This is a genomic window from Burkholderia oklahomensis C6786, assembly GCF_000959365.1.
GTDB classification, from domain to species: Bacteria; Pseudomonadota; Gammaproteobacteria; order Burkholderiales; family Burkholderiaceae; genus Burkholderia; species Burkholderia oklahomensis.
The window spans coordinates 2728897-2784938 of the sequence record NZ_CP009555.1 but is presented as its reverse complement, the minus strand read 5'-3'; the positions used below and the strand labels follow the sequence as shown (position 1 = coordinate 2784938).

The window sequence follows — 56042 nt, the reverse complement described above, 5'->3', positions numbered from 1 at the left end:
CAGACACGGCCCGAGCGCGGTGAACGCGTCGAACCGCGCGTCGCCGTCCAGCGCGACGACCTCGGTGCCGATCCGCTCGAACAGCGCCTTCGCCTGCGCACCCGCGTCGCCGTAGAACGCACCGATCGAGCGGCCGGCGACGATAGTGTCGGGAGAACTGATCATCGCCCGCGCGAGCCGGCCCGCGCCGCGCGCATGACGCGCGACGTTCGCGAGCGGCGTGCCCGCCAGCACCGAAATCACGCTCTGGCCGCGCTCGAGCGGATACGCGCCAAGCAACGCGCAATCGGCCGGCCGAACCGCGTACACGATCACGTCCGAATCGTCGACGGCCGCTTTCACGTCGGTCAGCAGATCGGCAACGCCGGCCGCGGCGGCGCGCTCGCGCGAGGATGCGGATTCGCGATTGCCGAGCCGCAGCGAATCGCCGCCGACGCCGCTCGCGACGAGGCGCGCGGCCACCGCGACGCCGACATGGCCCGCGCCCACGATGCCGATGCGGCCGAGCGCATCACGCTTGCCGGCGTCAGTCACGAGCGGCTCCTGCGCCGCCGCGACACGGCATCGCGAGCGGCATCGGATCGCCTCGATCCGCGCGCGCCGACGCCCGCTCGAGCCGTGCGTCGCGCGCGCGTCGGCCCTGGTTGAGCGCCTCGATGACGCCGATCCCGACGATGCCGAAGATGACCATCGCCGCGCCGCACACGAACCAGACGCTCAGCGCGTCGTCGAGTGCGAAATAGCCGAGCGTCACGCCGACGATCGGCGTGATCAGTTGAATGATCGACAGCCGCGACGCGAGATACTTCGTCAGCAACCAGTACCACGCGAGGAAGGTGCCGAGCACGAGCACGAAGGTCTGGAACGCGAGGTTAGCGACGGTCACGGCGTCCGCGGCGATCCGCGCGCGTCCCATCAGAATCGTCAGCGGCAGGATGACGACGGTCGACACCGCGACCTGATAGAACAGCGTCTTCTCGGCGGGCGCATTCGACAATCGCGTTCGCTTCACGACGACAGTGGTCGCGCCCCATGCGATGCCGGACAGCAGGCCGAAGCCGTCGCCGACGAGCGAGCCGCCGCCCGCCGCGCCGTCGCGGCCGAGAAAGCTGACGACGATCCCCGAGAACGCGACGAACATCAGCAGCCACTGCAGCGCCGACAGTCGCTCGTCCTCGTGCGTGAAGTGCATGCCGAAACTCGCGAACAGCGGCCCCGTATAGAGCAGCACGGTCACGTGGCTCGACGATGTGTACCGAAGCCCCTGCGCAATCGCGATCGATTCGACCGCCACGAGCAAGCCGACCGCGACGCCCGCGCCGAACGTGCCGTCCCGCAGCACGCGGCGTCCGTAGCGCCGGAACAGAAAACAACCGAGCACGATCGCGGAGATGCCGTAGCGGATCGACAACTGCATCAATGGATCGACGCGCGGTGCGGCCACCTTGATGAGCACCTGCTGCGATCCCCAGCAGAAACACAGCACGAGCATGATCGCGATCGACATGGCATCCAGCGGACGGCGGGTTTCGAGCACTGCAGCCTCACAACGAAGAAAAAGGGAGCCGACCTCGATATCGGTTTCCGGTCATGTGCCGCGTCGCCGGGCGGACACGCGTGGCGACGACAAAGCGCATTCCCCGGACGATTGAATTGGCCTGAAACACGATTTATTTGACCGGCCGAATTACGTATCTCGAATCCGGCCGCCGCCTCCCGAAACGAATCGCAGCCGGGAGAAAGACCGTTCGCCTTTTATCAACATCCAGCCAATAATCAGCGAGCCATTACAGGATAAATAAAAGTCTCCATGGGCAACATCGATTTTTCCTGACGGGTGGTTGAGCCGAAATCAATGCAATTGGGCTGCCTTTATAGATTTAAACAACGTGCTTGAGCGACATGACATATAAAATTCATTTGCCGATCCACTTTCCGTCCACTAGCCTTTGCTCACCGAAATTATTGCTTTTAGTCGACCAAATAATTAATTAGATCAATCCCATGAAATACGAAACGTGAAGAACAGATCAGGATTTCAAACTCATGAATCAGAACAAGCTTATTCTATTTAATGAAATGCACGGCGCCGTTCCTCGAATTTCGCGTCCCGTGTTGAAGCGGCAGTCGTCGCGGCCGCCTTTGCCGCCTCCGATCGTTCCGCGGCGGACGACTCGCCCCGGTCCGCCGGCCGAAAGCTGCGTGTCCCACCTCCACGGCTTCCCGCCATCGGCCCATCCGGCCGGTCTGCCGCCCTCCCTTTAATCGGCAAAATCCGCGACGCTCCGTCACCGCGATCGCACGAGCGAATCGCCGCGGGATTTTCGTCGACAAATACATAGCAGTCCTCATCTAACAGATGACGAATGCATGTCGATATCGCGCCGGCCTTCACCGCGCCGGCGTCCAACGCTTTTTCAAACGACGCAATATGTGGCTTCTCCAACTCGCCATCGTCATCACCGTCTGTCATGCTTGCGGCCATCTCGCCGAGCGGATCGGGCAAGCGCGCGTGATCGGCGAAATCGCGGCCGGCATCCTGCTCGGCCCGACGATATTCGGCGCGTTCGCGCCCGACGTCCATCGCGCGTTGTTTCCCGCCGCCACGCAGTCCGGCATCGCGTTGCTTTGCGAAGTCGGGCTCGTGCTGCTGATGTTCGAAGTCGGGCTGCATCTGCGCATCCCGAACACGTTCTCGTGGGCCGACGTCCGCCTGCCGGGCCTCGTCGCGCTGCTCGGCCTCGCGTTGCCGTTCGCGCTCGGCGTCGGCGTCGCGCTCGGCTCGAAAGACGCGCTCGCCGCAGGCTACGCGCCCGTCCCCTACGCACTCTTCTGCGGCGTCGCGCTCGGCGTGTCGGCCGTTCCCGTGATGGCCCGCATCGTCGCCGACCTCGGCTTGTCCGCGCATCCGAGCGCGACGACCGCGCTCGCGTCGGCGATGCTGACCGACGTCGCGGGCTGGCTGCTGCTCGCGCTCGTCGCGTCCGTCGCGCAGCCCGGCCACGGCGATGGGTTCACGCTGCTGCTGTCGATGGTATCGATCGCGCTGTACGCGGTCGCGTGCGTCGCGTCGCTCCGCTACGTCGTCGGGCCGTTGCTGCAGCGTGCGAGCGCGCGCGGCAACGTGCGCATCGTCGCCGTCGTCGTGACGGGTTGCGTGCTCGCGTCCGCGTGGGGCACGCACGCGCTCGGCTTTCACGGCGCATTCGGCGCGCTTCTCGCCGGCCTCGCGCTGCGCGATGCGCCGGCCGTCGCCGACCAGTGGCGGCGCACGTTCAGCGGCTTCGTGCACGTCGTGCTGACACCGGTGTTCTTCGCGTACGCCGGTCTGCACACGTCGATCTCGGCGCTCGACGACGTCGGCGCGTGGACGTGGTTCGGCGCATTTTTCATCGCCGGGTTCGCGGGCAAGTTCGGCGGCGCCTACGCGGCGGCGCGCTGGTGCGCTCGCACGCCGCATGACGCGATGCTGATCGGCGCGCTGATGAACGCGCGCGGGCTGATGGAGCTGATCGTGCTGTCGATCGGCCTGCAGCTCGGCGTGCTGCCGCAAAAGGTCTACACGATTCTCGTCGCGTTCGCGCTGCTGACGACCGCGATGACGACGCCGTTCGTCCGCTACGCGACGCGCCCCGGCGCCGCGCCGCTCGCGGACCCGCAAACCTGAGCAACCCTTCCCCACTCGACCGAAGCGACTTCACATCATGCAAATCACCGACACCCAGCAACAGATCGTCGAACGCCTGCGCGACATCGTCGCCACCCGGCTCGACCTCGACATCAAGCCAGAGCAGATCGGCCTGACCGACGGCTTCCAGTCGACGATCGGCATCGATTCGATCGGTTTCATCGAACTGCGCTACCAGTGCGAAGAGGCGTTCGGCATCAAGATCGACGATGACGACTTCACGCCCGACAACTTCTCGAATTGCGACGCGCTGTCGCGCTTCCTTCTCACCAAGCTCGACGCATGACGCGCGCGCCGCGCCGAACGAGGGATCATCCATGCATATCGCCAATTTCGATCACCTGATTGTCGAAGCGTCCGCGCCCGCCGGACCCGATGCGTCCGTCGACGACGTCGCGCGGCTCGTCGCCGCGCTGCCTGGAGCCACGCTTTCGTCGAGCGGCGTCGTGCTGATCGGGATGCCGAACGGCAAGACGCTGCTCAGGCTCTTCTTCTCGCTGCTTGCCGCCGGGTACACGCCGGCGATGCTGTCGCCCACCACGCCCGTCGTGCGGATCAAGCAGATGGCCGAGGACTTCGGCGCGATCGCGATCGTGAAGCCGCGTCTCGGCGAGGAACTGCGCGCGCAACTCCGGATCGGCAAGGTCGAGCGCCGCGCGGGCTGCGAGATCGGCTTCTTTCCGCAAACGCGCGAAAGCGTCGCCGGACCGGGCGAAGTCATCCTGACGACGTCCGGCACGTCGTCGGAATTCAGCAGCGGCTGCGTGCACGCGTTCGAATCGCTGCGGGAAAACGCGCGGCGGCACGCTGCCGACATCGGCCTGCACGCCGGCGACATCGTGCTCGTCAACCTGCCGCTCTTCTATTCGTTCGCGCTCGTCGCGCAGGCGATCGCCGGCATCGAATGTGGCGCGAAGCTCGTGATCAGCGGGCCGCCGTTCATCGCGCCGCGCTATTTCTCCGAACTCGCGCGCCATCGAATCAGCGTCAGCTCCGTCACGCCGGTGCTGATGCGCGACATCCTCTCTCACGCGGCCGACACGCTGCCGTCCTCGCTGCGCGCGCTGACGATCGGCGGCGATTTCCTCCCGGCCGCGCTCGCGGCGGAGTTCGTCGCGCGCTTTCCGGGCAACGAGCTATACCTGACGTATGGCGCGACGGAAGCCGGCCCGCGGATCGCGACCTGCCGCGCGCACGAGGTCGACGAACGGCGGCTCGCGTCGGTCGGCAAGCCGATGCAGGGCACCGAGGTGCGCGTGCTCGGCGATACGCCGTCGTCGCGCGAAGGCGAACTGCTCGTGCGATCGAGCACGCTGCTCAAGCGCAAGGTCGGCCGCAACGCGCGCGATCCGCTCGTCGAGCTCGACGGCCGCGTCTGGCTCAGGACGGGCGACATTTTCGAGATCGACGACGAAGGCTATCTGTTCTTCAAGCACCGCAAGACCGATTTCGTCGTCCTGAACGACGAGAAGGTCAATCTCGCGGCGATCCGTCAGCACTGCCGCTCGCTGCCGGGCGTGCTGACCTGCAAGACGCGTCCGCTGAAGCGAGGTGACGCGGTCGAAGGATATCAGCTCGAAATCGTCGTCGACGACCGGCTCGTCGATCAGGCCGGCGCCGACGATGTGAAGGCTCAGATCCTGAAAGGTCTCAAGCACTACGAACGTCCCGCCGCGCTGACGGTCACGCATGTCGATCGCGCGGTGCACGAGTTCTACAAGTGAGGGAAATCCGATGAATCACGACACCCGCCGCCTCGTCGACGCCGTTCTCGCGCGCCACGAGCCGCGCAGCATCGAGGACGTGCTGCGCTTCGTTCCGTCCCGGATGTGCCACATCACGCAGGAGCCGGACGTATTCAGGACCTACCCGCCCGTCATCATGCGCCTCAGCTTTCCGAGAGAGCAATGGGCCGAGCACGAGGCCACGTACGCGCGCTACCGCGACGAGATCATCCCGTCGCACTCGCTCGACGATTACCTGCGCGCGTTCCTCGAGCCCGACGCGCCGCGCCTGCCGTGTTTCTGCGCGGAGATGACCGACGTCGCGGGCGCGCTCGTGAGCACGCTGCTTGGCCGGCGCGTATATGGGATCCGCAACATCTACGTGAACTATCTGTATCTGCCGCAGCGCTGGCACTGCATCAACGCGATCGTCGCCGACGGCCGGATCCGCTATTTCGATTCGTCCGCCTACCGCCAGGTGTTCGACAAGTCGCGCCGCAAGTTTCTCGCGCCCGACGAGCTCGCCGGATTCGATCGGGCGGACGTCGAGCCGCGCTTCATCGTCGGCGACAAGTGGCTGCAAAGCGAGCCGTTCGCGCGCTCGATTTCGCTCGACGGCCACGCGATCCGCGACACGTTCCATCCGAATCCGCTCGATGCATCGAAGACCGACGAATTCCTGCGCATTTACGAATGAGCGGGCCGACGCATCGCCTCTTCTCTTCCGACCGAACAAGGAGCCTTCGTGACTGACGACATCATCGTGACCGGCATGGCCTGGCATACGGCGCTCGGCCGCTCGCTCGCCGGCGTCTGGCAACACCTGCTCGCGGGCGACACGGGCATCGCGCCCATGCCGTCGCCGCATGCGCTGAAGAACGATCTCGCCGCCGCAGTCGCGCTCGACGCACGCGGCGACGCACGCGACACGCTCGCGCGCCTCACGCGCGAAGTCGTCGCCGATGCGCTCGAACACGCGGAACTCGATGCGAGCCGCACCGGCACGCGCACGTTCCTCGTCGTCGGCACGAGCTTCGGCGCGCGGCTCGACGACGCGCGCGCCGCGGCCGAGCCGCTCGACCAATGGGTGCGCGACATCGCGAACGAGCTCGGCATCGCCCACGCGGCGCTGTCGACCGCCTGCTCGTCGGGCTCCGACGCGCTCCTGCTCGGCGCGATGCTGATCCGCGCGGGCATCGCCGACCGCTGCATCTGCGGCGGCGCCGACGTGCTGACCGAATCGAAGCGGCTCGCGCACAGCGGGCTCGGCACGATGTCGGCGACGACGCTGCGCAGCTTCGATCATCGGCACGACGGCACGATTCTCGGCGAAGGCGTCGGCTTTCTCGTGATCGAGCGGCGCGGCGCGCGTCCGGCGAAGCGGCTCGCGACGCTGCGCGGCGCGGGCTCGTCGAACGACGCTGCCGGGCTGACCGCACCCGACAAGGACGGCAACGGCATCCGCCTCGCCGTCGACCGTTCGCTGCGCGACGCCGGCCTGCAGCGCGCGGACATCGGCATCGTCAACGCACATGGCTCGGGCACTCGGACCAACGACCGCATCGAGAGCGCCGCGTACGCGTCGCTGTTCGCGCCGTCGCGGCCGATCGTGTTCGCGACGAAGGGCGCGTTCGGCCATACGCTCGGCGCGACGGGCGCGCTCGAGGCGATCGCGCTCGTGACTTCGCTGAACGAAGGAATCGCGCCGCCGATTCATGGACTCGACGCGCCGCTGGCCGGCTTCGACCTGCCGCTGCCGATCCGCGCGCCGAGCGAGTTCGATGCGGCGTACGGCCTGAGCGTGACGATCGGCTTCGGCGGCTTCAACACGAGCCTCGTGTTCGAACGGGGAGACGCGCGATGACACGAACGTTCTCTCTCGATTACGCGACGAATCATGCGCTCGACTGCATCGACGCGCGCGAGTCCTCTATCGCCGATCACGCCCAGTTGCCGGCCGACGTCCGCAGCGGCGCGAAGCAGGCGGATCCGGCCGTGTGGCCCGTGCTCGACACGGTCTGGCGGCTCTACAGCGAGCATCGCGCGAGGCTCGATCCGCATCTCGAGCAGGTCGGGATGATCCATTACGGCAGTGCGTTTCCGAAGCGCGCCGCGCGGCAGGTGATCGACGACGTCGCGCGCGGCGGACGCGTGTCGCCGCTCACGTTCATTCATGCGAACGCGGGCGCCGCGCTGTCGATCTGCTGCACGCGCTTCGGCTTTCGCGGGCCGACGCTGAATCTGACGATGGCGGCCGCCGACGCGGGCCGCTTCGCCGACATCGCCGCCGCGCGCTGGCTGGAGCGCGGCGACGCGCGCTATTTGTTCGTCGTCGCGGCCGAATTCGACGCGAACGAAGGCGTCACCGCGAAAACCGCGCTGTATGCGCGCGCCGCCCGCGTCGCCGATTGAATCCGCCGACGCGCGTCGGCCGACGCCCTTCCGCGTCATCCACGTCATCCACTTCCGGAGCTGCAATCATGAAACGAGACTACGACGTCGCCATCATCGGCTCGGGCATCGCGGGCGCGATGCTCGCCGCGATCCTCGCGAAGCACGGCGCTTCCGTCATCCTGCTCGACGCCGGCACGCATCCGCGCTTCGCAGTCGGCGAATCGATGGTGCCGGAAAGCGCGATCCTGCTCGAAATCCTCGCCGAGCGCTACGGGATTCCCGAACTCGCGTATCCCGGCAACATCGCCGCGATCAATCGACACATCGGCTCGTCCGCGGCGGGCATCAAGCTCGCGTTCAGCTTCGCGTGGAACGGCCATCGCCGCGAGCACGACATCGCCGACGTCGTGTCGACCCCCGTGCTCACACCCGAGGCGCATCTGTTCCGGCAGGACATCGATGCGTACTACGTCGGCGTCGCGGCGCGTCTCGGCGCGGTCGTCAAGCAGCAGACGAGGATTCGCGCGATCGACGTCGCCGAAAGCGGCGTGACGCTCGATATCGTCGACGAGCCGCCGTTGCGCGCGCGCTTCGTCGTCGACGCGGCCGGCTATCGCGCGCCGCTCGCCGACCAGCTCGAGCTGCGCAAAGGCGCACGCGAGATGCAGGCGACGACGCGCTCGCTCTTCACGCACATGATCGGCGTCGATCTCTACGAGAAGGCGATCGCGCCCGTCGAGACGCACGGCGCGCCGATCGCGCTCGCGCAGACGACGCTGCATCACCTGTTCGACTGCGGCTGGCTGTGGATCATTCCGTTCGACAACCAGCCGTTCAGCACGAATCCGCTCTGCAGCGTCGGCCTGCAGTTCGACATCGGCAAGCACGGTCCCGCGACGCGCGATCCGGAAGGCGAGTTCCGGCAGTTCCTCGCCGATTATCCGTCGGTCGCCAAGCATTTCGTCAATGCGGCGCGCGTGCGCGAATGGACGGTCGCGCCGCGGCTCAACTACACGAGCCGCGAGACGGTCGGCGACCGCTATTGCCTGCTCGGCCATGCGGTCGGCTTCGTCGATCCGCTCTTCTCGCGCGGCCTCGTCAACACGTTCGAATCGATCGTGCGGCTCGCGCCGCGCCTCATCGCCGCCGTCCGCGACGACGTCTGGAAGCGCGCGAACCTCGCGTCGCTCGAGCGCTACAGTCTCGAAGTCGTCCGCGTCAACGACCGGCTGGTCGCGAATTCGTATACCGCGTTCAAGTCGTTCCCGCTGTGGAACGCATGGTTCCGGATCTGGCTGAGCGGCAGCTACATCGGCGTGCTGCGGCTGCGCAAGATCCTCGCCGACTACCAGCGCGGCCGCGACGACGATGCGCTCGAAGCCGCGTTCGCGAATGCGACGTATCCGGGCCATCTGTCGATCGAGAGCCATCGCTACGAGCAGATGTTCGACGCCGCGTGCGCGACGCTGGAGCGCTTCAAGCGCGCGGAGACGACCGAGCGCGACGCGATCGACACGCTGCACCGGCTCTATGTCGAAAACCGCGCGCATCTGCCGCTCGACTTCTCGAATTTCGCGAACCGCTACGTGTCCCGGCCGACGGCCGAATTCGCGGCGTCGCTCGTCGACTGGGCGAATCACGCGCCGGACGGGCTCGCGAGCAAGCTCGCGCGGGGCCCGAATGCGCGCCCGTTCGATTTCCTCGATCGCTACCGCTATGGCGACCGCCTCACGCTCGCCGCGCGCGCCGACGCCGATCTCGCCCGCGCGACCGCGCCCGAGCTCGTCGAAAAATGAACGCGGCCCGCACCCTTTTCTCCCGCCCATCGAGGACCGAGACAATGAGTTCATCGAACGAAGCCTGGAGCCGGCGCCGCGCCGGCGCCGTCGCGCACGGCGTCCACCAGGCGCATCCGATCCACGTCGAGCGCGCGAGCAACGAGCGCGTGTGGGACGTCGACGGCAACGAGTACATCGACTTCACGAGCGGCATTGCGGTGCTCAACACCGGACATCGTCATCCGCACGTCGTCGCCGCGCTGCAGGCTCAGCTCGCGCGCTTCACGCACACTTGCTTCGCGGCGCTGCCGTACGCGGACTATATCGCCGTGTGCGAGCGGATCAACGCGCTTGCGCCAGGCACGCATCCGAGCAAGACGGCGCTGTTCAGTACGGGATCCGAAGCAGTCGAGAGCGCGCTGAAGATCGCGCGCGCGCATACGGGCCGCACCGGCGTCGTCGCCTTCACGAACGCGTTTCACGGCCGCACGTTCGCGACGCTCGCGCTGACAGGCAAAGTCCGCCCGTACTCGGCCGGCATGGGCCCGATGCCGGGCGGCGTCCATCGCGCCCGCTATCCCGACGCGCTGAACGGCGTGAGCGTCGCGGACGCGCTCGCGAGCATCGAGCAGATTTTCCAGGCGGACGCCGCGCCCGACGACATCGCCGCGCTGATCTTCGAGCCCGTCCAGGGCGAGGGCGGCGTGCAGGTCGCGCCCGTCGCGTTCGTCGAGCGCGTGCGCGAGCTGTGCGACCGGCACGGCATCGCGATGATCGTCGACGAAGTGCAAAGCGGCATCGGCCGCACCGGCGCATTCTTCGCGATCGAGCAGATGGGCGTCGTCCCCGACCTTCTCGTGTTCGGCAAATCGATCGCGGCCGGGCTGCCGCTCGCCGGCGTGACGGGCCGCGCGGATCTCGTGGACGCCGTCGCGCCGGGCGGGCTCGGCGGCACGTACGCGGGCAACCCGCTCGCATGCGCCGCCGCACTCGCGGTGCTCGACGTGATCGAGCGCGAGCGGCTCATCGCGCGCGCGCGGCAGATCGGCGAGATCATGCAGGCGTCGCTACGCGCGATGCAGCGCCGCCACGCGTTCATCGCCGACGTGCGCGGACTCGGCGCGCTGATCGGCGTCGAGCTGCGCGACCCGGACGGCGATCGGCCGGCGACGGACATCACGCGGCGCTGCATCGCGCTCGCTCGCGAGCGCGGGCTGCTGCTGCTCGCAGGCGGCGCGCACGGCAACGTGCTGCGCCTCCTCGCGCCGCTCACGATCGGATTCGACGCGCTCGAAGCCGGGCTCGCGATTCTCGACGCGTGCCTCGCCGAATGCGCGGCGCCCGCGGAGGCGACGGCGCCATGACGACCTTCTCCGATCTGCTGCGGCGGCACCGGTCGATTCGCCGCTACAAGCCCGATGCGATTCCGCGCGCGTTGATCGACGATGTGTGCGCGGATGCGGTGGCGGGCGCTTCGTCGTTCGGCAACCTGAACAGCGTGTCGCTCGTGCTCACTCAGGACCCCGAACGCAAGCGCCGGCTGTACGAGCTGCACGGCCGGCAGCCGATGATTCTGCAGGCGCCGCTCGTCGTCACGTTCGTCGCCGATTGCTACCGCACCCGCCGCTGGCTCGCACGCGGCCGCGCGCGCGACAACTTCAATAACCTGCTCGGCCATCACGTCGCGCTGTGCGACGCGATGATCGTCGCGCAGAACGTGTGCCTCGCCTTCGAGGCCCGCGGCCTCGGCGTGTGCTACATGGGTTCGACACTGACCGCGATGCGCGGCATCGCGGCCGCGCTCGCGCTGCCGAAAACATGTGCGCCGATCACGACGCTCGTCGTCGGTTATCCGGACGAAGCCCCCGCGAAACGCGACCGGCTGCCGCTCGATGCGATCGTCCACGACGAAGCGTATCGCACGCCGACCGATGCGCACATCGATGCGAGCTACGCGGAACGCGACCGGCTTGCGTGGGCGCGCTGCACGTCGTCGCCCGCGAACCGCGCGCGCATCGCACAGCTCGGCATCGGTTCGGTCGCGCAGTGGTATTCGAGCGAGCTGAAATACGATCCGGACCGCTGCCGGCGCGATTCGGACGCACTGCTCGAGTTCCTCGTGCATCGCGACTTTCTGCGTGCGGACGAGCTTCGCCGGCCGCAGCCCGACGCGCAGAAGAACCCGGCCGAAGCCGGCGCGCGCGAACATCACGCGCCGCGCCGTCCCCGTCTCATCCCCGCTCAAGGAAAATCGCGATGAAATTGATCGGCATGCTTGACTCGCCGTACGTGCGCCGCGCGGCGATCGGCCTGCGCCTGCTTCGGATCGAATTCGAGCACGCGCCGGTGTCGGTCTTCGGCGAGTTCGACGCGTTCCGGGCGATCAATCCGGTCGTCAAGGCCCCGACGCTGTTGCTCGACGACGGCGAAATCCTGATGGATTCGACACTGATCCTCGACTATGCGCGCGCGATCGCTTCCCCCGACGCGCCGCCCGGTCCGCGCGACGCGGCCGAGCATGCGCTCGCGGCAAAGCTCGCGGGCCTCGCGCTCGCCGCGTGCGAAAAAACCGTGCAGATCGTCTATGAGCGCCGACTGAGACCGCCCGATAAGCAATACGAGCCGTGGGTCGAACGCGTGCGCGGCCAGTTGCACGCCGCATACGGCGCGCTCGAAGCGTCATTGCCGTGGACCCGATTCGCCGCGCACGACAACCGGCTCGCGCAAACCGGCGCGACCGTCGCGATCGCGTGGCGCTTCACGCAGATGGTGTTGCCGGAAATCGTCGACGAAGCGGCCCATCCGCGTCTGACGGCGTTTTCGGCGTCGGCCGAGGACACGCCGCTTTTCGCCGCCTTTCCGCCCGATTGAACCACACGCGCCGTTCGACGCGGGGAGCCGAGCCGCGCGACGGCATCGGCGCGTCGCAGCGCCGGCGCGCCCGACCGAAGACATGCACGATTCGTTCGTCACCCTGAACGGTAACGCGCCGCACAGAGCGCCCGTTCGTCTCCCCCTATCGTCGATTCCTTTCGCATCGCGAACGATCCGGCGTTCGTTGCGGTGCCGCATTCGCATCGTTTGCCGACACGAAAGAATCGAGTGCAGATTTTCATTACGTTTTTATTTCAATTTGCTCACCGAGATCCGGCTCGCAAAAAATATTTGGTCAATCCGAACGAGGTGCGTAACATTACTTAACGATCCTGACCCGTCTATTGCAGTAAATTGCGTGTGCGACGCTCCGGGATCGACGTGCGATCCGCGTCACGTCACAGGCAGCGCCCGACGTCGGTTCATTCGTGGAAGTTAACAAAGGAGAGGACCACCATGGCTCATGGCTTGATTATGTGGCTCATCATCGGCGCAATCGCCGGCTGGCTTGCCGGCCTGCTCGTGAAGGGCGGCGGCTTCGGGCTGCTCGTGGACATCATCGTCGGCATCGTCGGCGCAGTCATCGGAGGCTGGCTCGCCGGCATTCTCGGCATTCACATCGGCGGCGGGTTCATCAGCTCGATCATCGTCGCCGTCATCGGCGCCGTCATCCTGTTGTTCGTGATCCGGCTATTCAAGCGAGCCTGACGTTGTATATCGCCCGGCGCGCCGCATGGCCGCCGGGCGCTTTCCCCGCCCCCTCCATCTCCGCGGCCGCGCCGCGTCTTCTTCGTCCATGGGCACCGATCTTCCGATCGCCCCCTTGCTCGAAAGACCTTCGCACGCGATCGCGCATTCACGCGCAAGACGCGACGCGCCGCCGCGCAAGCCGTCGGCAAGCCGAAGCGATTCCGGCGTGCCGACGACATCGCTTTCCGCACGCCGATCGTCAGTTATCCCGACGTTGCAGCCACGTATCGAGCACACCCGGCGCGAGCAGCCCGCTCTTCGCGCGCCGTGCGCCGTCCGCACCGATCCACACCGTGCGCGGCAACTCGCCGCGCCAGCCCGGATCGAGCGCCGCGCGCAGCCGCTCCGGCATCGGTTCGTCGTTCGCGTATTGCGCGACGCTCCCGGGCAGCTTCATCTGCGCGAGCGCGTCGGCGAGCTGCCGCGCATGCTCGTCGAGCGAATCGAGCGCGACGAGCGCGACCCGCACCTGCGGATGTCGCCGCTGCCATTCGACGAGATGCGCGGCGTTCTCGCGGCAATAGCCGCAGTCGAGCGACCAGATTTCGACGACGAGCGGCGCGCCGCGCCCGCTCGCATAGAGCGACGCGACATCCGCCGCGCGCAGCGGCTGCAGCTCGGCCGCGGCGCTCGACGCCGCGACGACGAGCGCCGCGAACGTGAAGACGATGCGCTTCATCGCGTTTCCTCCACGTCGATCAGACGATAACCGTCGTTGCGCGTGCGCCATGACAGATAGACGCGTCCGCGGTCGAGCAGCAATTGCGGGTTGTCGCTCGCGCCCGACGTTTCCGCGAGCGTGCGCGGCGCGCTCCAGTGCGCGCCGCCGTCGTCGGAACGCCGCAGCCTGATGCGCATCGCGTCGCCGTCGAACGCCTTCCACGCGAGCCACAGCGTGTCGCGCTGCGCGACGAGCGCCGCGTGCGACGCCTGCTCGTTCGGCGCCGCCGGATCGGCGCCGAACGCGAACGGCTTGCCGCGCGGCGCGCCGCTCGCATCGAGCCGCGAATAGAACACGTCGGCCTTGCCGTCGACCACGCCGAACCACGCGAGATGACGCACGCCGTCCGTCGTGATCGCGAGCGCGGGCCCGTGATCGGGACACGCCTCGACGTGCCAGTTCGAGAACGTCGCGCGCGCGGGCTCGATCGCGCGATCCGCCGATGCAGGCAGCACCGCGAGCGCGTGGTCGCGGATCTGCCCCGGAAACACGTTGCGCCACGCGGCCTGCACGCGGCCGTCGGGATCGATCGCCATCGCGATCCGGCAGCATTCGCACGTGTGATCCGTCACCTTGCGCTCCGGCTCGAACGTCGCGCCGCCGTCGGTCGACACCGCGTAGTAGATCGCCGCGCCGTCGTACGAGCGCCCTGCCCGCTGCGCGGCGACGAGATCGCGCTTGTCGATCCACGCGACGAAGATTCGGCCTTGCGGATCGACCGTCAGCATGTCGAAACGATGCGTGATCGCCTGCCGGTCATGATGCACGGTGATCGGCACCGACCACGTCGCGCCGCCGTCGAGCGAGCGCGAGAAGCGCACCATTCCGGTATACGGCGCGTCGAGCGGCATCGACCACGTGACGTAGATCGCGCGTCCGTCCGGGCTAGCGGCGAGCTTCGGCCGATTCTCGGCGCTCGTGTAGACCGGTTCGGGCAGCGCGTTGACCGTCGCGGGCGCGGACAGCGTGCGCCCGGCGTCGTCCGAATGCACGACGACGACGTGCTGCCCTTCGACCCATGCGACCCACAGCCGATGACGCGCGTCGAACGCGGCCCCCGTCGCGAGCGGCGCCTTCTGCGTCGAACCCGCCGTCATGGAGTCCATCGCCATGTGCGCCGCATGCGGCGCCGACGCGCCCGCCGCCGCCGGCGCATCTTGCGCGAGCGCGCCGCATGCGAACGCGAGCAGCGCGCCGCCCGAGAGAAAGCACTTCACAGCGACCATTTCAACTCTCCATAGAACGTCCGGCCCGGATACGGATGGAACACGTAGTAGCGGCGGTCGGTGACGTTGTCGATGCCGAACGACGCGAGCCAGTGGCGATCGAACCGGTAGCGCGCCTTCAGATCGACGACCGTAAACGAGCTGGTGCCGCCGTACACGTTCGGGTTCACATCGCCGTTGTCGAGCGTGTTGTACTGGCGCCCTGAATAGCGAACGCCGACGCTCGTCATCCAGTGCTCGTCGAAGCGGTACGACGCGAGCAGGTTCGCTCGCATTCGGGGGATCCGCGGCCAGCGCGCGCCGACATAGTTCGGATTCGCCGTGTCGGCAAGCGTCTGCGCATTCGTCGCGGACACGTTCGCGTCGACGTCGAGCCCCTTGATCCCGACGTCCTGCCCCGAAAACGCGAGCTCGACGCCCCGCACGCGCACGCGGTCGACGTTCGAGATGTTCGTATACGTCGAAGCGCCGGCGACCGTCGTCTGGCTGTAGATCGAGTTGCGCAGATCACTCTGGAACACGCTCGCGCGCACGACGCCGAAGCCGACGTCGCGCTCGGCGGTGAAGTCCCAGTCGATCGCCTTTTCCGGCTGCAGGTTCGGGTTGTTGTTGACGATCGCGTTGTTCGAGATCGTTCCCTGGAACAGCTCGGCGACGGTCGGAAAGCGCGTGCCCGTCGCGAACGACAACCGGAAGCGCCATGCGTCCGCGGGCTGCCATTCGAGCGCGAGCTTCGGCGACAGCGCAGTCGCGCCGCGATCCGCGTAGCCAAGCGTCGCGTTCGCGTTGCCGAGCTCGCCGCCGTATGCGTCCCACCGCTCGTAGCGCAGGCCGAGCGTCGCGAGCCAGCCGGGCGCGAAGCGCCACGCGTCCTGCGCGTACAGCGCCTGCGTGCGCGTGTTGCCGCGGTAGCCGTTCGCGAGCGTCGTCGGCACCGCGTTCAACCAGTTCGAGGTGTTGTAGGTCGCGTTGCGCAGGAAATAAGTGTCGAAGTGATAGCCGAACGAGAAGCGGTGTCCGCGCACGTCGGGCGATTCCGCGCGCAGATCGAAGGTACGCCAGCCGGTGCCGTCGCCGCGGAATACCGTGCCCGCGCCGCCGTCCCACGCGGCGGGCGGCGCGCTCGACGCCATCCGCAACACGTCACGCGACACGTCATACGCGGACGCGGTCGCCGACAGCTTCCAGCCGGACGCAAGCCGCGCGTCGAGCCCGAGCCCGTACAGCCAGTTCTCCTGATCGCCGCTCTGCGGCGCGAACGCGGCCGGCGACACCGTGTAGCTGCGCCCGCCGAACGACACGTTTCCGCCGTACACCGGGTTGCCGGCCGCGTCGCGCAGGAACGTGTCGCCATGCTGACGGTAGTGATTCTCCCAATGTCCCAGCGTGACCGTCGCGTCGATATGATCGGTGAACGCATAGCCGAAGCGCAGCGTCTCGTTGAGCTGCTCGGTGCGCTCGATCGTCTGCGCGCCGACGATCGTCCGCGGCCGGCCGTTCGGGCCGACGTCGGAGACCGCGCCCGTCACCGGCACCGGTACCGGCGCGCCGAGCCTCGGGTCGTACGCGCCGTTCGGGCTCGCGTACTGCATCGGCTGGCCGTCGTTTTCGAGCCGGTCGAGCGACAGCGCGTACCAGAAGCGCCCGATCCGGTCGGCGATCCGCGCGGTTTGATGGTTGCCGCCGAAGCTGTCGGCGAAACCGTAGCCGTCGCGGTAGCGCTGCGTGAAGAACTGCGTCGACACCGACGCGTCGAGCCGCTCCGGCTTGCGCGTCGTGATCTGCACGGTCGAGCCGATCGCGTTGCCCGGATAGAGCGCGGAGAACGGGCCGTACAGCACGTCGACGCGCGCGATGTCGTCGGGCTGGATCAGCGACCAGCGCGGCGGATACGAATAGCTCGAGCCGAGCAGATTGGACAGCAGGAGGCCGTCCGCGTAGACGAGCCCGCGCGCGCTCTGCAGTTCGTTGAAGTCGCGGCCGGCGAACACGGAATTGCGGTCGCCGATGTAGCGCCGGCGCACCATCAGGTTCGGTGCGTACTTGAGCGCGTCTTCGGTCGTCACGTTGACGTGCGAGTCGATCTGGTCGCGGGTGAGCGCCTCGACGACGCCCGGCGTTTCGGGCGCGAATGCGGGGCGCTGCGCGGTGACGGTGACGACATCCAAGGTTTTCCCGGATGCGGTCGTCGCGGCGGCGGCGGCGGCGGCGGACGTTGAATCGGTAGGCGCGGCGGCCGTCGACGCCGCATGGGCGACGGGCCAGGCGAATGACGCGAGGCAGGCGGCCGCGAGCCGCCTGCGCGCGACGCGCGCGGCAAGAGCATTGGACATGGAGAAGCAAATCCTGAAAACGTGGTCGGCGAATCGCCGCGCACGCGAATGCGCACCATGCCGGTCTTCGCTGAAGAGCGGGCATGGCGCCGGGCGTCGCGCGTGCGACGGCGCTCACGCGTGGCGACGCGCGAGCGAACTGCTGGGATCAGACCGGTACGGTTTCAGGCGGGGCGCGCGGCTGCGCGATGCGCACGCCGCGGCGGAAGAAGACGGCGGGCCGCTCGACGCGGCTCGCATGGACGAATGCGCGGACGAAGCCGGGCAACGCGGGCGCGCTCGAGCCGAGCGCGACGTTGGCGGCGAAGCCGGGACAGTAGACGCAATGCGCGACGTGCGCGAGCGAGCCGCCATCCTGGCGTGTCCCGCCATCGACAACGATGCGCCTCGCGCCCGCTGCGCTGCACAATTCGAGCGCGAACGGCGCGTCGGACGCGTTCGCGGCCGCGCGCGCGTAGCCGATGACGGGCGACAGTACGTTGAGTACCAGCGCCAGCCAGACGAGGCTCATCCATCGCGTCGAACGTTTCATCGCAGCTCGATAAAAAGAGGCGCGCAGTATAACAAGGCCGTTTGCGATTGCGCTGCGTAGGATGCGCATCCGTACGGGATCGCGCATTGCTGCAAATCAACGCAAACGCATGTGCCGTTTAAGCAACATAGACAAAATCTAACGATTGAACGCTGGCACAAAGCAAAGCTTGCGATCGATAATCACTTGACCAAGGAGAGAGATCATGGACGAAAGGCCAACCCGCATCCCGCCGCCCGAGAAAGTGATGAGCCCGGACCCCGAGCCCGTGGCCGTCGAGTTTCTCGCCGAGCTGCCCGAGCATGTGCGCGCGTTCCTCGACGAGCAGCACAAGCTGTGCACGCCGAAGTGACCGTGCATTCGCTGACGGCGCGTTCGGGCCGGTGAACCGTCGCGTGTTCGCGAACGTTTCCGTGCGCTCCATCGCTTCCTCTTCTCGGCAAGCCGCGCTGAACCCGGGCCGCATCGGCCAGCCGGGTCGGAGTTGCTGCATCCGCTGATCTCCCGCTTGCGCCGCGTCGCCGCGCAACGTCTTCGCTTATTCTTCTGTTTTTCCCGTCGTCCGGCTCCCACAGGCCGGCATTGTCATTTTTCGCCATGAAACTGTCGCTTCGCGCAAGCCTGGCCGCCGCCGCGCTCGGCCTCGCCGTGCTGACCGCCCCTCGCATCGCCGCCGCCGACGGCGACGACACCGCGCTCACGAACCTCGTCGCACTCGCGTCGCAGCGCCTCTCGCTCGCCGAGCCCGTCGCCCACTGGAAGTGGATCAACAAGAAGCCGATCTCGGATCCGCCGCGCGAGGCGGCGCTCCTTGCCGACGTCGAGCGGCGCGCGACGGCGAACGGCGTGGATCCCGCCTACGCTCGTGCCTTTTTCGACGACCAAATCACGGCGAGCAAGCAGGTGCAGAACGCGCTTTTTGCGACGTGGCGCGCGACGCACGGTCCCGAAGGCCCCGCGCCCGATCTCGCGACGAGCACGCGGCCGCAGCTCGATCGGCTGACCCAGTCGCTGATCGCCGCGCTCGCTCGCGTCGCGCCGCTGCGCGACGCGCCGGATTGTCCGTCGCGTCTCGCACGCAGCGTCGCGAATTGGAAAACGCTGACGCGCTACGATTCCGGCCAGAAAGACGCACTCGGCACCGCGCTGTCGCACGTCTGCACGGCGGGCGGCCCAAGCGCCGTCGGCTGAGCGTCGGCGCGCGCCGCGCCCGCAAGCGGAATCAGCTGCAGCCCGCGCGCAAGATGCGTTTGCAGAATGCGGCGCACCACCGGCGCGGCGTCCGCCCCGCGTTCGCTCGCCTCGCTCGCTTCGGCCGCAAGCGCCGCGGCCTGCTCGATCGATGATGCGGCGCCGACGTAGCGCCATCGGTCGACCACGTGGAAGACGCTCGAAGCGCCGCGCTCCTCGAACGCAACCGGCCCGTCGAACGGCCAGTTCGCATCGCCGGCCGGGCGCGCCGCGCTGCGGTCGGGCCGCCGGTTGAATGACGGCGCGAGCGAAGCAATCCAGTCCGCCTCGGCCAGCAGCGCGCCGAGCTCGCCGCCTGTCTCGCGCCACTCGACGCGCCGAACCAGTTGCGCCAGCCGCATTTCCTTCGACGAGCGCCGCTCGCCCGTCAGCAGCGCGCGCAGCCGCTGCCTGACCCGGACGCTGCGGCCCACGTAGAGCGGCACATCGTTGTCGCCGAACAGCGCATAGACGCCGCAACCGGCTGGCGCGCGCTCCAGGTGCTCTTCCGTCAACTCGCCCGCGAGCCGGAAACGGCGCGTCGTGCGCTCGATCTGCTCACGCAGGTGCTCGCCCGGTATCGCGTCGTGCAATTTCTGCCAGAACTGCCAGATGAGATCCGCATCGGCGAGCGCCCGGTGGCGCGCCGACGGCGTGAGCGCGTGGCGCGCGATCAGCGCGTCGAGCCCGTGACGCGACTCGCGCGGAAAGAGCACGCGCGACAGCCGCACCGTGCAGAGCACGTCCGGATTGAACGCAAAACCCGCCCGCTCGAATTCCGCGCGCAGAAAACCGCGGTCGAAGCTCGCGTTGTGCGCCACGAAGAGCTTGCCGTCGAGTCGCTCGAACAATGCGGACGCGACGTCGGCGAACGTCGGCGCGCCGCGCACCATGTCGTCCGTGATGCCTGTCAGTTGCTGGATGAAGGGCGGGATTGCCTGCCGCGGATTGACGAGCGTCGTCCAGGTCGACACGTGATCCGCGCTCACGACGACGACGCCGATTTCGGTGATGCGATGCTCGACGGCCGAGCCGCCGGTGGTTTCGAGATCGACGAACGCGAGCGGCGCGTCGATCGCAGGGTGGAGCAGCGGCGAGGCGGACATGGATGGCGGGCAGACGGTGCTTCGTGTTTTGTCGGATGGGCGCGGGGGGACAGCCCGCGGCGCTGGCGGTTCCTATTCTACCCGCCCGAAAAACCAAAACCCCCGCCTAGGCGGGGGTTTGCACGGCCCTCGGTGCGTTTCAGGCGTTCAAAGCGCCTGAATATTCGCGGCTTGCTTGCCTTTCGGACCGGTTTTCACTTCGAACGACACACGCTGATTCTCTTTAAGGGTCTTGAAGCCGTCCATCTTGATTTCGGAGAAATGGGCAAACAAATCCTCGCCGCCATTGTCCGACGTAATAAAGCCGAAGCCCTTAGCATCGTTAAACCATTTCACGATACCGGTATCCATATTCCTAGTTCCCCACTAAATAAAAATAAACACGGGCTACGCCCTTATACCGTCACACAAAGCCTCGGCACTTCCTCAACCCCCTCATTCGACGTACAGGAAGCACTGCAAGCTTGGTGGTGCTTTTATAAATGGGAGAATCCAATTCAGTCAAGAAAATTTTTGATGACCTGTTATGCGATTTGATACGAATACAACTGGAATCGGTACACTCGAAGCGAGAAATTTATTAACCGCAACAACACCTGTCATTATTACCGGGGTAGTTCGACATTTAATTCCGCAAAAGAAAAATCTACCGCGATCAAGCGAATCGGCCGCGGCTCGGTATTTGTCCGGGTTGCGGCGCGCAGGAACATTTGCAATGCTGATCGCCACCTCTAAGGGCGCGGGAGACTGTCATGCTGAACGCCATCAAGCGCTTCGCACACCGGCTCGGCATTGCGCGCCGCAGCAATTCGGCGGGCCGCGCAGCGGCGGCGTCCGCGACGTTCGCCAGCGAATTCGACTCGACTTGGCACGGCGATCACTGGCAAAACCTGCTCGCGTCGCCGCTCGATGCGCGTCACTATGTGATGGAAGACTGGGCACAACCCGCCATGCCGGCGCGAGAAGAACAAGCGGACACGCAGCCGCCCAAGCGCCGCAGGCGCTGGTACGAACAATAGGCAGGCAAAAAAAAGCGCGACCGGAAAGTCGCGCCGACAAAGGTTTGGAGATCTTTTCCGTCAACGAAAAAGTCTGCTTTGGTAAGCAGAAGCTGCAGTATAACGAGTTGACTCCCTTTCATTAGTCATACTCCCCACAAACCTCTATTGCCGAAGCGTCAATAATCACATTCTTACGCGACGCACATCCGGCCGCCTCCTCACACATTGTCGCTGTTGCGCAACGCTGCCGAAGGTTCGGGGGCGGAAAAATATTCCCCCGATGAGGCCCGAAGCCTTGTCCCACAAGGGTTTCCGCCGCCATCCCAATTATTGCCGAAACGCAAATACATTATTTCTTAAACTGGATTCCTCGACTTACGGCAACGCTCTTTTACACTGCGGATAGCTTGATGGCGGGCGTCGGTACACGCCCGGACATGCCCCGGCTCCGTTTCTCGCAGCAGCGGCCGGGAACATCGAAGAACAGGTCAGATATCGTCATCCACCCTGTTTCGGACGGAGATAAACCCAATGAAAAAGACCCTCATCGTTGCCGCTCTCTCTGGCGTCTTCGCGACGGCCGCCCACGCGCAAAGCAGCGTGACGCTGTACGGCCTGATCGACGCCGGCATCACCTACACGAACAACCAAGGCGGCCACAGCGCGTGGTCGCAATCCACCGGCTCGGTCAACGGCAGCCGCTGGGGCCTGCGCGGCGCCGAGGATCTCGGTGGCGGCCTGAAGGCGATCTTCGTCTTGGAAAACGGCTTCGGCATCAATAACGGCACGCTGAAGCAGAATGGCCGCGAGTTCGGCCGCCAGGCGTTCGTCGGCCTGTCGCACGAGCAATACGGCGCGCTGACGCTCGGCCGCCAATACGACAGCGTCGTCGACTACATCGGGCCGCTGTCGCTGACGGGCACGCAATTCGGCGGTACGCAGTTCGCCCACCCGTTCGACAACGACAACCTGAACAATTCGTTCCGGATCAACAACGCGGTCAAGTACACGAGCGTGAACTGGGCCGGCCTGAAGTTCGGCGCGTTGTACGGTTTCTCGAACAACAACCAGTTCGCGAACAACCGTGCGTATAGCGCGGGCGTGTCGTACAGCTACGCCGGCTTCAATATCGGCGCCGGCTACCTGCAGCTGAACAACAACTTCGGTCCGGCGGTCTCCAACGCATCGGGCGCCGTCGCACTCGACAACACGTTCGTCGGCAAGCGCCAGCGCGTGTTCGGCGGCGGCCTGAACTACACGTACGGCCCGGCGACGGCCGGCTTCGTGTTCACGCAATCGCGCGTCAACCGCGCGACGGCGATCGGCGCGGGCGCATCGGGCGTCGCGAACGGCATCGCGCTCGACGGCACGTTCCTGCGCTTCAACAACTACGAAGTGAACGGACGCTACGCGATTACGCCGGCCTGGACGGTCTCGGGCTCGTACACGTACACCGCGGGCTTCATCGAAAACCATCACCCGGGTTGGAACCAATTCAACCTGCAAACGGCTTACGCGCTGTCGAAGCGTACCGACGTGTACCTGCAGGGTGTGTATCAGAAGGTCAACCGGGACGGCACGGACATCGGCGCGTACATCAACGGTGTAGGCGGTGCGTCGTCGAGCGAAAAGCAAGTCGCCGTCACGGCTGGCCTGCGTCACCGCTTCTAATCGGACAGCGCGGTTCAGCGCCAATCAAAAGCGCCCCGTAAGGGGCGCTTTTTTATGCTTTGTCGCGTAGAGCAGACGCGCTACGCAGCCGCGGTCACGCCGTCGGCACAACCCGCCATCCCCCGCTTGCGCACTGCGCAACGGCCAATCCCTATTCGCCGCAGACGCACGAGAAACGAAGCGCCCTCCCACGACTGCAACCTATGCCGCGCCCGGCGCCGGATAGCGGACGTCGAGCACGTCGATCGGCTCCGGACCGACCGGCGTCAGCAGCGTGACCGTGTCGCCGACGCGCGCCTTCAGCAGCGCGCGCGCGACGGGCGAGATCCAGCTCACGTGCCCGCGATCCAGATCGACCTCGTCGACGCCGACGATCGTCACCGTATGCTCGGTGCCATCCTGCGTCGCGTAATCGACGGTCGCGCCGAAGAACACCTGGTCCGCGTTCTCCTGGCGGCTCGCATCGACGACTTCGGCAAGATCGAGCCGCTTCGTCAGAAAGCGGATGCGGCGGTCGATTTCGCGCAGGCGCCGCTTGCCGTAGATGTAATCGCCATTCTCCGAGCGGTCGCCGTTCGACGCCGCCCACGACACGAGCTTCACCACTTCCGGGCGCGCTTCGTCGATCAGGTGCAGCAGTTCGTCGCGCAGGCGCTTGTGGCCCGCCGGCGTGATGTAGTTCTTCGCGCCAGGCGGGATGGCTGCCTGCGCGTGTTCGAGGTCGTCGTCGTCTCCGTCCGACTCCTTCACAAATGCTTTGTTCATGATGCAATTTCAACGGCTATCGGATGCTGTAAGGTTACACGAACAGCCTCACCCGATAAATCGCCGCGAGAGGCTTCCCTTTTTAAATTTGTTTGCTATAATCTCACTTCTGCGTGCGGCTGTAGCTCAGTTGGATAGAGTACTTGGCTACGAACCAAGGGGTCGTGGGTTCGAATCCTGCCAGCCGCGCCATTTTTTCGAGGGCCTTCTCCCGAGAGGGCCCTTTCAGTTCAAAGTTGTACTGCTTTGCGTGCGGCTGTAGCTCAGTTGGATAGAGTACTTGGCTACGAACCAAGGGGTCGTGGGTTCGAATCCTGCCAGCCGCGCCATTTATGAAGGGCCTTCCTCCTGGAAGGCCCTTTGTTTTTTGTACCCGCGCGGATGCGCAGTCGTGCCGCTCGCCCGCTCAGGGGTCGGCACATAGTGCCCGCTCGTCTCCTGCCCGCACCTCGCGCTCGAAATGAAAACGGCGGCCCAAAGACCGCCGTCGACGACGCGCTGCACCGCGCCATCCGCCCCTCTGGCACCGTCCGCGCTAGTAATCCTGCCGCTCGCGATCGATCCGCATCCCGCCGTCGTGCCGTGCATGCACGACGTCGTCGTTCGAACGCTCGCGCATGATCCGCATCACGTCCGGATTCGTGCGCACGCGGCGCATCACGTTCGCGAGGTGCACGCGGTCGCTCACCTGAATCACGAAGCGCAGCACCGTCGATTCGTGCGTCAGATCCTCGTCCATCGCGATGTGGACGATGTTCGCGTCGGCCGACGTGATGTCGGCCGCGACGCGCGCGAAGATCCCCTTCGTGTTCTTCACGAGCGCCTTCACCGCGACGTCGAACAGACGTCCCGGCTGAGGCGCCCACGCGACGTCGATCCAGCGGCCCGGATCGCGCCGGTGGATCCGCTGCGCGACGCGGCAGGCGGTCGTATGGATCGCCATCCCGAGCCCGATGCCGATGTAGCCCATGATGTCGTCGCCCGGAATCGGCCGGCAGCACGCGGACAGTTGCACCGACATTCCTTCCGTGCCGGTGATGACGACGGGCGGCGCATGGTTCGCGTGACGCTCGGCGCGCGGCAGATCGTCGTCGGCGTCGCGCCCGCTCATCAGCACTTCGATGCGCTTCGCCATCACGGCGGCCACGCGGCGGCCGAGGCCGATGTCCGCGAAGATTTCCTGACGGCTCTTGTTGCCCGTCCACTGGACGAGCTTTTCCCACACCTCGGGCGTGACGTCGGCAAGCGCGAGCCCGTAGCCCTTCAGGCTCTGGTCGACGAGCCGCTCGCCCAGCTGCACCGATTCGTTCAGGCGCATCGTCTTCAGGTAATGCCGGATCGCCGAGCGCGCCTTGCCGGTGCGCACGAAGCCGAGCCACGCGGGATTCGGCTTCGAGTACGGCGCGGTGATCACCTCGACGATGTCGCCGCTCTTCAGCTCGGTGCGCAGCGGCAGCAGCTCGTTGTTGATCTTCACGGCGACGCACTGGTTGCCGAGATCGCTGTGGATCGAATATGCGAAGTCGAGCGCGGTGGCACCGCGCGGCAGCGCCATGATCTTCGACTTCGGCGTAAACACGTAGACCGCATCCGGGAACAGATCGATCTTCACGTGCTCGAGGAATTCGCTCGAATCGCCCGCCTCGCTCTGGATGTCGAGCAGCGACTTCAGCCACTGGTGCGCGCGCTTCTGCACGTCGTTCAGATCCGCGCCGCCGTTCTTGTAGAGCCAGTGCGCGGCGACGCCGGCTTCCGCGATCTCATGCATCTTGCGCGTGCGCACCTGGAACTCGATCGGCGCGCCGAACGGGCCGACGAGCGTCGTGTGCAGCGACTGATAGCCGTTGACCTTCGGGATCGCGATGTAATCCTTGAACTTGCCCGGCACGGGTTTATAGAGCGCGTGCAGCACGCCGATGCACGTGTAGCAGTCGAGCGGATGCTCGACGACGATCCGGAAACCGTATACGTCGAGCACCTGCGAGAACGACAGCTGCTTGTCGCGCATCTTCTTGTAGATGCTGTAGATCGTCTTCTCGCGGCCGGTGATCTCGGCGCCGATCTTCGCGTCCGCCATCGCGCGCTGCACCGACTCGAGGATCTTGCCGATCACTTCGCGGCGGTTGCCGCGCGCGGCCTTCACCGCCTTCTCGAGCGTCGCGTAGCGATTCGGATTGAAGTTCGCGAAGCTCATGTCCTGCAGTTCGCGATACGTGTTGTTCAGGCCGAGGCGGTGCGCGATCGGCGCATAGATGTCGAGCGTCTCGCGCGCGACGCGGCGGCGCTTTTCCATCGGCACCGCGCCCAGCGTGCGCATGTTGTGCAGGCGGTCGGCGAGCTTCACGAGGATCACGCGCACGTCGCGCGCCATCGCGAGCAGCATCTTGCGGAAGTTCTCCGCTTGCGCTTCCTCGCGACTCCTGAATTCCATCTTGTCGAGCTTCGACAGACCGTCGACGAGCTCGGCGACCTTCGGGCCGAAGCGCTCGGCGAGCTCGCTCTTCGTCACGCCCTGGTCTTCCATCACGTCGTGCAAAAGCGCCGCCATGATCGCCTGGGCGTCGAGCTTCCAGCCGGCGCAGATTTCCGCGACGGCGACGGGATGGGTGATGTAGGGTTCGCCGCTCTGGCGATATTGACCGAGGTGGGCTTCGTCGCCGAAGTGGAACGCCGCCTTGACCTCTTTGATTTCCTCGGGACTGAGGTAGTCGGCAAGCGCGGCGGTCAGTTTCGCGATGGAGACGACGCCGTGCTTGCGCGGCTGTTCCGGCGTCGCGGTCGGCCCGAACAGATGGCGAAACGACTGTTCGAGGACCGCGTCGATGTATTGACGCGCGGGCGACGGTGCGGTGGCCTCGGCGTGGCCGGCCTCCGAGGAGGCGGACGATGGTGTGGTGCTCATTTTCGCCTCCTTGGTTCGCACGTCGGTTGCGCGGGGACTACATGGCTGAAGAAATCCGAGTGTGCCTTAAACAGGCACTTTCTTCAGCATTTCGACACCGACCTGGCCGGCCGCGATCTCGCGCAGCGCGACGACCGTCGGCTTGTCGCGGCTTTCGATCTTCGGCGTATGGCCTTGCGCGAGCTGCCGCGCGCGATAAGTGGCGGCGAGCGCCAGTTCGAAGCGGTTCGGAATCTGCTTCAGGCAGTCTTCAACGGTAATGCGAGCCATGTTGGGTCGTTCCTTCTGAATATGTTGCTTATTCTACCTTATGTGCTTCGTTCGCCGCCGTCACTCGGCATGCGGCAAATGAATGCCGAGCTCGACGAAAAGTTCGGCATGCCGCGCATATTGCGACGTGAAGCGCAGGCGCGTCGCGGCGACGATGCATTCGAGCTCGGCGAGCGCATGCTCGAAGGTCTCGTTGATGACGACGTACTCCGCTTCCGCCGCATGCGCGATCTCGCCGCCCGCGGCGAGCAGGCGCCGCGTGATCACGTTCGGCTCGTCCTTCCCGCGCTTCTTCAGGCGCTCCTCGAGCGCGACGAGCGACGGCGGCAGGATGAAGATGCCGACCGCGTTGCGGAACTGCTTCTTCACCTGCTGCGCGCCCTGCCAGTCGATTTCGAGCAGCACGTCGTGGCCGTTCTTCATCTGCTCTTCGATCCAGACGCGCGACGTGCCGTAGTAGTTGCCGTGCACTTCGGCGCTCTCGAGAAACTCGTGGCGCGCGTGACGCTCGCGGAAATCCTCGACCGTCGTGAAGTGATAATGCTCGCCGTCCTGCTCGCCCGGACGCGGCTTGCGCGTCGTGTACGAAATGGATAGGCAGATCTCCGAATCTTTCGACAAGAGCGCGTTGACGAGCGTCGACTTGCCCGCGCCCGACGGCGCGACGACCATGAAGAGATTGCCCGGATAGACGCCGGCGTGCAGCGTGTGCGCCGCCGCGCCGTCGCGGTTCGAATCGGTCATGTTGCGTTACTCCAGGTTTTGCACTTGCTCGCGCATCTGCTCGATCAGCAGCTTGAGCGCCATCGACGCGTCGGCGAGCTCCTTCGCCGCCGCCTTCGAGCCGAGCGTGTTCGCCTCGCGGTTCAGCTCCTGCATCATGAAGTCGAGACGCTTGCCGACGCGGCCGCCCTTCTCGATCACGTGGCGCGTCTCGTTCAGATGCGCGGTGAGGCGCGACAGCTCCTCGGCGATGTCGATGCGGATGCCGTACATCGTCACTTCCTGACGGATGCGCTCGGCCGCCTCCTCGCGCGAGGCGATGGGCGCGCTGCCTTCCGGCGCCGCGATGCCGAGCGCTTCCTGCAGCCTCTCGACGATCTTCTGCTGATGCTTCGCGATCAGCTCCGGCACGAGCGGCACGATGCGCGCGACGATCGCTTCCATCTCGGCGACGTTCGCGAGCAGCATCGTCGCGAGCTGCGCGCCCTCGCGCGAGCGCACGACGACGAGATCGCCGATCGCTTCCTTGCCGCACGCGAGCACCGCGTCGCGCAGCGCGTCGGCCGACACGCCGCTCTCGGCGAGCACGCCCGGCCAGCGCAGGATCTCGCCCGCCCGCATGCGGCCGACGCCCGGAAACGCGTCGAGCACCGCGCGCTCGAGCTCGGCGAGCTGGTTGAGCGCCGCGTGGTTCAGCGCGCCCGCGTTCACGTTCTGGTCGCCGCGCTGCAGGTTGATGCGCACGTCGACCTTGCCGCGCGACAGCTTGTTCATCAGCATCTCGCGCAGCGCCGGCTCGCACGCGCGCACGTCGTCCGGCATCCGGAAATTCAGGTCCAGGAACCGCGAATTCACGGTCCGCAATTCGACCGATACGCTCGTGCCGCCGTTGCCGGAAGCCGTCGCGAGATCGCGCGTCGCGCTCGCATAGCCCGTCATGCTGTAGATCATCGTTCGTCCCGTCGTTTGATGGCCCACCGGGCCAGGAGGATTCGAGACGCCCGGCGCTTACGAGGCGCGGGGCGCGAAACATGCATTATCCCATTTTTGCGGGCCGGACCCGCCGGGCCGACGCGCCGTGCGCGCGGTAAAATCCAGGTTTCCCCTCCAGCATATTGCTCCCGATGACGAATTCCTCCCCACGCCCGAGCGGTCGCCGCGCCAACCAACTGCGCGACGTGCGTATCACGCGCCGCTACACGAAGCACGCCGAAGGCTCGGTGCTCGTCGAGTTCGGCGACACGAAGGTGATCTGCACGGCGAGCGTCGCCGAGCGCGTGCCCGAGTTCCTGCGCGACCGCGGCCAGGGCTGGCTCACCGCCGAATACGGGATGCTGCCGCGCGCGACGCACACGCGCAGCGACCGCGAGGCGGCGCGCGGCAAGCAGACGGGCCGCACGCAGGAAATTCAGCGACTGATCGGCCGCGCGCTGCGCGCGGTATTCGATCTCGACGCGCTCGGCCCGCGCACGCTGCACCTCGACTGCGACGTGATCCAGGCCGACGGCGGCACGCGCACGGCGAGCATCACGGGCGCGTTCGTCGCCGCGCACGACGCGGTGACGAAGCTCGTCTCGACAGGCAAGATCCCGCGCTCGCCGATCACCGACTACGTCGCCGCGATCTCGGTCGGCGTGTTCGGCGGTGCGCCGGTGCTCGATCTCGACTACGACGAAGACTCCGCTTGCGACACCGACATGAACGTCGTGATGACGGGCTCGGGCGGGTTCGTCGAGGTACAGGGCACCGCGGAAGGCGTGCCGTTCTCGCGCGCCGAGATGAACGCGCTCCTCGACCTCGCGCAAGCCGGCATCGGCGAGCTCGTGCGTGTGCAGCGCGCGGCGCTGGAGGCCTGAGATGCCGCACGCATCGACCGACGCCGCGCGCTCGCGCATCGTCCTCGCCTCGAACAATCCGGGCAAGCTGCGCGAGTTCGCCGCCCTCTTCTCGACGGCCGGCATCGACGTCGTGCCGCAGGGCGAACTCGGCGTGTCCGAAGCCGATGAGCCGCACGTGACGTTCGTCGAGAACGCGCTCGCGAAGGCGCGCCATGCGTCGCGCGCGACGGGCCTGCCCGCCGTCGCCGACGATTCGGGCCTGTGCGTGCCCGCGCTGCGCGGCGCGCCGGGCGTCTATTCGGCGCGCTACGCGCAGCGCGCCGGCCGCGAGAAGAGCGACGCGGCGAACAATGCGTATCTCGTCGAGCAATTGCGCGACGTCGCCGACCGGCGCGCGTACTACTGCTGCGTGCTCGCGCTCGTGCGCCATGCGGACGACCCGGAGCCGATCATCGCCGAAGGCCGCTGGTCGGGCGAGATCGTCGACGCGCCGCGCGGCGCGCACGGCTTCGGCTACGATCCGCACTTCCTCGTGCCGGCGCTCGGCGCGACGGCGGCCGAGCTCGATCCGGCCGCGAAGAACGCGGTGAGCCATCGCGCGCTCGCGCTGAAGTCGCTCGTCGCGCGGCTCGGAGAGATTCGATGAGCGACGCCGCCGCCAACGGCGCGCGCGTCGTCGCGACGTTCGCCGCGCCCGGGAAGATCCGGCTCGCGTCGCTGCCGCCGCTCGCGCTGTACGTGCACTTCCCGTGGTGCGTGCGCAAATGCCCGTATTGCGACTTCAACTCGCACGAATGGAAAGACGGCGGCGCGCTGCCCGAGCACGACTATCTCGACGCGCTGCGCGCCGACCTCGAGCAGGCGCTGCCGCTCGTCTGGGGGCGCCAGGTGCATACGGTGTTCATCGGCGGCGGTACGCCGAGCCTGCTGTCGGCGGCGGGCCTCGACCGGCTGCTGTCCGACGTGCGCGCGCTCCTGCCGCTCGATGCGGACGCCGAGATCACGCTCGAAGCGAATCCCGGCACGTTCGAGGCGGCGAAGTTCGCGCAATTCCGCGCGAGCGGCGTGAACCGTCTGTCGATCGGCATCCAGAGCTTCGACGAATCGCATCTGAAGGCGCTCGGCCGGATCCACGACGCCGCGCAGGCGCGCGCCGCGGTCGAGATCGCCGCACGCACGTTCGACAATTTCAATCTCGACCTGATGTTCGCGCTGCCGAACCAGACGCTCGACGAATGCCGCACGGATCTCGAGACCGCACTGTCGTTCGCGCCGCCGCATCTGTCGCTCTATCACCTGACGCTCGAGCCGAACACGTACTTCGCGAAATTCCCGCCCGCCGTGCCGGACGACGATGCGTCGGCCGACATGCAGGACTGGCTGCACGAGCGCACCGCGCAGGCGGGCTACGAGCGCTACGAGGTGTCCGCTTACGCGAAGCCGCATCGGCAATGCAAGCACAACCTGAACTACTGGCGCTTCGGCGACTATCTCGGGATCGGCGCGGGCGCGCACACGAAGCTGTCGTTTCCGAACCGGATCCTGCGCCAGGCGCGCTACAAGCATCCTGCGACGTTCATCGAGCAGGCAAAAGCGGGCGCGGCCGTGCAGGAGGAGCGCGAGGTCGGGCCGCGCGATCTGCCGTTCGAGTTCATGCTGAACGCGCTGCGGCTCGTCGAAGGCGTGCCCACGCACAGCTTCGCGGAGCGCACCGGCATGTCGCTCGCCGCGATCGGGCCCGCGCTCGCGGAAGCCGAGCGGCGCGGCCTCATCGTGCACGATCACACGCGCATCGCGCCGACGCCGCTCGGCCAGCGCTTCCTCAACGATCTGCAGGCGCTTTTCCTGCGCGACGAATGATCGACGGATAACCGACGAGCGAGCGGCCGCGCGGAGGCGCGAATCGAACGCGGCAATGCGATCGATTCGCGCGTCATTTCGGTTACAATGCACGGCCTTGGAAGCGTGGCCGAGCGGTTTAAGGCACTGGTCTTGAAAACCAGCGACGGGCAACCGTCCGTGAGTTCGAATCTCACCGCTTCCGCCAGAACAGACGTCCCGCTCGCGCCGAATACGGCCTGGCGGGATTTTTTGTTTGAGGCGAGCGCGCGCGGGCAAGAAGTCGCCCGAGCGGCAACGACGCGCGCCTCATCGCCGTCTCCGTGACGTCGCCGAAACGATCGCCGTCGCCACACCGCTCATCGTCGCGCATCTCGAACGGATACAGAACGGCCGCCTCGGGCGGCGAACCGGTTCTTCCGATCATGGCGATCGTTTGTCCCAATGCACGTCGGCCCGAGCGCACCTATCATGAAATCGGCACTTCTTCGTTCCTCCGGGAGGCGATCATGGCGACGACGCACTCCGACTTCATCCGAACCCGAGCCGCATTGCGCGGCGCCGTCATGTCCGCGTGCGTGGCCGCGCTCGCCGCATGCACGATCACGCTGCCGCCGCCGCACGGCGCGATCGTCGTGCCGAGCGTGCCCTCGATGAGCGCGACCGAATATCGCGCGGCCGTCGCGCAATGCATCGCCGATCGCAATTCGGACCGCATCCTGCACGGCACGCCGCAAGCGATGCTGCGCTCGCTCGTCGTCGTCGCATTCACCGTCGATCGCAACGGGCAGCTCGTGAAATCGGCCGTCTATCGCAGCAACGGCGACGACGAAGCGGAAGGGATCGCGCTCGCGTCGCTGCGCCGTGCCGCGCCGTTGCCGTCGCCCCCCACGAAAATGCTCGACGGGCGCGGCCAAGTCGAACTGATGGAAAGCTGGCTCTTCAACGACAACGGCCAGTTCCAACTGCGCACGAAAGCGGCGCCGCAGGCGCAGACGCTCAACTGAACGCGTACGCGAACCGCCACGCCGCCGCACGCGGCGGGCGACGGCTCGCGGCAGCGCCGCTATAATTTCCCGCATCCGCATTCGGCCGCAAGGCCAGCTTGCGCGGCGCGCCTATCCGGTCAGCCGCGCAACGCATCGACGACACGCGGCCGCGTCATGCGCGGCCGGCTCGCGTGGGCATGGCGTGCGCGCTCGCACGGCCGCGCGCGAACCGCCGGCATGCGTCGCCCGCCGCACGTCGCGCCCACTCTCGATTCGAACAAAGGTGCAATAGCCGCCGATCGCGCGCGATACGCGCTCGGCCGAACGTTGCGCCGCCACAACCGGAGACCCGCATGTCGGATACCCGTCTTTCCGCTTCCGCCGCCGCGCCGCGCGCTGCCGACACGACGAGCCATCGGCGCATCGTGTTCGCGAGCTTCATCGGCACGGCGATCGAGTTCTACGACTTCTACGTGTACGCGACGGCCGCCGCGCTCGTGATCGGCCCCGTGTTCTTCCCGCACGGCTCGGCGACCGCGCAGGCGCTGTCCGCATTCGTCACGTTCGGCATCGCGTTCATCGCACGGCCGATCGGCTCGTTCCTGTTCGGCCACTTCGGCGACCGGATCGGCCGCAAATCGACGCTCGTCGCTTCGCTGCTCGTGATGGGCGTCTCGACGACGGCGATCGGCCTCGTGCCCGGCTGCGACGCGATCGGCGCGCTCGCGCCGGTGCTGCTCTGCGTATTGCGTTTCGGCCAGGGCATCGGCCTCGGCGGCGAATGGGGCGGCGCCGCGCTCCTCGCGACCGAGCACGCGCCCGCCGGCAAGCGCGGCTGGTTCGGGATGTTCCCGCAGCTCGGCCCGTCGATCGGCTTTCTCGCGTCGAACGGCCTCTTCTTCGCGCTCGCGCTCACGCTGTCCGACGAGCAGTTCCGCGCGTGGGGCTGGCGCATTCCGTTTCTCGTCAGCGCGGTGCTCGTCGCGGTCGGCCTGTACGTGCGCCTGAAGATCGCCGAGACGCCCGCGTTCCAGGCCACGCTCGACCGGCACGAGCGCGTATGCGTGCCGATCGCGACGCTCGTCTCGCACCATTGGCGGCCGACGCTGCTCGGCGCGCTCGCGATGGTCGTCTGCTACACGCTCTTCTACATCTCGACGGTGTTCTCGCTGTCGTACGGCGTGTCGACACTGCATTTCTCGCGCCAGAGCTTCCTCGGCCTGCTGTGCTTCGCCGTGCTGTTCATGGCGCTCGCGACGCCGCTGTCGGCCGCGGCCGCCGACCGTTTCGGCCGCAAGCCGGTGCTGATCGCGGGCTCGGTCGCCGCGCTGCTGTCAGGCTTCACGATGGCGCCCCTCCTCGGCAGCGGCTCGACGCTGCTCGTCGCGCTGTTCCTGACGATCGAGCTGTTCCTGATGGGCGTGACGTTCGCACCGATGGGCGCGCTGCTGCCCGAGCTGTTCCCGACCAACGTGCGCTACACGGGCGCGGGCGTCGCGTACAACCTGGGGGGCATTCTCGGTGCGTCGATCGCGCCGTACATCGCGCAGTTGCTCGCGGCGCGCGGCGGGCTCGCGTGGGTCGGCGGATACGTGTCGGTCGCGGCGGCGATCAGTCTCGTCGGCGTGCTGTCGATGCGCGAAACGCGCGACGCGAAGCTGGCCTGAACGGGAAAGCGGCTGACGGGCATTGCGCTCCGGCTCGAGCCCCCAAGTCGCCCCGGATAGCGGCCGCCGCGCGCGTTTTCGTGGCGACTTGTCCTGTCTATACTCGGTAAACGGGCGCCTGCCGCGCGGCGGCGAGCGCGCCGCTTCCCGCATCAACCGACAGGAGCCGTCGCGATGAACCTCATCCGCCTGCAGAACGCCGACCTCGTGTCGATCGTCGCGCTGTCGCTCGGCGGCGCGCTGCTGCTCGCCGCGCGCTTCAGGCCGAAGAGCTGGCTCGGCATCGCGCTCGAAGCGCTTGCCGCGAACCTCGCGGCCATTGCGGCCGTGATCGCATTCGAATTACTGCTGTCTTGAGCGAGCCGGCGCGGCAGACAACCGCCGCACGCCGCGCACGTCTACATCGCGGCGACGCGCCGCGGCTCCTCTACCGGGCATTGCGGGTAGACGTGCCCGATCGCGCCTAGCACGTCGTCGATGCTCGGCGTCGAGCCGTCGTCGCCGATCGACACCGACTGCGGCGCGCCGCTCACGCCGAGATGCTGGCGCGACGTCGCGCGAAAGATCATCACGGTCGGCTTCTCGAGCGCATGCGACATGTGGACAAAGCCGGTATCGACGCCGACCACGAGCGTCGCGCGATCGATCTTGCGCGCGAGATCCGTGAGCGTCAGCTTGGGCAGCACGACGGCGCCCGGCGCGCGCGCCGCGATCCGCTGCGCCTCTTCGCGCTCATGCTCGCCGCCCCACGGCAGCAGCACGTGCAATCCACGGGCGAGCATCTCGCGGGCGAGCGCGCCCCAATGATCGGTCGGCCAGCGCTTGTCGTCGTTCGACGTCGCGTGAAAGAACAACGCATACGGCCCGTCCGGTTCCGCGTGCGCCGCGAGCGGCGCCGCATGCGGCTCCCGCGGCTCCGGCGGCACCTTCAGCAGGTAGTCGGCGCGGCCCTGCGGCACGTAGCCGAGCGCCTCGCCGGCGCTCACGCGCATGCCGTGCCATGCGTCGCAAGAGGGGCGCGGACCGAAGCGGCCGTTGTACGCGAACATCGCGCCGAGCTCGCCGAGATCCTGGTTCCGATAGCCGTAGCGCCGCCGCGCCCGCGCGAGAAACGAAATGATTGCGCTTTTGTAGACTCCGTGAAGATCGATCACCGCATCGTAGCGGTGCGCGCGCAACTCGCCGATCGACATCGCTATCGCCTTCAGATCGTCCCAGTTGCGCGCCTTCTTGAAGCGGCGCAGCGGCGCGCACAACACGCGGCTCACGCCGGTGCTCCAGCGCACGATGTCCGCGCATGACTCGTCGACGGCCCAATCCACCTGCACGCCCGGGAATGCGCAATGGATGTCCGCCACGACGGGCAGTGTCTGGACGACGTCGCCGAGCGATGTCACCTTCACAATGAGAATACGTTTCATTTGTATGTGGATGTCTCCAGCTTGTTAGTTTGGCATTCTAATTACATAAAAACGCGGAAGACAAAAATTACAACCAAATTACAAACAGCTCGACAGCGCCACAACCGACCTCATAGCTACTTATAATCGCCGCTTTACCTGCGTCACATCCCATGCAACGCCCTCGCCTGTTTCCGTCTCTCACGCGCCGCACCCAGCGGATCTGGCGCCAATACGGCGTGTTCTGGCTCGGTGCGATCGCGGTGGGCCTGATGGCGGTCGTGTACGCGCGGCTCATCGACTGGGGTTACGACGTGTTCCGGACGCTTCAGCACGGCCGCCCATGGCTGCCGTTCCTGTTGACGCCCGCGGTCGCCGCGCTGTCTGTCTGGCTCACGCGCCGCTTCTTCCGCGGCGCGGAAGGCAGCGGGATTCCGCAGGTGATCGCGACGCTGCACGCGCAGCCGAGCGCATTCGGCTCGCGGCTGCTGACGCTGCGCATCCTGTTCGGCAAGATCCTGATTTCGTTGTTCGGCATCGTCGGCGGCTTCACGATCGGCCGCGAAGGGCCGACCGTGCAGATCGGCGCATCGCTGATGTTCAACCTGCGCCGCTTCTATCCGCGCTCGAACGCGCTGATCGAGCGGCAGCTCGTGCTCGCGGGCGCGGCGGCGGGCCTGTCCGCGGCGTTCAACACGCCGCTCGCGGGCGTCGTGTTCGCGATCGAGGAATTGAGTCGCAGCTTCTCGGCGCGCGCGAGCGGCGTGCTCATCACCGCGATCATCATCGCCGGCGTGATCGCGCTCGGCATGAACGGCAACTACACGTACTTCGGCACGATTGAGATCGGCCAGCATTTTCCGAAGATGCTCGCCGCCGCCGTGCTGTTGACGGCGCTCGTCACGGGCGTCGCGGGCGGCCTGTTCGGCTGGCTGCTGCTGAATACCGGCCGCTGGCTGCCGGCGCGGCTGCTGGCGCTCTATCGCGAGCGGCCGATCGCGTTCGCGGCGGCATGCGGTTTCGCGATCGCCGCCGTCGGCGTCGTGTCGGGCGGCACGACGTTCGGCAGCGGCTACGCGGAGGCGCGTGGGCTTCTCGACGGCCGCGAACAGTTGTCGGTCCTGTATCCGTTCCTGAAGATGATTTCGATGGTCGCGTCGTATCTGCCGGGGATTCCGGGCGGGATCTTCGCGCCGTCGCTGTCGATCGGCGCGGGCTTCGGCAATCTGCTGCACTTCGTGTTCAGCGGCATGCATCTGCCGATGCTGATCGCGCTCGCGATGGTCGGCTACCTCGCTGCCGTCACGCAGTCGCCGATCACGTCGTTCGTGATCGTGATGGAGATGATCAACGGCCACGCGCTCGTGATCTCGCTGATGGCGACCGCGCTGATCGCGAGCCGCGTGTCGCGCTTCTTCGTGCCGCCGCTGTACGAGACGCTCGCCGAGCGCTATCTGAAGCCGCCGCAGCCGAAGCATGCGGCGGCGGCGGCTCCTGCCCCCGCTCCCGCGCATGCCGGCATCACGGCGGTCAGGATGCCCGAAGACGCCGAATCGGCGCCCGCCGATCCGCTCGACACGCTGCGCGACGACGCGAATGCCGCAGAGGCGAACGCGGACGATGCGGCGGACGATGCGGGCCGCGCCGGCGCACACGAAGTGGCTCACGCTGCCGGCACGGCGAGCGCGGCCGACGCCGGACGCACGGCCGCGCAACCGCAGGCGCACGCGGGCACCGCATCGACGCGCGACGCCGACGGCACTGCGCCGCAGTCGAACGACACGCCGCCTCACGAGCCGCCGCACCGTCCGGCTCAGTAGATCACGACAGGAGCCGGCCGGTAATACACCGGCCGCGCCGGCACGACGATGCAGCCGGCCAGCGTCAGCGCGACGAGCGCAAGGGCGAACAAGGTTCGTTTCATCGCTCGCCCTCCTCAAGCCCAGTGACCGCGGACCCAGACCCAGCTCGGTCCGCGCTGCGTCCAGTGGCCCGGCTCCCAGTGCATGCCGATGCGCTCGATTTCCCAATGCCCGGCGATCCACTCGTAGCGGCCATGATCCCAGCGCCAGTGACCGCGATCCCACACGTAGCCGACGCGCGGCTCGGGCACGATCTCGTAGCGCACGGGCGGCGGCGCGATCGGCGCAACGACGACGACTTCGCGCACGGCCGGCTCGACGACGACGCCGGGCGCCGCCTGCGCGACGAGGATTTCGTCCGCGCTCGCGGCAAGCGGCGCGGCGAGCGCGACAACGCCCGCACCCGCGACGACGAACGGCAGCACGACACGACGAAGAGAGAAAGACATCACGACCTCCGAGAACGGTTGAACACGCAACGAGAGCGTATCCATTCAATGCTCAGGAGGGCATAACGGCGGACAGGCGCCGCGTTACCGCGGGCCCGAAAGTGCAACGAGAAGTAAGCGCGCGCGGCGGCCATGCGCCGCGCGATGCGGAAGAAAACGCGTCAGGCTTGCGGGATCTCGATCTTCACTTCGAGCACCTCCAGATCGTCCTGGCGCTCGAGGCTCACGCGGATGTCATCGTTCGAAATCTTCACGTATTTCGAAATGACCGCGACGAGCTCCTTTTGCAATGCGGGCAGATAATCGGCGGGCGGACGGCCGCCCACGCGCTCGTGCGCGATGATGAGCTGCAAGCGCTCTTTCGCGACAGCCGCGGACTTCTTTTTCTCGCCGAGCAGAAACGACAGAATCGACATGACGCGCCTCCGTTACTTGGTGCCGAAGAGGCGTTGCAGCAGGCCCGGCTTCTGATAGTCGGTGAACCGCAGCGGCTTGTCCTCGCCGAGGAAGCGCGCAACGATGTCCTTGTAGGCTTCCGCGACGTCGGTACCGTCGATATGGACGGCGGGCAGGCCCTGGTTCGACGCGTGCAGCACGGCTTCGGACTCCGGCACGACGCCGATCAGCTTGATGCGCAGGATCTCGGTGATGTCGTCGAGCGACAGCATCTCGCCTTCGTTCACGCGCTTCGGGTTGTATCGGGTGATGAGCAGGTGCTCCTTGATCGGATCCTTGCCTTCCGTCGCGCGCTTCGTCTTCGACGACAGGATGCCGAGGATGCGGTCCGAGTCGCGCACCGACGACACTTCCGGGTTCGTCACGATGAGCGCCTCGTCGGCGAAGTACATCGCGTGCAGCGCGCCCGACTCGATGCCCGCGGGCGAATCGCAGACGATGAACTCGAAGTCCATCCCGATCAGGTCGTTGATGACCTTCTCGACGCCCTCGCGCGTGAGCGCATCCTTGTCGCGCGTCTGCGACGCCGGCAGGATGTGCAGGTTCTCGCACTTCTTGTCCTTGATGAGCGCCTGGTTCAGGTTCGCTTCACCCTGGATCACGTTGACGAGGTCGTACACGACGCGGCGCTCGCAGCCCATGATGAGGTCGAGGTTGCGCAGGCCGACGTCGAAGTCGATCACGGCCGTCTTGTGACCGCGCAGCGCGAGACCGGAAGCGAAGCTCGCGCTCGTCGTCGTCTTGCCCACGCCGCCCTTGCCCGAAGTCACCACGATGATTTTTGCCATTTACCTACCCTGTGTTCGTCAATGAGGACCGACCGACCCGATTGTTGCGCCACGCGTGTCAGGTGAGGCGCAGCGGTTCGATCATCAGTTTTTCCTGTTCCAACCGGATCTGCACCGATTTGCCGAGCACGTCGGCCGGCAGCGGGTTCTCGGTGGTCCGATAGATGCCCGCGATCGAGATCAGCTCCGGTTCGAGACACGTGCAGAAGATGCGCGCGTCGTGATTGCCGTGCACGCCCGCGAGCGCGCGGCCGCGCAACGGCGCGTAGATGTGGATGTTGCCTTCCGCGATGACTTCGGCGCCGTAACTGACCGGGCCGAGCACCACGAGATCTCCCTTCGCGTAAATCTGTTGTCCGGAACGCAGCGGCTTGTCGATGACGAGCGTCGCCGATTGCGGCGCGACGACGGGCGCGACGGGCGAACCCTGCGCGCCCGCGTCGACGCCGGACGGGCCGGCTTCGGCAAAGAGCGCGACCTGCCCGGCGGCCGGCGTGTCCTGCTCCGCCGGCTGCTCGGGCGCGTCGCCCGCTGCCTTCGGTGCCGGCGCGCGCCGGTCGCGCGCCTCGAGAAGCGGCAGGCCGGAACCCGCCGCCCACGTGTGCTGCCCCGGCTGCGCGACGACGCCGATCGCGCGCATCCGCACGTCGTTCAGCATCCGGCGAATGTCGTCGAGCGGGACGCGCTCGCCGTCCGCAAGCCGGCGCACGTCGATTGCGACGACGTCGTCCGCGAAGAATTCGGGAGTCGCTTCGAAACGCTTGACCAACTCGGCGCGCAACGCATCGAGGTCGGCGGTTTTCACGATGAACAGCAACGTGTCGACCGAACCGCTGCGCAGTTCGAAGAATGGCGATTTTTTAAGCGACATGGACGTTCTGCAAAAAATTTTTGCGTATTTTACAGGCGTCCACGCCCGGGGCCATCATTTTTGGGCGCGCCCGAAGCGCGCATTGCGGGCCGCCCGGCCGCAACGCCCCGCCCGGGCGCGGCAAGGAGGGTCCGGGATCGGCGCGCACGCGGCTTACGCGTGCTCGCGCGAAACGAACAGCGACTTCATCGCGCCCGGCACACGGGTGATCGGCGCGCGCTCGCCGGTATCGACAAAGCCGACGTGTTCGTAGAAACGGATCGCGCTGCGGTTCTGATCGGCGATCCACGCGTAGATCCCGACGGCGCCGCGCGCGGCGAGCCACGCGCGCGCCGTGTCGACGAGCAGCACGCCGCCGCGCAGATGACGGACCGCGTGCGCGACCCACAGCTCGCTGACGAACGCGCGCCGCGCGGGCGTGTTGTCGAAATACGCGCCGATCATGCCGGCCGGATGGCCTTCGGTGTACAGCACGAACGTGGTCGATTCGTCGGACGTCGCGCGCTGCTGCGCGATCGCCGCCGCTCTCGCCGCGTCGACGGCCAGCTCGGCTTCCGGCGTCTCGCCGCTCGCATAGGGCTCGCGCAGCGAGGCGGCGCGCAGTTCGCGATACACACCGCCCTGATCCGCGGCAATACGACGAACAGTCAAGGTCGAACTCATGCAGGCACAGTCCCCTTCGGACAGCAAGCCGTTAGCTTCAACCGAAAGCGGGGCATGAGTCAAATCGTAATTTTCGAATGGCTGCGGAATGTCGCGGGAAAGCGCGATATCGCGCGTAGTTTCGCGTTTATGCGGCGGCGCAGCAATATTGCAATGAACCGATTGATTCGGCGCGTCGCTCGAACGCGGGCAAGGGCGTCGTGCGTTCGATCGACGTAGTCCTCGACCGTCGCGCGCGCACCGCTTCGATTCGACGAGTTGTCCTGATCTCACGCCATTCGTTCGATCGAAGCGGGTCAGAAACACGCGGGCGCCTCCACGTTGTGCACGCTTTCGTTCCGATGCAAATCGGATCTTTCGACACGAGCCGACCGGCGGAATGTGCCCACCCCGCCCGTCCCCTTTATTCGCTTCGGCTTCGACGAAGAATTAAGCACGCGACGACGCGCAGCCGCGACGCTCTTGTGCGGCGCATCAAAGCAAAAAAGCCGACGCGGATCCGAGTTCCGCCCGGCGCGAACGATTCGTGAAATCACGCCGACTCGCGGAGCTTCGTCATGTACGCGCAATTGGGCGGGTCGGCCAAGCCGCACTACGTCCCAAGCGCCGGCAACGTCGTGATCTAAGACGACGAGGTGACCGACAGCAGTCAAACGCTCCTTCCCGCGTGCAACCTTGCCGGAACGCGCGACGCGGCACCGACGGCGTCAGCCTTTCGCCGGCTCGGCGGCGTGCCGATCGGCGTCGCGATGCGCGGCATTGCGAGCGCATCGATGCTTGTCGGCATCACGCGGCCTCGACGCACCCGCGCCGTCCGACCGGAAGCGATCCATTCATGCGCCGTCCAGTCCGGTTGGAAATAGCGACAAAAACCCCCGCACGTCAACGAAGAACACGCGCAAGCACGAGCCGTCGTTCGGCAGGGAGGTGGCGACGCGGTGCTCATCTAGCGGCTGACGCAGGACAAGACGACGCGCATCGATTCGGATCTGTCGTTCCTGCGAGAGCGAAAACCGTGGGGCATGAAAAGACCCGCATGCCACGGGCTTTATCTTGGATACGTCGCGAGACCATGTGCGCCGTCGACGCGCGATAAATCGGTTTGCGCACGCACTGGCAAGTGCCGCGACGATAGTCGCGCGTTTACCCGAGGCCGTTACAAAGATGAATCATTTTCGGATTCGTCGGGCAATTCGCGGAACCCGCTCGTGCCTGCGCCCATAACGCGCCCCCTCGCTATTCCAGCGCGATCCGCCTCTCTCCTCCTGCCTCGCCGAACGGCGCGCCCGCCTCATGTTTCATGATTGAAACCATTCTGTCTCGCCTACACCTTCGCGATCCGTTGCGCCCCAATGCCACCTTGTGCCAATCAAGAAATAGTCGAGTTGGCCCACTCCTTGCGTTCACTCTCGCACACGAATCGGGAATTGCGAAGCCTGGCGCCCGAACCATCAATACAGGCAATGAAACACCATTAGCAGACCGGGGAAATCATGTCCAAATTCACATCGGCCATCATTCGGCCATTTGCTCGCGCCACCCATCCTATTGCGCATCGTATCGCGTCGCTCGTGCGGCGAAGCACGCGCGATCGCGAATGCGTCAGCACGGCCTACGAGCCGGCCAGGCGTCAAGAAGTTCACACGCAATAGACGATAACCGGAAAGTCATTTCCGGAATCCGACGCTCACCACGTGGACAACCGTGCCCGATCCGGCTGTTTAGCCGCCGACGGCGATCAAGCTCGACACCGAGTCTGCCATAGGGATGGTCGCGATGTCGCGTCCCCGACAGTCCGCAGACCTTGCGGCGAACGCGTCGACGACGCGCGGTGAATCGAGCGGTGCATTCCAACGTAACGGAGGTGACTCAAGCAAAACACGACCAATTTCCAATGCAATTCGAAGATCCCATTTTGCATACGGACGATCGACGCGCCATTTCGAAGAATGGTTTCGACTTACCGGCTGCGGAATTCGACACTTAACAGGAGAAATTCATCATGAAGCAATCCTCACTAATCAAGCTTGCAGTCGCGGCGGCGTTGGCTTCAGTCGCGGCCGTGGGCTCCGCCACGACCACCACCACGACGTTCGGCGTTTCAGCCCAGGTCAACGCGACGTGCCTGATCGACTCGGCAAGCGCGCTGACCTTCCCCGCTTACACGCCGGGCACCGGCGATCAGGCCGCGACGTCGACGATCACGGTCAGGTGCACGAACGGCACGAGTTTCAACATCGGATTGAATGCGGGTACGACGTCCGGCGCGACCGTCGCCAACCGCATCATGACGAGTGGTTCGAACCAGCTCAGCTATTCGCTGTACCAGGATGCGCAACACGCATCGGTGTGGGGCAACACCCCCACGAACGACACCGTCAACGGCACGGGCGCAGGGATGACCACGGCCAATGCAATCACCAAAACGGTCTACGGCAAGGTCCCCGACCAGCCGAATGCGGTGCCGGGCAGCTACGCAGACACGGTAACGGTCACCGTGACGTTTTAATGCAAGGCCCAGGAGGGCTTGCGGCGTCCAATGCGCGAGCCCTCCCTCCCGAGCAGCGACTACGCTCGCACAGACAGCGTACGTGAGAAGCGCAGTGTTGCCGAATGACTCTGATACGTGTGGAATGACCATGAAACAGAATGTTCGTGAACTCGCAAAATGGATCGCTGCCGTCGCGCTCGCTACGATATGCGTTGACAGTCAGGCAACGAACTTCACCGTCTCTCCGGTTCGGGTCGAGCTTTCCGCAGCGCGCACGAGTGCCGCGCTCACGGTCAGAAACGAATCGCCCGACGAACCTGTGATCGTTCAACTGCGCGCTGTCGCCTGGTCCCAGAACGCAGGCGACGATGTCTACGCGACCACCGGCGATTTGCTGGCGGCCCCGCCCATTTTCACCATCGCACCCGGCAGTTCCCAGGTCGTGCGCATCGGCCTGCGGCATCCGCTCAGCGCCGATCGGGAGATCAGCTACCGGCTTTATCTGCGGGAAGTGCCTCCCGCACCGAAACCAGGTTTCGCCGGCGTGCAAATTGCCCTCGAAATGAGCCTGCCGATCTTCATCAAGCCCAAGGCCACCACTGCGCCGCAGTTGCATTGGAAGACGGACGGGCGGGCGGACAGCACTGGAACGCTCAGATTGCGCGTGACGAACGACGGCACTGCTCATGCGCAGGTGGCGAACCTCATCGTCGTCGCGCCGGGCAGCGATCGGCCCATCGCCACGCATGCGGAGTTTGCCTACATTCTGCCTGGCCAGACCCGGCAGCTGGTGTTCAAACGCGGCTCCGGTTCGGCACCAGCTGCCGCCGCCGGGCTGCATTTGGTGGGCTATTCAGATGCTGGCGATATCGATTCGACCATTGCGCCTGACGACCGCTAAAACGGCCGGCCTGCTCGCGATCCTGATCTCGACCCTGATGAGCGCGGAAATGACACTCGCTGAAGAACGTCTCTCGGTTGACACGCAAACACAGCCCATGACGAGCGAGGCGAATGAGTTGCTGTTCCAGGTCGACATCAATCGGCAAGGCCTGGATGAAACGGCGACGCTGATCAAGGCGGGCAACGGCGACTTCTATGCATCGGCCGACGACCTGAAGCGCTGGCGGCTCAAGCTGCCCGCAGCTCAGCCGCTCGTCGTCAATGACGTGCGGTATTACTCATTGAAGGCGATCGCGGGTCTTGCCTACACCGTCGACGAACGAAGCCTGGTGATCGCGATCACTGTTCCCGCGCAGGCGTTCGTCGGTACGTCCTTCGACGAGACGGACAAGAACCGGCCGCACGCCGTCGCTCCAGGAATCGGCGGCTTCTTCAACTACGATTTGCTGGTGGAGCGGGCCGCGGGCCAAACGCATGGTTCGGGTCTGTTCGAACTCGGTTTCTTCAACCGATTCGGGGTAGGCGTCGGGTCGTTCCTCGCCGACGACTCGGGCACGACACGGCGTTTGACGCGCCTGGAAACCACCTGGACCGTCGATCGGCCGGACAAGCTCGCCAGCCTGCGAATCGGCGACGCCATCAGCCGGCCCGGCATGTGGGGACGTGCCGTACGGTTCGGCGGCATTCAATACGCAACCAACTTCCTCACGCAGCCGGGTCTCGTCACGATTCCCTTGCAGGGCGTGAGCGGTCAGGCCGTGCTGCCGTCGACCGTCGACGTCTACGTCAACAATGCGCTGACATCCAGGCGCGACGTCGCGCCGGGCCCCTTTTCGATCAGTAACGTGCCGGTCGTCACCGGCCAGGGCGACGTGCAGGTCGTCGTGCGCGACATCATGGGGCGCGAGCAGGTCATTACCCAGGCCTTTTATGCGAGCTCGAATCTGCTCGCGAAAGGGCTGCAGGATTTCTCTTTCGAGCTCGGATCGGTGCGGCGCGACTTCGGCCTCGCAAGCAACGACTACGGTCGATGGTTCGCCAGCGGAACGTATCGAAAGGGTTTGACGAGCTGGTTCACCGGCGAGCTGCATGGCGAAGTCGAAGCGTCCCAGCAAAACGTCGGAGTGGGCGGCGTCGTATTGGCGCCGCCGTTCGGCGTCGTCAATGTATCGATGGCGGCGAGCCGCAGTCCGGCCGGCCCGGGCGCCCTCGCCACGATAGGCATCGACAGCGTGACGAGCGCGTTCACCGTTGGCGCGCACGCGCAGTGGGCAACACCGCATTTTGCGCAGCTCGGGCTCGATCCGGGCGTGCCCGCACCGAAGCTCCTGACGAGCTTCAACATCGGCGTGAGCATGGGCCGCTTCGGCTCCGTGGGGCTCGCCCACGTGTTCGTCGACAATCGCGACCACAACCTGATTCAACTGATGTCGTTGAGCTACAACGTTCAACTGGGGCGTGCCGGCTTCATGAGCATCGGCGTCAGCAAACCACTGAGCGGCAACGGCGCGACGACGGTCGGCATGACATGGACCCTGCCGCTCAACAACCGGACGAGCGCATCGGTCACGATGACGCGGCAACAACATTCAACCGAGTTTCTCGCGCAAGTGCAACGCAGTCTGCCGGTGGGCGACGGATTCGGATACTCGGTGCAAGCGGGCAACAACATTCAGGACGCCAGCGCCAGCGTGCAAACCCGAGTCGGCACGTACAACGTCGAAGTGGCGGCGAATCGCGGACGGGCCGGCGTGCGGGCAAGCGCGGCAGGCGGCGTCGCCTTCGTCGACGGCACGCCGCGTCTGTCGCGCCAAGTGACGGACAGCTTCGCGCTGGTCAAGGTGCCGGGCTTTCCCAATGTCGGCGTCTATGCGGACAATCAACTGGTTTCCCACACCGATGCCAATGGCCTCGCGCTCCTGCCGCGGCTGCGCGCGTACGAAAGCAATCCGATCTCGATCGAGCAGGCCGATCTGCCGTTCGACGCGAAGATCGGCACATTGAAGCTCGACGCCGTGCCTTATTTCCGCAGCGGCATGGTGCTCGAGTTTCCGATCACACGTTCACACGGTGCGGTGCTGACGATCGACCTCGAGAACGGTGGCCACTTGCCGGCCGGCGCGACCGTCAAGGTCGCGGGACAGACGGAGGAATTTCCGGTCGGCCACGACGGCATCGTCTATCTCACCGGATTGTCGGAACAGAACCGCCTGCAAGCAACCTGGCATGACCAGCAGTGCGACATGACCGTGCGTTTTCCCGCTGGCGACGATCCTCTGCCGGACCTGGGAACCCATCTATGCAAGGGAGTCAGACCATGAGACATCGCAACCATCCCGAGCGGGCGCACCGGCAGGCGATCTGTCGTGCTGCGGTCGCGGCGCTTGCAGCCGGTGCGGCGGCGCTCGCCGCGCCACCGGCGGTGGCCGCCTTGAGCTGCACCATGAACGCGCCGTCGACGATGGTTTTCGGCACGTACGACACGATCAATGCAGCCACGACCGCAATAACGATTTCCGTGAACTGCACCGGCAACGGCAGCGCGACCCCCACGGTGGCGGCCAGTGCAGGAGGCGGTTCGTACTCGAATCGTCAGATGACCCGCACGGGCGGCAGTAATCTGTTGAGCTACAACCTGTACATCGACAGCGCGCACACCATGATCTGGGGCGACGGCATCAGCGGCGGTACGTCGACGATTTCATTCGGCAAGCTCAACAACGTCTCGTCCGCGAGCGCGACCGTATACGGCCTGATTCGCGGAGGCCAGAACGTCGTGCCGGGCGCATATGCCGACCACACCATTACGATCACATTCAGCTACTAGGCGGCAGATCGCGCGGGGTCGGGCACGGACCACGACTCCACTTGCAGCGGACCGCCGCGGCGGACAACGACGACGGGTGCAGACCATGAATCAAACCGATAGAACGAACGCGACCGGATCGCGGTGCGAACGGAGCGAACGGACAGGCGCAGCGAGCACACCGGCAAGGCGAATCGCTCCACGGATCAGTTGGATGCTCGTCAGCACGGCGGCGTTATCGATTGCCCTGCTCGCCGCCCCGCCGTTGCGGACCGAGGCGAAACAAGCGAATCGATCGCTGTCGGTCGGCGCATCGGTCCAACCGTACGTGCGAATCACGGTAACCAATCCGAGTCGCCTGGTGATCACCAACAAAGACAGCAACCAAGGCTTTACGAGCGTGCCGGACAAAGACAATAGCAGTGGCACGCAGCTTGCCGTTCAGACCAACGACCGTGCTGGCTACGCGCTGCTGGTTCAAGTCTCTCCCGTCGGCCAGTCACTCTTTAGCTCGATCGAGATCAGCGGATTCGGCAAGACTGCCGTGCTGCCGGCGACGGGCGGGATAATCACGGTGCCCTACACCGCAATCAACACGAACTTCACGCTGACCTATCGCTTCATGCTCGCAAAGACGGCAAAGGACGGCACCTATGCGTGGCCCCTTACGTTTACCGCGCAGCCGACTCCGTGACGTTCCGCGCCCGGCCGTATCCGAGCGCGACCGCCGCGCTGGTGCGGAGCGCGCAATATCAGGATGCCGATGTGATTTTTCGGGTGCAGCCGACCGTGAAGGCAAGCACGATCGACTCGACGGTTACGGAGGAAGTCCGCGATTTCTGCGCACTGCGACCGGCGTCAACGTTTCGCCGACGAAGAACATGCGCAAGCTCGAATCGTCGTTCAGCGTCGAGAATGGCGACGCGGCACTCATCGGCGGGCTGACGCAGGATAAGACGACCTGTATCGATTCTGGTCTGTCGTCGTTCCTGCCTTCATGAATGAACGGATATTCGAGCGGCAGTAGTCGCACAGAAACCCACCTGCTCCTGCAGGTGAGAAAGCTGTAGGGCATGAACAAGCCCGCATGTCGCGGGCTCTTTTTTGACACTGAGGACGCTGTACGCCGTCGATTGCAACGCGCCGGCTTCCGCCTGGAGCAAGCGGTTGTGAGGTCGGGTTGAACTCGTCTGGCCGCGGCCCTATTGGGCGCTAAAGGGCATCGTCCCCAATGAAGACAGCACGTAGGTTCCATTCGCAGATAGATATGAACGGACACCCGTCAACAAGATTTGTCCTTGCTGCGTCATGACGCCGCTCCAGCTGTCCTGGATGCAATAGGGCCAGTTGTTGGGCCGAATATTCGCGATAAACGCGATGCTGTTTTGCGTGATAGCGGGATTGCCCACGTAGTTCCAGATTCCCGCAAACACGCTAAAGGTCTGCTGTCCCTGCGGCGTGTATGTCGAGACATAGCTCCCGCCGAACGTTCCGTGTCCTTCGTTCGCGTTGGCGATCGTCAGAGTGAATGCGCCGTCCTGGGATTTATAAGTGCCATTGATGTTCATGTGATTCTCCTTTTACCAAGTACCCATACATTAGGAACATCTGAAGGGGGCAACAAGCGTGGCATGCCAGATGGTCCCGCCTACCGCCCTCTGTTCTATTGAGCCGTACTCGCATTGACGGTGCAACTACCAAAAATGACGGGGGAATCACATGTCGTTGACCCTGGTCTCGCTGCCGCCATGTGCAGTCGTGGAGCAGCCCCCTGAAACGCCGGACATAGCCTCTCACTTAAACTAGCGGGTAGGCATAAGACTGTGTTTTTGACTAACACCAGGCAGGAAGTGATGGAAGTGTTGACGGGCCCGGAGCGTCGGCGGCGCTGGACGGCGGAGCAGAAGCTGGCGATGGTTCGCGAGAGTTTCGAGCCGGGGAAGTCGGTTTCGATGGTTGCGCGCCAGTACGGCGTGAACCCAAACCAGCTGTTCCACTGGCGCAAGCTGTACCAGGACGGGAGCCTGTCAGCGGTCAAGGCTGGTGAGGAGGTGGTCCCGGCATCGGAGCTGGCCGATGCACTCAAGCAGATTCGCGAGCTGCAGCGGATGCTCGGCAAGAAGACCATGGAGAATGAGATTCTCCGCGAAGCAGTCGAGTATGGCCGAGCAAAAAAATGGATAGCGCTCTCGCTCTCGCTGCCGGAGGACGACCAGTGAAACTGGTTTGTGAAGTTCTCGGCGTGTCGCGCTCGAACGTTTCGGCACGACTGTCGCGTCCGGCGACGTGGCGCGATGGCCGTCAATCGCGGCAGACCGACGATGCGAGCGTGGTCGAAGAAATCCGCCGAGTCGTCGGCGATTTGCCCAGCTATGGCTATCGTAGGGTGTGGGGCTCGCTACGCAATGAACGCATTGCTGCCGGACAGGTGCCGTTCAATGCGAAGCGCATCTATCGCATCATGCGCACTCGTGGTCTGCTGATGCAACGTCGTCCAACTGCGCCTCGGCCGCAGCGTCGGCACGATGGCAAAGTGGCCGTGCCGCGCAGTAATCAGCGTTGGTGTTCGGATGGCTTCGAGTTCCGCTGCGACAACGGCGAACCGCTGCGAGTGACGTTCGCGCTGGACTGCTGCGACCGCGAAGCGATGAGCTGGGCGGCTACGACGGCAGGCCACAGCGGCGACATCGTGCGCGACGTGATGCTCGCTGCAGTGGAAAATCGGTTTGGCAACGAGTTGCATACGCCGTCCGAAATCGAGTGGCTGAGCGACAACGGTTCGGGCTATACGGCCGACGATACGCGCCGGTTCGCAGCGGCCCTCGGCCTGAAGCCATTGACCACGCCGGTGCGCAGCCCCCAAAGTAACGGGATGGCCGAGAGCTTCGTGAAGACGATGAAGCGCGACGAGCCTGTCAGATTTTTAGTGTGCCGAGGTCATGAGACGATAACGGAAATAATGTCCTATGACCGAAGCAACCGTGACCAAGAAGAGCAAGAACCCGAAGGCACCGAAGCTGTTTCCCGATGAGCTGATCGATCAGTTGCTTGCCCAGGTTCAGGGCAAGGATGCCGAGTCGATCCTGGGCGAATCGGGGCTGGCCGGCCAGCTCAAGAAGCAACTGGCCGAGCGCATGCTCGCGGCCGAGTTGAGCCACCATCTGGAAGCCGAGACCGAGCAAGGCAGGGCCGGTAACCACCGCAACGGCACCAGCCCCAAGACGGTCCTGACGCCCAACGGCGAACTGAAGCTGGATATTCCGCGCGATCGACAGGCGACGTTCGAGCCGCAGTTGGTCGGCAAGTACCAACGCCGGCTGCCAGGCTTCGACGACCACGTGATCAGCATGTATGCGCGCGGCATGAGCGTTCGCGAGATTCAGGGCCATCTGCTGGAACTGTACGGGTTGCAAGTCTCGCCCGACCTGATTTCGACGGTCACCGACGAGGTGCTGGCCGACGTCGAACAGTGGCAGCAGCGGCCGCTCGAGGCCATGTATCCGATCGTGTACTTTGACGCGCTGCGGCTGAAGATCCGCGACGAAGGCACGGTCAAGAACAAGGCGGTCTATCTGGCGCTGGGCATCCGCGCCGACGGCCGCAAGGAAGTACTGGGTTTGTGGATCGAGCAAACCGAAGGCGCCAAGTTCTGGCTGAAGGTCTTCAACGAGCTGAAGAACCGCGGCTTGCACGACATCCTGATCGCGGTGGTCGATGGGTTGCGCGGCTTCCCCGAAGCGATCGAGGCGGTCTATCCGGCCGCCCAAATCCAGACCTGCATCGTGCATCTGATCCGCAATTCGCTGAATCTGGCGAGCTGGAAGGATCGCAAGCCGCTGGCTGCCGCGATCAAGCCGATCTATCAAGCCGCCACGGCCGAGGCGGCGGCAGCGGCGCTCGACGCCTTTGCGCAAAGCGAGTGGGGGCGCAAATTCCCTACCGTCGCGGCCATGTGGCAGCGCCAATGGGAACAGGTAATCCCCTTCTTCGCCTATCCGCCCGAGGTGCGTCGAATCGTATATACGACAAACGCTATCGAGAGCATGCACATGCAGTTGCGCAAGATCGTCAAGAACCGCGGCCACTTCCCGAGCGACGAAGCCGCCAGCAAACTGCTGTATCTGGCCTTGCGCAACATCGAAAAGGATTGGAAGATGCCGCCTATCACCTGGCGGCAAGCAGTCAATCAGTTCGCCATTCTGTTCGGCGAGCGATTCACCTCCGCCATCAGCTGAGATTTTTAACCGGCCTCAGCACACGAAATTCCTGACACGTCCAGCGCGACTACGTTGCCTTCATGCCGAAGCCGGACGCAGCGACTGCTGCACGCAACTTGGCCATCGCGTTCGAGCATTACAACGAAAAGCATCCCCATAGCGCACTGAAGTACTGCTCGCCTCGCGAGTTCCGGCGCTCAATGGATTCAGCAACCTTAGTGTGATGCTGTGTCCGGGATTACAGGGTCAACTCCAGACAGGGTCGAGCGCGCCCATTGCATTACCCGCCGCCGTGCGCATAAACGATAGCTGGCTGCCGCGACCCGCAGTCTCCCGTGCCGAATGGCCAATAGGCCCGCACGCGAATCTGCCGCCCGTCGCGCACGGGCACCTCGAAGATTTCCGTGCGATAGACAGCTTCCGTGAGGCGGACATATTGCAGTCAGACCTCAGCCTGCGTGAGCGGTGAGTTGCCTCGATGGCAGTCTCTTATTCGCTGACAACACATCGAGACCACGGACATCTTTTCCGAAAGACAACAACAGCTGTGGGCTCTCAGAAAAGGTGTCTTTGGTCCCCTAGACAGATCAAGGACTTGGACATCTTTTTTGAGACGATTGCATGCTGGGTAATACCCCCGTTTTCCACGGCAGGCAGAAGTAGAAACTAAGCGGCCATGGCCAGCCGCTGCTTCGGGGTAAAACCGCCCAATGCCATATTCGGGCGCTCGTGATTGCAAGAAGCGCTAACAGAATGATTTTTGAAGGTGTCGCCAGCAGATGATGCAGGCGGCGATTTTCATGAACGCCTCGTGTATGGAGGCAAGGCGCTCGAATCGAATGCGCAGGCGTCTGAAGTTGTGCAGCCACGCGAAGGTGCGCTCGACGACCCACCGGGTCTTGCCGAGGCCGCTGCCGTGGGGCTCACCACGGCGTGCGATCTGCGTGGCGATACCGGCAGCGTGCAAGGGCTTACGATATTTGTCGTGGTCGTAACCGCGATCGGCCTGCACAACGACGGGCTTTGACAGAGGCCTCCCGCGCTTGCCACGAATGGGCGGAATGGCCTCGATCAGAGGCAGCAGTTGGGTGACGTCGTTGCGATTGGCACCCGTGAGGATCAGCGCGAGCGGGATGCCCTGCGCTTCGGTAACGAGATGGTGCTTTGAACCGGGTCGCGCCCGATCAGTGGGATTGGGTCCTGTTTTTGACCCGATCCCACTGCACGAATGGAGGACGAATCGATAACCACACGCGACCAGTCGATGCGATCGGCTGCACGAAGTTTCGCCAGCAATACTTCGTGCAGCCGGTCCCAGACGCCCGCCTGTTGCCAGTCGCGCAGTCTGCGCCAGCAGCTCATGCCCGAGCCGCAGCCCATTTCCTGCGGAAGCATTTCCCAGGGAATACCGGATTGCAGCACAAACAGGATGCCGGTCAGCACGGCGCGATCGTCCAGCGGCTTGCGGCCCGGGTATCGCGTACGGCGTGACTTCGGTGGAGGCAGCAGTGGTTGGATCAGTGACCACAGTTCGTCATCGAGTATCGGTTTGGCCATGGCCTCCTCGTCAGCGAAACAACGAAGAGGTTAACAAAACGCGCGGCGGGTTAACAGCCCCCAAACACTCATTTTGTTAGAGTTTTTTAGGAGCAAGTTGGGCGGCGCGCGATGCACGGCACCAGCGCAGTTCCAGCGCCATCCCAGAACCCCTGTCTGCACCATGGCCCGCTTGAGAGTCTATTCGTGAGCCGGAAAACAAAAAACCCCGCAAGTCATTGACTTTACGGGGTCTTTCGCATGCATCTGGCGGAAAGGGTGGGATTCGAACCCACGATACGGTATAACCGTATACCGGATTTCGAGTCCGGCGCATTCGACCTCTCTGCCACCTTTCCTTCTTTCGCTCACCGGTAGGTCGCCCCGGCGAAGCGAAGATTATAGAACAACTCTTCGCAGACTTCCAAGTTTTTTCTTCAAATATTTCTTGAAGCCACTCGGGCGCCCACTCAGGCCGCGTTCGACGGCGCGTCGATCCGCTCGACACCGCCCATGTACGGCCGCAGCGCGACAGGCACCGTCACCGAGCCGTCGGCGTTCTGGTAGTTCTCCAGCACCGCGACGAGCGTGCGGCCGACCGCGAGGCCCGAGCCGTTCAGCGTATGCACGAGTTCCGGCTTGCCCTGCGCATTGCGGAACCGCGCCTGCATCCGGCGCGCCTGGAACGATTCGGTGTTCGAGCAGCTCGAGATCTCGCGATACGTGTTCTGCGCGGGCAGCCACACTTCGAGGTCGAACGTCTTCGCCGCGGCGAAGCCCATGTCGCCCGTGCACAGCGTGATCACGCGGTACGGCAGCTCGAGTTTCTGCAGGATCGTCTCCGCATGGCCGACCATCTCGTCGAGCGCCGCATACGACGCCTCCGGCGCGACGATCTGCACCATCTCGACCTTGTCGAACTGGTGCTGGCGGATCATCCCGCGCGTGTCGCGGCCGTAGGAGCCCGCCTCCGACCGGAAGCACGGCGAATGCGCGGTCAGCTTGATCGGCAACGCGGCCGCATCGACGATCGTGTCGCGCACGGTGTTCGTCAGCGAGATTTCGGATGTCGAAATCAGGTATTGCGTGACTGTGTTCTCCGCCCCGCCCTTCTCGACGCGGAACATGTCGTCCGCGAACTTCGGCAGCTGGCCCGTGCCGTACAGCACGTCCGGATTGACGATGTACGGCGTGTACGTCTCGCTGTAGCCGTGCTGCAGCGTGTGCGTGTCGAGCATGAACTGCGCGAGCGCGCGATGCAGGCGCGCGATCGGCCCGCGCAGCACCGTGAAGCGCGCACCCGACAGCTTCGCGCCCGTCTCGAAATCGAGGCCGAGCGGGGTGCCGACGTCGACGTGATCCTTCACGTCGAAATCGAACTGTCGCGGCGCGCCCCAGCGGCGCACCTCGACGTTCTCCGTCTCGTCCCGGCCGACGGGCACGCTCTCGTGCGGCAGGTTCGGCATCTGCAGCATCAGGTCGGACAGGCGCGCCTGGATCTCGTCGAGCTTCACCGCCGACGCCTTCATCTCGTCGCCGATGCCGCCCACTTCGGCCATCACCGCCGACGTGTCCTCGCCCCGCCCCTTCATCGCGCCGATCTGCTTCGAGAGGCTGTTGCGACGCGCCTGCAGTTCTTCGGTGCGGGTCTGGATCGCACGGCGTTCCGCTTCGAGCGAGGAGAACGCAGCGACGTCGAGGGTGTAGCCGCGATCGGCGAGGCGCTTCGCGACGCCGTCGAGGTCTTTGCGCAGCAACTGGATGTCGAGCATGGGAGGACAGGAAAATCGTTGTGTAAGACGCGAATTCTAACGCACCGCGCGCCCGCCACGGCGCACGCTCGACGGGCGGCAGCGCAAACGCGGCGCCGCCCATGGCAATATCGCGCTGCCGGCTTGCGCATCGCGTGCCGGGAAGCCGCTTTGCATGGGACCAGAGTAAGCGCTCAGGCGCCAACGCTGGCCGACACCGGAGAATCGATGGCCATCGAACTGGACAAGGACGTGCGCGACCAAGCAATCGCGTCGCTGCAACGCTATTTCGCCGAGAACATGGACGAGCCGATCGGCAACATCCAGGCCGGCGCGCTGCTTCATTTCTTCGTCGAGGAGATCGCACCGGCGATCTACAACCTCGCGATCGCCGATGCTCAGGAGCGCCTGCAAGCGCGCGTCGCCGAGCTCGACATCGAATGTCACGAACCGCCGTTCGAATACTGGAAGAAGCAGCCGGGCCGCAAGCGCTGACGTCGGCCGGCCGACGCGCTAATCCTTCTTGCCGGCGTCCTTGTCGAGCTCGCGCAGCCAGGCGAGCTTGTCGGCGATCTTCGTCTCGAGCCCGCGCGGCACCGGCTTGTACCAGCGCGGCTCGCGCATCCCGTCCGGCAGATAGGTCTCGCCCGCCGCGTACGCGTTCGGCTCGTCGTGCGCATAGCGGTACGCGTGGCCGTAGCCGAGCTCCTTCATCAGCTTCGTCGGCGCGTTGCGCAGATGCACCGGCACCTCGCGCGACTTGTCCTGCCGCACGAACGCCATCGCCTCGTTGAACGCGTTGTAGCCGGCGTTGCTCTTCGCCGCGCACGCGAGATAGAGCACCGCCTGCGCGAGCGCGAGCTCGCCCTCCGGCGAACCGAGCCGCTCGTAGGTCCCGGCCGCGTCGTTCGCGATCTGCATCGCGCGCGGATCGGCGAGGCCGATGTCCTCCCACGCCATCCGCACGACGCGCCGCGCGAGGTACTTCGGATCGGCGCCGCCGTCGAGCATCCGGCAGAACCAATACAGCGCGCCGTCCGGATTCGAGCCGCGCACCGACTTGTGCAGCGCGGAGATCTGGTCGTAGAAGTTGTCGCCGCCCTTGTCGAAGCGGCGCGCGTTCATCGTCATCGCGCTCTCGACGAACGCCGCGTCGATCGTCGTCACGCCCGCGGACGTCGCCGCCGTCTGCGCCTGCTCGAGCAGGTTCAGGAAGCGCCGCGCGTCGCCGTCCGCGTAGCCGACGAGCGTGTCGACCGCCTTGTCTTCGAAGGCGAGCCCGGCGAGCGCCGTGTCCTGCGCGCGCGCGAGCAGCTGGCGGAGCTCGTCTTCCGTGAGCGACTTGAGCACGTACACCTGCGCGCGCGACAGAAGCGCCGAGTTCACCTCGAAGCTCGGATTCTCGGTCGTCGCGCCGATGAACGTGACGAGCCCCGATTCGACGAACGGCAACAGCGCGTCCTGCTGCGCCTTGTTGAAGCGGTGGATTTCGTCGACGAACAGGATCGTGTGGCGGCCGGTGCGGTTCAGCGTGTCGCGCGCCTGATCCATCGCTTCGCGGATGTCCTTCACGCCGCCCAGCACCGCGGACAGCGCGATGAACTCGCAATCGAACGCGAGCGCGGTCAGGCGCGCGAGCGTCGTCTTGCCGACGCCGGGCGGCCCCCAGAGGATCATCGAATGCGGCTTGCCCGATTCGAACGCGAGCCGAAGCGGCTTGCCTTCGCCGAGAAGATGCGTCTGGCCGATCACGTCGGCGAGCGTCTTCGGGCGCAGCGCCTCGGCGAGCGGCCGGCGCGGTTCGACTGCAAACAGGTCGGACATGGAC

Annotated in this window: 51 protein-coding genes, 4 tRNA genes and 3 pseudogenes (1 of these 58 running past the window's edge); 34 read left to right on the top strand and 24 right to left on the bottom strand. The window is 65.6% G+C overall.

All coding sequences use genetic code 11. The features are described from left to right. A protein-coding gene (locus tag BG90_RS12580) for a pyrroline-5-carboxylate reductase family protein (protein WP_010116537.1) crosses the window boundary here: on the bottom strand, nucleotides 1–534 show its 5' portion. It extends 288 nt beyond the left edge of the window; only the first 534 of its 822 coding nucleotides appear in the window; its start codon is at nucleotides 532–534; the stop codon falls past the left edge of the window. Further along, a complete protein-coding gene (locus tag BG90_RS12575; protein WP_010116538.1) occupies nucleotides 527–1507 on the bottom strand; it encodes a DMT family transporter in 981 nt (326 codons plus the stop codon). The genes BG90_RS12580 and BG90_RS12575 overlap by 8 nt, the downstream gene beginning before the upstream one ends. Nucleotides 1508–2431: 924 nt before the next feature. Here BG90_RS12575 and BG90_RS12570 point away from each other — a divergent pair. The 11 genes from BG90_RS12570 to BG90_RS12520 all read left to right on the top strand — a co-directional run bounded on the left by BG90_RS12570 (nucleotide 2432) and on the right by BG90_RS12520 (nucleotide 13166). Next, nucleotides 2432–3667, top strand: a complete 1236-nt coding sequence (locus tag BG90_RS12570) for a cation:proton antiporter (protein WP_045568153.1) — start codon at nucleotides 2432–2434, stop codon at nucleotides 3665–3667. Nucleotides 3668–3704: 37 nt separating this feature from the next. Then, nucleotides 3705–3974 carry an acyl carrier protein gene (locus BG90_RS12565; RefSeq protein ID WP_010105598.1) on the top strand — a complete coding sequence of 90 codons (270 nt, stop codon included), beginning with the start codon at nucleotides 3705–3707 and terminating at the stop codon, nucleotides 3972–3974. Nucleotides 3975–4005: 31 nt separating this feature from the next. After that, nucleotides 4006–5412 (top strand): class I adenylate-forming enzyme family protein, encoded by a 1407-nt coding sequence (locus BG90_RS12560; protein WP_010121554.1) that lies wholly within the window; start codon nucleotides 4006–4008, stop codon nucleotides 5410–5412. Between the two features lie 10 nt (nucleotides 5413–5422). Further along, nucleotides 5423–6109 carry a hypothetical protein gene (locus BG90_RS12555; protein ID WP_010121556.1) on the top strand — a complete coding sequence of 229 codons (687 nt, stop codon included), beginning with the start codon at nucleotides 5423–5425 and terminating at the stop codon, nucleotides 6107–6109. 48 nt (nucleotides 6110–6157) lie between these two features. Next, complete coding sequence (locus BG90_RS12550; protein ID WP_081470011.1) at nucleotides 6158–7276, top strand: beta-ketoacyl synthase N-terminal-like domain-containing protein; 1119 nt, start codon at nucleotides 6158–6160, stop codon at nucleotides 7274–7276. Beyond that, nucleotides 7273–7824 (top strand): hypothetical protein, encoded by a 552-nt coding sequence (locus BG90_RS12545; RefSeq protein ID WP_010121558.1) that lies wholly within the window; start codon nucleotides 7273–7275, stop codon nucleotides 7822–7824. The genes BG90_RS12550 and BG90_RS12545 overlap by 4 nt, the downstream gene beginning before the upstream one ends. A gap of 68 nt (nucleotides 7825–7892) precedes the next feature. Beyond that, nucleotides 7893–9602, top strand: coding sequence for an NAD(P)/FAD-dependent oxidoreductase (locus tag BG90_RS12540; RefSeq protein WP_010121559.1), 1710 nt, complete (start codon nucleotides 7893–7895; stop codon nucleotides 9600–9602). A gap of 44 nt (nucleotides 9603–9646) precedes the next feature. After that, entirely contained in the window at nucleotides 9647–10948 is a 1302-nt protein-coding gene (gene gabT, locus BG90_RS12535; protein WP_010121561.1) for a 4-aminobutyrate--2-oxoglutarate transaminase, read from the top strand. Then, nucleotides 10945–11844, top strand: coding sequence for a nitroreductase family protein (locus tag BG90_RS12530; RefSeq protein WP_232238991.1), 900 nt, complete (start codon nucleotides 10945–10947; stop codon nucleotides 11842–11844). Before gabT ends, BG90_RS12530 begins: the two co-directional genes overlap by 4 nt. Next, nucleotides 11841–12455: a glutathione S-transferase gene (locus BG90_RS12525; RefSeq protein WP_010121563.1), complete on the top strand. Its 615-nt coding sequence runs from the start codon at nucleotides 11841–11843 to the stop codon at nucleotides 12453–12455. Before BG90_RS12530 ends, BG90_RS12525 begins: the two co-directional genes overlap by 4 nt. A gap of 459 nt (nucleotides 12456–12914) precedes the next feature. Then, on the top strand, nucleotides 12915–13166 hold the full coding sequence (locus tag BG90_RS12520) for a GlsB/YeaQ/YmgE family stress response membrane protein (RefSeq protein ID WP_025990481.1): 252 nt from the start codon (nucleotides 12915–12917) through the stop codon (nucleotides 13164–13166). 241 nt (nucleotides 13167–13407) lie between these two features. Here BG90_RS12520 and BG90_RS12515 read toward each other — a convergent pair whose 3' ends face one another. From BG90_RS12515 to BG90_RS12500, 4 genes are all read right to left on the bottom strand, one after another. Further along, nucleotides 13408–13887 (bottom strand): TlpA disulfide reductase family protein, encoded by a 480-nt coding sequence (locus tag BG90_RS12515; protein WP_010121565.1) that lies wholly within the window; start codon nucleotides 13885–13887, stop codon nucleotides 13408–13410. Beyond that, on the bottom strand, nucleotides 13884–15155 hold the full coding sequence (locus tag BG90_RS12510; RefSeq protein WP_045568152.1) for a sialidase family protein: 1272 nt from the start codon (nucleotides 15153–15155) through the stop codon (nucleotides 13884–13886). The genes BG90_RS12515 and BG90_RS12510 overlap by 4 nt, the downstream gene beginning before the upstream one ends. Then, entirely contained in the window at nucleotides 15143–17488 is a 2346-nt protein-coding gene (locus tag BG90_RS12505; RefSeq protein WP_045568151.1) for a TonB-dependent receptor, read from the bottom strand. The genes BG90_RS12510 and BG90_RS12505 overlap by 13 nt, the downstream gene beginning before the upstream one ends. A gap of 148 nt (nucleotides 17489–17636) precedes the next feature. After that, nucleotides 17637–18020: a DUF2946 domain-containing protein gene (locus BG90_RS12500; protein ID WP_010116548.1), complete on the bottom strand. Its 384-nt coding sequence runs from the start codon at nucleotides 18018–18020 to the stop codon at nucleotides 17637–17639. A gap of 205 nt (nucleotides 18021–18225) precedes the next feature. Between BG90_RS12500 and BG90_RS36740 the strand changes: the two genes are divergently transcribed. Further along, a complete protein-coding gene (locus BG90_RS36740; RefSeq protein WP_010105617.1) occupies nucleotides 18226–18372 on the top strand; it encodes a hypothetical protein in 147 nt (48 codons plus the stop codon). 245 nt (nucleotides 18373–18617) lie between these two features. After that, entirely contained in the window at nucleotides 18618–19211 is a 594-nt protein-coding gene (locus BG90_RS12490; RefSeq protein ID WP_010116552.1) for a chorismate mutase, read from the top strand. On the opposite strand, the gene BG90_RS12485 is transcribed toward BG90_RS12490, so the two are convergent. Together BG90_RS12485 and BG90_RS12480 are read right to left on the bottom strand one after the other, a co-directional pair. Continuing rightward, on the bottom strand, nucleotides 19130–20356 hold the full coding sequence (locus BG90_RS12485) for an exonuclease domain-containing protein (protein WP_010116554.1): 1227 nt from the start codon (nucleotides 20354–20356) through the stop codon (nucleotides 19130–19132). The two genes, BG90_RS12490 and BG90_RS12485, sit on opposite strands and share 82 nt — an antisense overlap. A 147-nt stretch (nucleotides 20357–20503) precedes the next feature. Next, entirely contained in the window at nucleotides 20504–20707 is a 204-nt protein-coding gene (locus BG90_RS12480) for a cold-shock protein (RefSeq protein ID WP_010105623.1), read from the bottom strand. Between the two features lie 401 nt (nucleotides 20708–21108). Here BG90_RS12480 and BG90_RS12475 point away from each other — a divergent pair, with 401 nt between their 5' ends. Both BG90_RS12475 and BG90_RS12470 read left to right on the top strand, forming a co-directional pair. Beyond that, nucleotides 21109–21375 carry a hypothetical protein gene (locus tag BG90_RS12475; protein WP_010116555.1) on the top strand — a complete coding sequence of 89 codons (267 nt, stop codon included), beginning with the start codon at nucleotides 21109–21111 and terminating at the stop codon, nucleotides 21373–21375. Between the two features lie 513 nt (nucleotides 21376–21888). Beyond that, nucleotides 21889–23028 (top strand): porin, encoded by a 1140-nt coding sequence (locus BG90_RS12470; RefSeq protein ID WP_010105625.1) that lies wholly within the window; start codon nucleotides 21889–21891, stop codon nucleotides 23026–23028. A gap of 201 nt (nucleotides 23029–23229) precedes the next feature. Here the strand turns inward: BG90_RS12470 and greB are convergent, their stop codons facing one another. After that, complete coding sequence (greB, locus tag BG90_RS12465; protein ID WP_010105627.1) at nucleotides 23230–23793, bottom strand: transcription elongation factor GreB; 564 nt, start codon at nucleotides 23791–23793, stop codon at nucleotides 23230–23232. A gap of 115 nt (nucleotides 23794–23908) precedes the next feature. On the opposite strand from greB, the gene BG90_RS12460 reads away from it, so the two are divergent. Then, nucleotides 23909–23985, top strand: a tRNA-Arg gene (locus tag BG90_RS12460). Between the two features lie 60 nt (nucleotides 23986–24045). Further along, nucleotides 24046–24122, top strand: a tRNA-Arg gene (locus BG90_RS12455). Between the two features lie 206 nt (nucleotides 24123–24328). Here BG90_RS12455 and BG90_RS12450 read toward each other — a convergent pair. From BG90_RS12450 to BG90_RS12435, 4 genes are all read right to left on the bottom strand, one after another. Then, complete coding sequence (locus tag BG90_RS12450; protein ID WP_010116556.1) at nucleotides 24329–26695, bottom strand: RelA/SpoT family protein; 2367 nt, start codon at nucleotides 26693–26695, stop codon at nucleotides 24329–24331. Nucleotides 26696–26761: 66 nt separating this feature from the next. Next, nucleotides 26762–26965 carry a DNA-directed RNA polymerase subunit omega gene (gene rpoZ, locus BG90_RS12445; protein ID WP_006025620.1) on the bottom strand — a complete coding sequence of 68 codons (204 nt, stop codon included), beginning with the start codon at nucleotides 26963–26965 and terminating at the stop codon, nucleotides 26762–26764. Between the two features lie 60 nt (nucleotides 26966–27025). Further along, nucleotides 27026–27709 carry a guanylate kinase gene (gene gmk, locus BG90_RS12440; protein ID WP_010116557.1) on the bottom strand — a complete coding sequence of 228 codons (684 nt, stop codon included), beginning with the start codon at nucleotides 27707–27709 and terminating at the stop codon, nucleotides 27026–27028. A gap of 6 nt (nucleotides 27710–27715) precedes the next feature. After that, on the bottom strand, nucleotides 27716–28639 hold the full coding sequence (locus tag BG90_RS12435; RefSeq protein WP_010105644.1) for a YicC/YloC family endoribonuclease: 924 nt from the start codon (nucleotides 28637–28639) through the stop codon (nucleotides 27716–27718). A 173-nt stretch (nucleotides 28640–28812) separates the two neighbouring features. On the opposite strand from BG90_RS12435, the gene rph reads away from it, so the two are divergent. The 7 genes from rph (at nucleotide 28813) to BG90_RS12400 (ending at nucleotide 34378) form a co-directional block, all read left to right on the top strand. Continuing rightward, nucleotides 28813–29544: a ribonuclease PH gene (gene rph / locus BG90_RS12430; RefSeq protein ID WP_010116558.1), complete on the top strand. Its 732-nt coding sequence runs from the start codon at nucleotides 28813–28815 to the stop codon at nucleotides 29542–29544. Nucleotide 29545: 1 nt separating this feature from the next. Beyond that, nucleotides 29546–30172, top strand: coding sequence for an RdgB/HAM1 family non-canonical purine NTP pyrophosphatase (gene rdgB, locus BG90_RS12425; RefSeq protein ID WP_010116559.1), 627 nt, complete (start codon nucleotides 29546–29548; stop codon nucleotides 30170–30172). Beyond that, nucleotides 30169–31386, top strand: a complete 1218-nt coding sequence (gene hemW / locus BG90_RS12420; protein ID WP_010105648.1) for a radical SAM family heme chaperone HemW — start codon at nucleotides 30169–30171, stop codon at nucleotides 31384–31386. The genes rdgB and hemW overlap by 4 nt, the downstream gene beginning before the upstream one ends. A gap of 99 nt (nucleotides 31387–31485) precedes the next feature. Beyond that, nucleotides 31486–31573, top strand: a tRNA-Ser gene (locus BG90_RS12415). 301 nt (nucleotides 31574–31874) lie between these two features. Next, the gene (locus BG90_RS12410) at nucleotides 31875–32372 is read left to right on the top strand and encodes an energy transducer TonB family protein (RefSeq protein ID WP_038800981.1); all 498 of its coding nucleotides are present in this window, start codon (nucleotides 31875–31877) and stop codon (nucleotides 32370–32372) included. Between the two features lie 335 nt (nucleotides 32373–32707). After that, the gene (locus BG90_RS12405; protein ID WP_010116566.1) at nucleotides 32708–34021 is read left to right on the top strand and encodes an MFS transporter; all 1314 of its coding nucleotides are present in this window, start codon (nucleotides 32708–32710) and stop codon (nucleotides 34019–34021) included. A gap of 174 nt (nucleotides 34022–34195) precedes the next feature. Next, nucleotides 34196–34378, top strand: a complete 183-nt coding sequence (locus BG90_RS12400) for a hypothetical protein (RefSeq protein WP_010105657.1) — start codon at nucleotides 34196–34198, stop codon at nucleotides 34376–34378. A gap of 41 nt (nucleotides 34379–34419) precedes the next feature. Here BG90_RS12400 and waaC read toward each other — a convergent pair whose 3' ends face one another. Further along, nucleotides 34420–35442, bottom strand: coding sequence for a lipopolysaccharide heptosyltransferase I (waaC, locus tag BG90_RS12395; RefSeq protein ID WP_010105658.1), 1023 nt, complete (start codon nucleotides 35440–35442; stop codon nucleotides 34420–34422). A 152-nt stretch (nucleotides 35443–35594) separates the two neighbouring features. Between waaC and BG90_RS12390 the strand changes: the two genes are divergently transcribed. Next, nucleotides 35595–37241 (top strand): chloride channel protein, encoded by a 1647-nt coding sequence (locus BG90_RS12390; RefSeq protein WP_010116568.1) that lies wholly within the window; start codon nucleotides 35595–35597, stop codon nucleotides 37239–37241. Nucleotides 37242–37357: 116 nt separating this feature from the next. Here BG90_RS12390 and BG90_RS12380 read toward each other — a convergent pair whose 3' ends face one another. The 5 genes and pseudogenes from BG90_RS12380 to BG90_RS12360 form a co-directional block, all read right to left on the bottom strand. Beyond that, entirely contained in the window at nucleotides 37358–37777 is a 420-nt protein-coding gene (locus tag BG90_RS12380) for a YXWGXW repeat-containing protein (protein ID WP_025989947.1), read from the bottom strand. A 116-nt stretch (nucleotides 37778–37893) separates the two neighbouring features. Further along, the gene (gene minE / locus BG90_RS12375; protein WP_004186076.1) at nucleotides 37894–38148 is read right to left on the bottom strand and encodes a cell division topological specificity factor MinE; all 255 of its coding nucleotides are present in this window, start codon (nucleotides 38146–38148) and stop codon (nucleotides 37894–37896) included. 12 nt (nucleotides 38149–38160) lie between these two features. After that, a complete protein-coding gene (gene minD / locus BG90_RS12370) occupies nucleotides 38161–38976 on the bottom strand; it encodes a septum site-determining protein MinD (protein ID WP_010105678.1) in 816 nt (271 codons plus the stop codon). 58 nt (nucleotides 38977–39034) lie between these two features. Further along, nucleotides 39035–39847, bottom strand: coding sequence for a septum site-determining protein MinC (minC, locus tag BG90_RS12365; protein ID WP_010116574.1), 813 nt, complete (start codon nucleotides 39845–39847; stop codon nucleotides 39035–39037). 153 nt (nucleotides 39848–40000) lie between these two features. Next, nucleotides 40001–40760: pseudogene (locus BG90_RS12360) on the bottom strand (GNAT family N-acetyltransferase). Between the two features lie 1752 nt (nucleotides 40761–42512). Here BG90_RS12360 and BG90_RS12355 point away from each other — a divergent pair. The 5 genes from BG90_RS12355 to BG90_RS12335 all read left to right on the top strand — a co-directional run bounded on the left by BG90_RS12355 (nucleotide 42513) and on the right by BG90_RS12335 (nucleotide 47404). Continuing rightward, entirely contained in the window at nucleotides 42513–43019 is a 507-nt protein-coding gene (locus BG90_RS12355) for a Csu type fimbrial protein (RefSeq protein ID WP_025989948.1), read from the top strand. A gap of 124 nt (nucleotides 43020–43143) precedes the next feature. Continuing rightward, nucleotides 43144–43902: a fimbrial biogenesis chaperone gene (locus tag BG90_RS12350; RefSeq protein ID WP_010116577.1), complete on the top strand. Its 759-nt coding sequence runs from the start codon at nucleotides 43144–43146 to the stop codon at nucleotides 43900–43902. After that, nucleotides 43883–46225, top strand: a complete 2343-nt coding sequence (locus tag BG90_RS12345) for a fimbria/pilus outer membrane usher protein (RefSeq protein WP_232355036.1) — start codon at nucleotides 43883–43885, stop codon at nucleotides 46223–46225. The genes BG90_RS12350 and BG90_RS12345 overlap by 20 nt, the downstream gene beginning before the upstream one ends. Then, a complete protein-coding gene (locus BG90_RS32630) occupies nucleotides 46222–46731 on the top strand; it encodes a Csu type fimbrial protein (RefSeq protein WP_232288895.1) in 510 nt (169 codons plus the stop codon). Before BG90_RS12345 ends, BG90_RS32630 begins: the two co-directional genes overlap by 4 nt. 193 nt (nucleotides 46732–46924) lie before the next feature. Then, on the top strand, nucleotides 46925–47404 hold the full coding sequence (locus tag BG90_RS12335; RefSeq protein WP_010116583.1) for a hypothetical protein: 480 nt from the start codon (nucleotides 46925–46927) through the stop codon (nucleotides 47402–47404). A gap of 508 nt (nucleotides 47405–47912) precedes the next feature. On the opposite strand, the gene BG90_RS12330 is transcribed toward BG90_RS12335, so the two are convergent. Continuing rightward, entirely contained in the window at nucleotides 47913–48278 is a 366-nt protein-coding gene (locus BG90_RS12330; RefSeq protein ID WP_010105699.1) for a hypothetical protein, read from the bottom strand. Between the two features lie 285 nt (nucleotides 48279–48563). Here BG90_RS12330 and BG90_RS12320 point away from each other — a divergent pair. The 3 genes and pseudogenes from BG90_RS12320 to BG90_RS32625 form a co-directional block, all read left to right on the top strand. Beyond that, nucleotides 48564–49618: pseudogene (locus tag BG90_RS12320) on the top strand (IS3 family transposase); the annotation flags it as partial. 58 nt (nucleotides 49619–49676) lie between these two features. Next, entirely contained in the window at nucleotides 49677–50945 is a 1269-nt protein-coding gene (locus BG90_RS12315; RefSeq protein WP_045568149.1) for an IS256 family transposase, read from the top strand. 38 nt (nucleotides 50946–50983) lie between these two features. Beyond that, a pseudogene (locus tag BG90_RS32625) lies at nucleotides 50984–51151 on the top strand (integrase core domain-containing protein); the annotation flags it as partial. Between the two features lie 521 nt (nucleotides 51152–51672). On the opposite strand, the gene BG90_RS32620 reads toward BG90_RS32625, so the two are convergent. From BG90_RS32620 to serS, 3 genes are all read right to left on the bottom strand, one after another. Further along, nucleotides 51673–52484, bottom strand: a protein-coding gene (locus BG90_RS32620) for an IS5 family transposase (protein WP_181911579.1) whose coding sequence is annotated in 2 segments (ribosomal slippage) — nucleotides 51673–52136 and nucleotides 52136–52484 — 813 coding nt in all. Because the reading frame shifts where the segments join, the coding sequence is not laid out codon by codon here. A 247-nt stretch (nucleotides 52485–52731) separates the two neighbouring features. Further along, nucleotides 52732–52822: transfer RNA gene (locus BG90_RS12305), tRNA-Ser, on the bottom strand. Between the two features lie 111 nt (nucleotides 52823–52933). Next, a complete protein-coding gene (gene serS / locus BG90_RS12300) occupies nucleotides 52934–54235 on the bottom strand; it encodes a serine--tRNA ligase (RefSeq protein ID WP_010116593.1) in 1302 nt (433 codons plus the stop codon). 207 nt (nucleotides 54236–54442) lie between these two features. Here serS and BG90_RS12295 point away from each other — a divergent pair, with 207 nt between their 5' ends. Next, entirely contained in the window at nucleotides 54443–54709 is a 267-nt protein-coding gene (locus BG90_RS12295; protein WP_010105701.1) for a DUF2164 domain-containing protein, read from the top strand. 18 nt (nucleotides 54710–54727) lie between these two features. Here BG90_RS12295 and BG90_RS12290 read toward each other — a convergent pair whose 3' ends face one another. After that, nucleotides 54728–56038, bottom strand: a complete 1311-nt coding sequence (locus BG90_RS12290) for a replication-associated recombination protein A (protein WP_010116594.1) — start codon at nucleotides 56036–56038, stop codon at nucleotides 54728–54730. Nucleotides 56039–56042 lie beyond the last annotated feature (4 nt).

Excerpts from the sequence above, each read along its gene's own strand:
- waaC (WP_010105658.1), bottom strand. The coding sequence starts at position 35,442 with ATGAAACGTATTCTCATTGTGAAGGTGACATCGCTCGGCGACGTCGTC.
- BG90_RS12530 (WP_232238991.1), top strand. The coding sequence starts at position 10,945 with ATGACGACCTTCTCCGATCTGCTGCGGCGGCACCGGTCGATTCGCCGC.
- BG90_RS12355 (WP_025989948.1), top strand. The coding sequence starts at position 42,513 with ATGAAGCAATCCTCACTAATCAAGCTTGCAGTCGCGGCGGCGTTGGCT.
- BG90_RS12515 (WP_010121565.1), bottom strand. The coding sequence starts at position 13,887 with ATGAAGCGCATCGTCTTCACGTTCGCGGCGCTCGTCGTCGCGGCGTCG.
- rph (WP_010116558.1), top strand. The coding sequence starts at position 28,813 with ATGACGAATTCCTCCCCACGCCCGAGCGGTCGCCGCGCCAACCAACTG.
- BG90_RS12380 (WP_025989947.1), bottom strand. The coding sequence starts at position 37,777 with ATGGATACGCTCTCGTTGCGTGTTCAACCGTTCTCGGAGGTCGTGATG.
- BG90_RS12295 (WP_010105701.1), top strand. The coding sequence starts at position 54,443 with ATGGCCATCGAACTGGACAAGGACGTGCGCGACCAAGCAATCGCGTCG.
- minE (WP_004186076.1), bottom strand. The coding sequence starts at position 38,148 with ATGTCGATTCTGTCGTTTCTGCTCGGCGAGAAAAAGAAGTCCGCGGCT.
- BG90_RS12405 (WP_010116566.1), top strand. The coding sequence starts at position 32,708 with ATGTCGGATACCCGTCTTTCCGCTTCCGCCGCCGCGCCGCGCGCTGCC.
- BG90_RS12505 (WP_045568151.1), bottom strand. The coding sequence starts at position 17,488 with ATGTCCAATGCTCTTGCCGCGCGCGTCGCGCGCAGGCGGCTCGCGGCC.
- BG90_RS12520 (WP_025990481.1), top strand. The coding sequence starts at position 12,915 with ATGGCTCATGGCTTGATTATGTGGCTCATCATCGGCGCAATCGCCGGC.
- BG90_RS12475 (WP_010116555.1), top strand. The coding sequence starts at position 21,109 with ATGCTGAACGCCATCAAGCGCTTCGCACACCGGCTCGGCATTGCGCGC.
- serS (WP_010116593.1), bottom strand. The coding sequence starts at position 54,235 with ATGCTCGACATCCAGTTGCTGCGCAAAGACCTCGACGGCGTCGCGAAG.
- BG90_RS12540 (WP_010121559.1), top strand. The coding sequence starts at position 7,893 with ATGAAACGAGACTACGACGTCGCCATCATCGGCTCGGGCATCGCGGGC.
- BG90_RS36740 (WP_010105617.1), top strand. The coding sequence starts at position 18,226 with ATGGACGAAAGGCCAACCCGCATCCCGCCGCCCGAGAAAGTGATGAGC.
- BG90_RS12480 (WP_010105623.1), bottom strand. The coding sequence starts at position 20,707 with ATGGATACCGGTATCGTGAAATGGTTTAACGATGCTAAGGGCTTCGGC.
- BG90_RS32630 (WP_232288895.1), top strand. The coding sequence starts at position 46,222 with ATGAGACATCGCAACCATCCCGAGCGGGCGCACCGGCAGGCGATCTGT.
- rpoZ (WP_006025620.1), bottom strand. The coding sequence starts at position 26,965 with ATGGCTCGCATTACCGTTGAAGACTGCCTGAAGCAGATTCCGAACCGC.
- BG90_RS12500 (WP_010116548.1), bottom strand. The coding sequence starts at position 18,020 with ATGAAACGTTCGACGCGATGGATGAGCCTCGTCTGGCTGGCGCTGGTA.
- BG90_RS12510 (WP_045568152.1), bottom strand. The coding sequence starts at position 15,155 with ATGGTCGCTGTGAAGTGCTTTCTCTCGGGCGGCGCGCTGCTCGCGTTC.
- BG90_RS12570 (WP_045568153.1), top strand. The coding sequence starts at position 2,432 with ATGTGGCTTCTCCAACTCGCCATCGTCATCACCGTCTGTCATGCTTGC.
- BG90_RS12545 (WP_010121558.1), top strand. The coding sequence starts at position 7,273 with ATGACACGAACGTTCTCTCTCGATTACGCGACGAATCATGCGCTCGAC.
- BG90_RS12565 (WP_010105598.1), top strand. The coding sequence starts at position 3,705 with ATGCAAATCACCGACACCCAGCAACAGATCGTCGAACGCCTGCGCGAC.
- hemW (WP_010105648.1), top strand. The coding sequence starts at position 30,169 with ATGAGCGACGCCGCCGCCAACGGCGCGCGCGTCGTCGCGACGTTCGCC.
- BG90_RS12335 (WP_010116583.1), top strand. The coding sequence starts at position 46,925 with ATGCTCGTCAGCACGGCGGCGTTATCGATTGCCCTGCTCGCCGCCCCG.
- BG90_RS12555 (WP_010121556.1), top strand. The coding sequence starts at position 5,423 with ATGAATCACGACACCCGCCGCCTCGTCGACGCCGTTCTCGCGCGCCAC.
- BG90_RS12470 (WP_010105625.1), top strand. The coding sequence starts at position 21,889 with ATGAAAAAGACCCTCATCGTTGCCGCTCTCTCTGGCGTCTTCGCGACG.
- gabT (WP_010121561.1), top strand. The coding sequence starts at position 9,647 with ATGAGTTCATCGAACGAAGCCTGGAGCCGGCGCCGCGCCGGCGCCGTC.
- BG90_RS12435 (WP_010105644.1), bottom strand. The coding sequence starts at position 28,639 with ATGATCTACAGCATGACGGGCTATGCGAGCGCGACGCGCGATCTCGCG.
- greB (WP_010105627.1), bottom strand. The coding sequence starts at position 23,793 with ATGAACAAAGCATTTGTGAAGGAGTCGGACGGAGACGACGACGACCTC.
- gmk (WP_010116557.1), bottom strand. The coding sequence starts at position 27,709 with ATGACCGATTCGAACCGCGACGGCGCGGCGGCGCACACGCTGCACGCC.
- BG90_RS12410 (WP_038800981.1), top strand. The coding sequence starts at position 31,875 with ATGGCGACGACGCACTCCGACTTCATCCGAACCCGAGCCGCATTGCGC.
- BG90_RS12525 (WP_010121563.1), top strand. The coding sequence starts at position 11,841 with ATGAAATTGATCGGCATGCTTGACTCGCCGTACGTGCGCCGCGCGGCG.
- BG90_RS12490 (WP_010116552.1), top strand. The coding sequence starts at position 18,618 with ATGAAACTGTCGCTTCGCGCAAGCCTGGCCGCCGCCGCGCTCGGCCTC.
- minD (WP_010105678.1), bottom strand. The coding sequence starts at position 38,976 with ATGGCAAAAATCATCGTGGTGACTTCGGGCAAGGGCGGCGTGGGCAAG.
- BG90_RS12350 (WP_010116577.1), top strand. The coding sequence starts at position 43,144 with ATGACCATGAAACAGAATGTTCGTGAACTCGCAAAATGGATCGCTGCC.
- BG90_RS12560 (WP_010121554.1), top strand. The coding sequence starts at position 4,006 with ATGCATATCGCCAATTTCGATCACCTGATTGTCGAAGCGTCCGCGCCC.
- BG90_RS12575 (WP_010116538.1), bottom strand. The coding sequence starts at position 1,507 with ATGTCGATCGCGATCATGCTCGTGCTGTGTTTCTGCTGGGGATCGCAG.
- BG90_RS12450 (WP_010116556.1), bottom strand. The coding sequence starts at position 26,695 with ATGAGCACCACACCATCGTCCGCCTCCTCGGAGGCCGGCCACGCCGAG.
- BG90_RS12390 (WP_010116568.1), top strand. The coding sequence starts at position 35,595 with ATGCAACGCCCTCGCCTGTTTCCGTCTCTCACGCGCCGCACCCAGCGG.
- rdgB (WP_010116559.1), top strand. The coding sequence starts at position 29,546 with ATGCCGCACGCATCGACCGACGCCGCGCGCTCGCGCATCGTCCTCGCC.
- BG90_RS12315 (WP_045568149.1), top strand. The coding sequence starts at position 49,677 with ATGACCGAAGCAACCGTGACCAAGAAGAGCAAGAACCCGAAGGCACCG.
- BG90_RS12485 (WP_010116554.1), bottom strand. The coding sequence starts at position 20,356 with ATGTCCGCCTCGCCGCTGCTCCACCCTGCGATCGACGCGCCGCTCGCG.
- minC (WP_010116574.1), bottom strand. The coding sequence starts at position 39,847 with ATGTCGCTTAAAAAATCGCCATTCTTCGAACTGCGCAGCGGTTCGGTC.
- BG90_RS12330 (WP_010105699.1), bottom strand. The coding sequence starts at position 48,278 with ATGAACATCAATGGCACTTATAAATCCCAGGACGGCGCATTCACTCTG.
- BG90_RS12290 (WP_010116594.1), bottom strand. The coding sequence starts at position 56,038 with ATGTCCGACCTGTTTGCAGTCGAACCGCGCCGGCCGCTCGCCGAGGCG.
- BG90_RS12400 (WP_010105657.1), top strand. The coding sequence starts at position 34,196 with ATGAACCTCATCCGCCTGCAGAACGCCGACCTCGTGTCGATCGTCGCG.